The 48,195-nt window shown below is 40.0% G+C and carries 48 protein-coding genes and 1 pseudogene (1 of these 49 cut by a window edge); 24 read left to right on the forward strand and 25 right to left on the reverse strand.

All coding sequences use genetic code 11. From position 1 onward, the window contains the following. The 3 genes from ispD to HHA41_RS04315 all read left to right on the forward strand — a co-directional run. Positions 1–642, forward strand: the 3' portion of a protein-coding gene (ispD, locus tag HHA41_RS04305; RefSeq protein WP_168460670.1) for a 2-C-methyl-D-erythritol 4-phosphate cytidylyltransferase. Its footprint begins 90 nt before the window's first position; only the last 642 of its 732 coding nucleotides appear in the window; its start codon lies beyond the left edge, outside the window; its stop codon occupies positions 640–642. Between the two features lie 107 nt (positions 643–749). Next, positions 750–1,886: a rod shape-determining protein RodA gene (gene rodA / locus HHA41_RS04310; RefSeq protein WP_168460671.1), complete on the forward strand. Its 1,137-nt coding sequence runs from the start codon at positions 750–752 to the stop codon at positions 1,884–1,886. A 124-nt stretch (positions 1,887–2,010) separates the two neighbouring features. Then, complete coding sequence (locus HHA41_RS04315; RefSeq protein WP_168460672.1) at positions 2,011–2,919, forward strand: AEC family transporter; 909 nt, start codon at positions 2,011–2,013, stop codon at positions 2,917–2,919. Positions 2,920–2,942: 23 nt separating this feature from the next. Here HHA41_RS04315 and HHA41_RS04320 read toward each other — a convergent pair whose 3' ends face one another. Then, positions 2,943–3,593, reverse strand: a complete 651-nt coding sequence (locus tag HHA41_RS04320; RefSeq protein WP_168460673.1) for a hypothetical protein — start codon at positions 3,591–3,593, stop codon at positions 2,943–2,945. A 98-nt stretch (positions 3,594–3,691) separates the two neighbouring features. Here HHA41_RS04320 and ispF point away from each other — a divergent pair, with 98 nt between their 5' ends. After that, the gene (gene ispF, locus HHA41_RS04325; protein ID WP_168460674.1) at positions 3,692–4,180 is read left to right on the forward strand and encodes a 2-C-methyl-D-erythritol 2,4-cyclodiphosphate synthase; all 489 of its coding nucleotides are present in this window, start codon (positions 3,692–3,694) and stop codon (positions 4,178–4,180) included. 25 nt (positions 4,181–4,205) lie between these two features. Here the strand turns inward: ispF and HHA41_RS04330 are convergent, their stop codons facing one another. The 3 genes from HHA41_RS04330 to HHA41_RS04340 all read right to left on the reverse strand — a co-directional run bounded on the left by HHA41_RS04330 (position 4,206) and on the right by HHA41_RS04340 (position 6,938). Continuing rightward, the gene (locus tag HHA41_RS04330; protein ID WP_168460675.1) at positions 4,206–4,724 is read right to left on the reverse strand and encodes a hypothetical protein; all 519 of its coding nucleotides are present in this window, start codon (positions 4,722–4,724) and stop codon (positions 4,206–4,208) included. 61 nt (positions 4,725–4,785) lie between these two features. Continuing rightward, on the reverse strand, positions 4,786–5,877 hold the full coding sequence (locus HHA41_RS04335; RefSeq protein ID WP_216075687.1) for a 3-deoxy-7-phosphoheptulonate synthase: 1,092 nt from the start codon (positions 5,875–5,877) through the stop codon (positions 4,786–4,788). 173 nt (positions 5,878–6,050) lie between these two features. Further along, positions 6,051–6,938, reverse strand: coding sequence for a sulfite exporter TauE/SafE family protein (locus tag HHA41_RS04340; protein WP_168417385.1), 888 nt, complete (start codon positions 6,936–6,938; stop codon positions 6,051–6,053). A gap of 211 nt (positions 6,939–7,149) precedes the next feature. Between HHA41_RS04340 and lpxB the strand changes: the two genes are divergently transcribed. Further along, positions 7,150–8,325, forward strand: a complete 1,176-nt coding sequence (lpxB, locus tag HHA41_RS04345) for a lipid-A-disaccharide synthase (RefSeq protein WP_168460677.1) — start codon at positions 7,150–7,152, stop codon at positions 8,323–8,325. A 17-nt stretch (positions 8,326–8,342) separates the two neighbouring features. Here lpxB and HHA41_RS04350 read toward each other — a convergent pair whose 3' ends face one another. Beyond that, positions 8,343–9,284: an AraC family transcriptional regulator gene (locus HHA41_RS04350; protein ID WP_168460679.1), complete on the reverse strand. Its 942-nt coding sequence runs from the start codon at positions 9,282–9,284 to the stop codon at positions 8,343–8,345. Positions 9,285–9,450: 166 nt separating this feature from the next. Between HHA41_RS04350 and HHA41_RS04355 the strand changes: the two genes are divergently transcribed. Continuing rightward, the gene (locus HHA41_RS04355) at positions 9,451–10,668 is read left to right on the forward strand and encodes an alkane 1-monooxygenase (protein ID WP_168460680.1); all 1,218 of its coding nucleotides are present in this window, start codon (positions 9,451–9,453) and stop codon (positions 10,666–10,668) included. A gap of 142 nt (positions 10,669–10,810) precedes the next feature. Here HHA41_RS04355 and HHA41_RS04360 read toward each other — a convergent pair whose 3' ends face one another. The 4 genes from HHA41_RS04360 to HHA41_RS04375 all read right to left on the reverse strand — a co-directional run bounded on the left by HHA41_RS04360 (position 10,811) and on the right by HHA41_RS04375 (position 15,493). Beyond that, positions 10,811–12,010 carry an acyl-CoA dehydrogenase family protein gene (locus tag HHA41_RS04360; protein WP_168460681.1) on the reverse strand — a complete coding sequence of 400 codons (1,200 nt, stop codon included), beginning with the start codon at positions 12,008–12,010 and terminating at the stop codon, positions 10,811–10,813. Between the two features lie 48 nt (positions 12,011–12,058). Next, positions 12,059–13,366 carry an acyl-CoA dehydrogenase family protein gene (locus HHA41_RS04365; protein WP_168460683.1) on the reverse strand — a complete coding sequence of 436 codons (1,308 nt, stop codon included), beginning with the start codon at positions 13,364–13,366 and terminating at the stop codon, positions 12,059–12,061. A gap of 282 nt (positions 13,367–13,648) precedes the next feature. Continuing rightward, positions 13,649–15,022, reverse strand: coding sequence for an AarF/ABC1/UbiB kinase family protein (locus tag HHA41_RS04370; RefSeq protein WP_168417379.1), 1,374 nt, complete (start codon positions 15,020–15,022; stop codon positions 13,649–13,651). A 165-nt stretch (positions 15,023–15,187) separates the two neighbouring features. Beyond that, positions 15,188–15,493 carry a hypothetical protein gene (locus tag HHA41_RS04375; RefSeq protein WP_168460684.1) on the reverse strand — a complete coding sequence of 102 codons (306 nt, stop codon included), beginning with the start codon at positions 15,491–15,493 and terminating at the stop codon, positions 15,188–15,190. A gap of 227 nt (positions 15,494–15,720) precedes the next feature. Here HHA41_RS04375 and HHA41_RS04380 point away from each other — a divergent pair, with 227 nt between their 5' ends. The 3 genes from HHA41_RS04380 (at position 15,721) to aroC (ending at position 18,327) form a co-directional block, all read left to right on the forward strand. Further along, positions 15,721–16,101 (forward strand): lysozyme inhibitor LprI family protein, encoded by a 381-nt coding sequence (locus tag HHA41_RS04380; protein WP_168417377.1) that lies wholly within the window; start codon positions 15,721–15,723, stop codon positions 16,099–16,101. Positions 16,102–16,208: 107 nt separating this feature from the next. Next, a complete protein-coding gene (gene prmB / locus HHA41_RS04385) occupies positions 16,209–17,219 on the forward strand; it encodes a 50S ribosomal protein L3 N(5)-glutamine methyltransferase (RefSeq protein ID WP_168417376.1) in 1,011 nt (336 codons plus the stop codon). A gap of 13 nt (positions 17,220–17,232) precedes the next feature. Continuing rightward, positions 17,233–18,327 (forward strand): chorismate synthase, encoded by a 1,095-nt coding sequence (gene aroC / locus HHA41_RS04390; protein ID WP_168460685.1) that lies wholly within the window; start codon positions 17,233–17,235, stop codon positions 18,325–18,327. A 138-nt stretch (positions 18,328–18,465) separates the two neighbouring features. On the opposite strand, the gene HHA41_RS04395 is transcribed toward aroC, so the two are convergent. The 8 genes from HHA41_RS04395 to HHA41_RS04430 all read right to left on the reverse strand — a co-directional run bounded on the left by HHA41_RS04395 (position 18,466) and on the right by HHA41_RS04430 (position 24,450). Further along, the gene (locus HHA41_RS04395; RefSeq protein WP_019837288.1) at positions 18,466–18,768 is read right to left on the reverse strand and encodes a cyd operon YbgE family protein; all 303 of its coding nucleotides are present in this window, start codon (positions 18,766–18,768) and stop codon (positions 18,466–18,468) included. 4 nt (positions 18,769–18,772) lie between these two features. Beyond that, entirely contained in the window at positions 18,773–18,874 is a 102-nt protein-coding gene (gene cydX / locus HHA41_RS04400; protein ID WP_004860610.1) for a cytochrome bd-I oxidase subunit CydX, read from the reverse strand. A 24-nt stretch (positions 18,875–18,898) separates the two neighbouring features. Next, on the reverse strand, positions 18,899–20,044 hold the full coding sequence (gene cydB, locus HHA41_RS04405; RefSeq protein WP_168460686.1) for a cytochrome d ubiquinol oxidase subunit II: 1,146 nt from the start codon (positions 20,042–20,044) through the stop codon (positions 18,899–18,901). 2 nt (positions 20,045–20,046) lie between these two features. Then, positions 20,047–21,627 (reverse strand): cytochrome ubiquinol oxidase subunit I, encoded by a 1,581-nt coding sequence (locus tag HHA41_RS04410; RefSeq protein ID WP_168460687.1) that lies wholly within the window; start codon positions 21,625–21,627, stop codon positions 20,047–20,049. Continuing rightward, positions 21,627–21,818, reverse strand: a complete 192-nt coding sequence (gene cydP / locus HHA41_RS04415; RefSeq protein WP_019837291.1) for a cytochrome oxidase putative small subunit CydP — start codon at positions 21,816–21,818, stop codon at positions 21,627–21,629. The genes HHA41_RS04410 and cydP overlap by 1 nt, the downstream gene beginning before the upstream one ends. 558 nt (positions 21,819–22,376) lie before the next feature. Further along, positions 22,377–22,985 carry an OB-fold-containig protein gene (locus tag HHA41_RS04420; RefSeq protein ID WP_168460688.1) on the reverse strand — a complete coding sequence of 203 codons (609 nt, stop codon included), beginning with the start codon at positions 22,983–22,985 and terminating at the stop codon, positions 22,377–22,379. Between the two features lie 137 nt (positions 22,986–23,122). Continuing rightward, positions 23,123–23,431, reverse strand: a complete 309-nt coding sequence (locus tag HHA41_RS04425; protein WP_171525236.1) for a Rieske 2Fe-2S domain-containing protein — start codon at positions 23,429–23,431, stop codon at positions 23,123–23,125. Positions 23,432–23,442: 11 nt separating this feature from the next. Next, positions 23,443–24,450, reverse strand: coding sequence for an adenosine kinase (locus HHA41_RS04430; RefSeq protein ID WP_168460691.1), 1,008 nt, complete (start codon positions 24,448–24,450; stop codon positions 23,443–23,445). A gap of 139 nt (positions 24,451–24,589) precedes the next feature. Here HHA41_RS04430 and HHA41_RS04435 point away from each other — a divergent pair, with 139 nt between their 5' ends. The 3 genes from HHA41_RS04435 to HHA41_RS04445 all read left to right on the forward strand — a co-directional run bounded on the left by HHA41_RS04435 (position 24,590) and on the right by HHA41_RS04445 (position 29,323). Beyond that, the gene (locus tag HHA41_RS04435) at positions 24,590–25,039 is read left to right on the forward strand and encodes a GNAT family N-acetyltransferase (protein WP_131260878.1); all 450 of its coding nucleotides are present in this window, start codon (positions 24,590–24,592) and stop codon (positions 25,037–25,039) included. Between the two features lie 149 nt (positions 25,040–25,188). After that, on the forward strand, positions 25,189–28,128 hold the full coding sequence (locus HHA41_RS04440; RefSeq protein WP_168460692.1) for an insulinase family protein: 2,940 nt from the start codon (positions 25,189–25,191) through the stop codon (positions 28,126–28,128). Positions 28,129–28,174: 46 nt separating this feature from the next. Beyond that, positions 28,175–29,323, forward strand: a complete 1,149-nt coding sequence (locus HHA41_RS04445) for a phospholipase A (RefSeq protein ID WP_168460694.1) — start codon at positions 28,175–28,177, stop codon at positions 29,321–29,323. A gap of 91 nt (positions 29,324–29,414) precedes the next feature. On the opposite strand, the gene HHA41_RS04450 is transcribed toward HHA41_RS04445, so the two are convergent. From HHA41_RS04450 to ilvA, 3 genes are all read right to left on the reverse strand, one after another. Next, a complete protein-coding gene (locus HHA41_RS04450; protein ID WP_168460696.1) occupies positions 29,415–30,755 on the reverse strand; it encodes a TrkH family potassium uptake protein in 1,341 nt (446 codons plus the stop codon). Beyond that, positions 30,752–31,408, reverse strand: coding sequence for a TrkA family potassium uptake protein (locus HHA41_RS04455; RefSeq protein ID WP_168460698.1), 657 nt, complete (start codon positions 31,406–31,408; stop codon positions 30,752–30,754). The genes HHA41_RS04450 and HHA41_RS04455 overlap by 4 nt, the downstream gene beginning before the upstream one ends. 186 nt (positions 31,409–31,594) lie before the next feature. After that, on the reverse strand, positions 31,595–33,133 hold the full coding sequence (gene ilvA / locus HHA41_RS04460; RefSeq protein ID WP_168417367.1) for a threonine ammonia-lyase, biosynthetic: 1,539 nt from the start codon (positions 33,131–33,133) through the stop codon (positions 31,595–31,597). A 106-nt stretch (positions 33,134–33,239) separates the two neighbouring features. Between ilvA and rpiA the strand changes: the two genes are divergently transcribed. The 7 genes from rpiA (at position 33,240) to HHA41_RS04495 (ending at position 40,070) form a co-directional block, all read left to right on the forward strand. Next, entirely contained in the window at positions 33,240–33,911 is a 672-nt protein-coding gene (rpiA, locus tag HHA41_RS04465) for a ribose-5-phosphate isomerase RpiA (RefSeq protein WP_168460700.1), read from the forward strand. A gap of 214 nt (positions 33,912–34,125) precedes the next feature. Further along, entirely contained in the window at positions 34,126–34,803 is a 678-nt protein-coding gene (locus tag HHA41_RS04470; protein WP_168460720.1) for a SprT family zinc-dependent metalloprotease, read from the forward strand. A 196-nt stretch (positions 34,804–34,999) separates the two neighbouring features. Next, positions 35,000–36,055 carry an N-acetyl-gamma-glutamyl-phosphate reductase gene (argC, locus tag HHA41_RS04475; protein WP_171525230.1) on the forward strand — a complete coding sequence of 352 codons (1,056 nt, stop codon included), beginning with the start codon at positions 35,000–35,002 and terminating at the stop codon, positions 36,053–36,055. A gap of 72 nt (positions 36,056–36,127) precedes the next feature. Continuing rightward, the gene (locus tag HHA41_RS04480) at positions 36,128–36,907 is read left to right on the forward strand and encodes a DUF6776 family protein (RefSeq protein WP_228284145.1); all 780 of its coding nucleotides are present in this window, start codon (positions 36,128–36,130) and stop codon (positions 36,905–36,907) included. A gap of 19 nt (positions 36,908–36,926) precedes the next feature. Further along, positions 36,927–37,343: an ATP-dependent Clp protease adapter ClpS gene (clpS, locus tag HHA41_RS04485; RefSeq protein ID WP_168417363.1), complete on the forward strand. Its 417-nt coding sequence runs from the start codon at positions 36,927–36,929 to the stop codon at positions 37,341–37,343. Between the two features lie 9 nt (positions 37,344–37,352). Further along, complete coding sequence (gene clpA, locus HHA41_RS04490; protein WP_168417362.1) at positions 37,353–39,629, forward strand: ATP-dependent Clp protease ATP-binding subunit ClpA; 2,277 nt, start codon at positions 37,353–37,355, stop codon at positions 39,627–39,629. An 87-nt stretch (positions 39,630–39,716) separates the two neighbouring features. Next, entirely contained in the window at positions 39,717–40,070 is a 354-nt protein-coding gene (locus HHA41_RS04495) for a YnfA family protein (protein ID WP_168460706.1), read from the forward strand. Positions 40,071–40,141: 71 nt separating this feature from the next. On the opposite strand, the gene HHA41_RS04500 is transcribed toward HHA41_RS04495, so the two are convergent. From HHA41_RS04500 to HHA41_RS04510, 3 genes are all read right to left on the reverse strand, one after another. Further along, the gene (locus tag HHA41_RS04500) at positions 40,142–40,585 is read right to left on the reverse strand and encodes a hypothetical protein (protein ID WP_228284146.1); all 444 of its coding nucleotides are present in this window, start codon (positions 40,583–40,585) and stop codon (positions 40,142–40,144) included. Positions 40,586–40,767: 182 nt separating this feature from the next. Further along, a complete protein-coding gene (gene argF / locus HHA41_RS04505; RefSeq protein WP_168460710.1) occupies positions 40,768–41,688 on the reverse strand; it encodes an ornithine carbamoyltransferase in 921 nt (306 codons plus the stop codon). 111 nt (positions 41,689–41,799) lie between these two features. Continuing rightward, positions 41,800–42,450, reverse strand: coding sequence for a TetR/AcrR family transcriptional regulator (locus tag HHA41_RS04510; RefSeq protein WP_168417358.1), 651 nt, complete (start codon positions 42,448–42,450; stop codon positions 41,800–41,802). 336 nt (positions 42,451–42,786) lie between these two features. Between HHA41_RS04510 and prpB the strand changes: the two genes are divergently transcribed. Both prpB and prpC read left to right on the forward strand, forming a co-directional pair. Beyond that, positions 42,787–43,671 carry a methylisocitrate lyase gene (gene prpB / locus HHA41_RS04515; RefSeq protein WP_004973459.1) on the forward strand — a complete coding sequence of 295 codons (885 nt, stop codon included), beginning with the start codon at positions 42,787–42,789 and terminating at the stop codon, positions 43,669–43,671. Between the two features lie 4 nt (positions 43,672–43,675). Continuing rightward, a complete protein-coding gene (gene prpC / locus HHA41_RS04520) occupies positions 43,676–44,812 on the forward strand; it encodes a 2-methylcitrate synthase (RefSeq protein WP_004973461.1) in 1,137 nt (378 codons plus the stop codon). Positions 44,813–44,936: 124 nt separating this feature from the next. Here prpC and HHA41_RS04525 read toward each other — a convergent pair whose 3' ends face one another. Both HHA41_RS04525 and HHA41_RS04530 read right to left on the reverse strand, forming a co-directional pair. Beyond that, a complete protein-coding gene (locus HHA41_RS04525; RefSeq protein WP_168460712.1) occupies positions 44,937–45,572 on the reverse strand; it encodes an aminotransferase in 636 nt (211 codons plus the stop codon). A gap of 92 nt (positions 45,573–45,664) precedes the next feature. Then, a complete protein-coding gene (locus tag HHA41_RS04530) occupies positions 45,665–46,162 on the reverse strand; it encodes a nicotinamide-nucleotide amidohydrolase family protein (RefSeq protein ID WP_168460714.1) in 498 nt (165 codons plus the stop codon). Positions 46,163–46,374: 212 nt separating this feature from the next. Here HHA41_RS04530 and HHA41_RS04535 point away from each other — a divergent pair, with 212 nt between their 5' ends. From HHA41_RS04535 to HHA41_RS04545, 3 genes and pseudogenes are all read left to right on the forward strand, one after another. Then, positions 46,375–46,605, forward strand: coding sequence for a hypothetical protein (locus HHA41_RS04535; RefSeq protein ID WP_168417354.1), 231 nt, complete (start codon positions 46,375–46,377; stop codon positions 46,603–46,605). A 540-nt stretch (positions 46,606–47,145) separates the two neighbouring features. Beyond that, positions 47,146–47,310: a hypothetical protein gene (locus HHA41_RS04540; protein WP_168417353.1), complete on the forward strand. Its 165-nt coding sequence runs from the start codon at positions 47,146–47,148 to the stop codon at positions 47,308–47,310. 295 nt (positions 47,311–47,605) lie between these two features. Next, positions 47,606–48,195, forward strand: a pseudogene (locus HHA41_RS04545) (transposase); the annotation flags it as partial.

Raw genomic sequence — 48,195 nt, forward strand, 5'->3', positions numbered from 1 at the left:
ACTGAATTAAAACAATATCAAACCATACAAGATCAAACTGTCTTAGAACATAGTATTGCACGTTTAAATCATTTACCGTTGGCGGGCTATGTTTTGGCTATAGGTCAAGCAGATGATGTAGCACAAAACCTAAACTTGGCCCAAAGAGAAAAAGCACATTTTTGCTTAGGTGGCGCCGAGCGAGTAGACTCTGTGTTGAATGCATTACGTTATTTGGCTGAAATTGCACATGCAGATGATTGGGTCTTGGTGCATGATGCAGCACGACCTTGTGTCACGACTGTTTGTCTAGAACAGCTATATCAGACTGCACAAGACACAGATCAAAGTGCAATTTTAGCTATTCCTGTGCGAGATACCTTAAAGCGCGTTGCATATGCACCTCAAATTGAAAAAACAGTCAGCCGCGACTATCTTTGGCAGGCGCAAACTCCTCAAATTGCAAAACTAAGTGTGCTTAAAAGTGCAATCGAATCTGCTTTGGAGCAACAACATACTATTACGGATGAAGCCAGTGCTTTAGAAGCTATGGGGTATGCAGTCAATGTCGTACAGGGGCGTTCTGATAATATTAAAATCACCTATCCTGATGACTTGGAACTTGCACGTTTAATTTTATCTGCACAACAACAAGCCCTGTAAAACCACAAGATAAAGTGGAAATTTCAGCGATTATAGTTTAATGATTCACTCTGTGCAGCTTTGCTTCTATAATTGTCCGTTCTGTCTATTTAAAACCTTTGAGCCGTATGAATCCATCGCAGCAGTATCGTTTTTTACGTCACTCATTACGTGATGGTAGAAGCATTAAAAATGATTCCTCACGTTGGACTAAACTACATTTAGATCCGTGGCTGCTATGCTTTTTAATTCTAAATGCGATTCTAGGTTTAATGGTGGTGTATAGTGCCACAGCACAAGACATGGGGATGGTTTTACGCCAAGCCACTAGTTTTGGGATTGGTTTTGTGGCTATGATCATTCTTGCGCAAATTCCACCGAAAGTGTATCAGGCGGCTAGTCCGTATTTTTATATGTTTGCTGTGGTCATGCTGGGGCTTGTTCTGCTCATTGGTGAAACCCGTATGGGCGCAAAACGCTGGATTAGCTTGCCCGGAATTGGCAGCATGCAGCCCAGTGAGTTTATGAAATTTGCTATGCCTTTAATGATGGCGTGGTATTTTTCTCGTCGTGCTTTTCCGCCTAAATTTATTCATATCATTGTCGCCTTGGTGTTGATGATGATTCCTTTTGTCCTTGTTGCTTTACAACCTGATTTAAATATTGGCCTGATTATTCCAGGTGTATTTGCTTTATTTTTAAGTGGAATGTCGTGGCGTTTGATTCTAGGCGCAATTGGGGCTTTGGCTGTTGCTGCACCTTTGCTTTGGATGTTCTTTTTACAGGAATACCAAAAGAAAAGAGTCTTGACCTTGTTTGATCCTGAATCTGATGCCTTGGGTGCAGGCTGGAATATTATTCAGTCAAAAATTGCAATTGGCTCAGGTGGTTTTACAGGCAAGGGCTATTTGGAAGGAACCCAGTCACACTTAGGTTACTTACCTGAACATCATACTGACTTTATTATGTCGACCTATGCCGAAGAATTTGGATTTATAGGTGTATTTTTACTGTTCAGTTTGTTTGCTGCCATTATTTTACGCTGCTTAATGATAGGGATGAACTGTTTCCATAACTTTGGCCGTTTGTATGCAGGTACAGTTGGGTTGACTTTCTTTTTCTTTGTATTTTTAAACTCGGGGATGGTGAGTGGTATTTTACCTGTTACGGGTGACCCATTGCCGCTGATGAGCTATGGTGGTACAGCTGTGATTTCCATGCTTGCCAGTATGGGCATTGTGATGTCAATTCATACCCATCGTTGATATTGAACTAAATTAAGGTGGAGTGGATATAGTTCTTCATCATCTTATAAACTACTGAAATAGCCGAAGCTTAACAGACGTTCTCTATAAAATTTAAGCAGATCAGTGGCACACCGAGTACATCATGACCCAGTTAATTTTTATTGCACTGTTCCCCTTAATTGCTTTAATTGCATTGGGCTATGCATTGAAGCGTATTCACGTACTGGATGAACCATTCTGGAAAGGTGCTGAGAAATTAAATTATTATATTTTATTTCCAAGCATGCTGTTTTTAAACCTTGCCACAGCACACATTGAAGCGAAATCAATCGCACAAATTATGTTTGTGGTGGGTATCGTGGTCACATTGGCAAGTTCTCTGTTGTACGCTTTACGGCATTATTTTAAGACACCTGCGGCACGCTTTGGGGTGTATATGCAAAGCATGGTGCGCTTCAATACCTATATTGGTTTAGCATTAGTCGCAGCATTGTTTCAAGCGCAGGGCATGGCACTGTTTGCAATTATTCTGGTGTTTTGCATTCCATTGGTCAATGTATTGTCGGTACTTGCTTTGAGTGATACCAAGACTTTACAGCCACAGCAAATTTTATATGCATTGATGAAAAACCCACTGATTTTAGGCTGTATAGTTGGTGGTTTATTTAATATATCAGGACTGAGTTTGTGGGTTGGTGCAGAGCATTTTATTCGACAAATTGCTTTATGCAGTTTACCGTTGGGACTGATGTGTGTGGGTGCAGCATTACAGTTTAATGGTTTGCAGAGAGACTTAATGCCTTTGGGGTTAAATGTCGTTGGTCGTTTGCTCTTTATGCCTGCTTTGGCATGGCTTGTTTGTTGGGGCTTAAAACTCCCTGTTTTAGAAACACAAATACTGGTCTTGTTTTTTGCTTTACCGACAGCATCTGCGGCTTATGTTCTAACACAGGTTTTGGGTGGGGATAGTCGGATGATGGCAACGGTCATTAGCCTACAAACAGTGTGTGCAGCTTTAAGCTTACCATTCGTGTTGTGGTGGTTAATCTGAATATAGAAAAGGCTTAAACAGACTTAATCATATAAACGGTATATTCCTGCAAAGCGCTCACAGCCTTTTTGGCGAGTGTGTATTTTTAATATCGCTTTAGAATAGTCAAATTGATAGCTGCAATCATGTTCATTGTCAGTAATTTCTGTTTTTTGTTCAGGTGTGGTGTAGGCTAAAAAAGCAATACTTTGCGATTCGAGTCGATTGTTCGGATTGCGATAAGCAAGTCCTTCAATTTTAATGCTATTTTTACTGAGTTGATGAATCTGTAAATGCACAGGCTGTGCAGCAAATTTACCATTTTCATATTTTAAATAATGCTGGGTCATGCTCTGATTCATAGAGGTAAAAAAATTCAGTTGATCGATACGTACATCAAATTGTTGGGTATAACAATTTAAACTTTTACATTGCTGTAGGCGTTGCATCCACAACTGTTGAGTGTCTTCTATAAGGCGAATTGGCGCATCACTCATCAAATATGCAGTTAAATGTTGATCATTTAATTTTTCACGTAATTCTGAAAAATCATCATTGCACACTTTGCTGAGCTTTGTTTGGGCAGCAGTAGAACAATCAATCCCTTGAGCATAAGAGAAAGATGAATATAAACAGCCAAATAGCAGCAGTGTGCCTAAGTTTTTGATAAGATAAATTTCAGATTTCAACAGCATGATCGCTTATACTTTCACTATGTTGCGCTAGTCTAACTATAGCGAAATCGAAAGTATGAATACAAGATTTCAATGATTTATTTCTACAGGAGTTGAACATGGTTGCACATATTCGAATTGGACAAGGATTAGATGTTCATGCCTTTGAAGCAGGGGATTTTGTGACGCTTGCAGGTGTTCAAATTCCGCATACACAAGGTTTAAAAGCACATTCAGATGGTGATGTGGTGTTGCATGCGCTGTGTGATGCGCTGTTAGGTGCATTGGCCTTAGGAGATATTGGTCAGCACTTTCCAGATACAGACCCGAATTATAAAGGTGCAGATAGCCGAGAGCTGCTTAAACATGTGTACCAACTGATTTTAGACCGTGGTTATAAACTGAATAATGCCGATATTACGGTGGCTTGTGAGCGTCCAAAACTTGCTACGCACACTTTGGAAATGCGCCAAAGTATTGCCGATGTGTTGGATGTGGAAGTAACACAAATTAGTATTAAAGCCACAACTACCGAAAAACTCGGTTTTACTGGACGTCAGGAAGGTATTTTAGCAACTGCAACAGTGCTAATTTCACATACTAAATAAAAATGAAGATATCTGCTGAGGCGAATCAAGTTTCAGCAGATTCTAAAGCCTGCTGTAAGTCTTGAGTGGCTTTACGACCTTGAAGCTGTAAAGATACTGCGTGAATTAAACCTGTCCACGTTTCATTGGGTTTCCAAATGTCATGTAAGAAGTCTTGTGCTGTGGCAATATCCATATCCATAAAATATTGGCGATATACATACATCAAACTACTGGCGTGATTATTGTTGCTACAGTGAACCCAGACCATTTGGCTTTCCAGTAAATGATCCAGTAAATCTAAAAACAATAAGCACTGATCTGAAGATGGTGTTTCCAGTGAAATTGGCAACTGAATATAGTTGAGTCCAATATCTAGACAAATTTTATCCTCATGGGGAAGGGTGTGTTCGGCATCACTTTCAGCCAAATTAATTACTGTGCCAATGCCGTACTCTTTAATCAGTTTTAATTCGTCTGCGGTAAGTTGACCTGAAGTAAACAGGCGTTCATGAACAAACTGGAATTTTTTAATTTGGCTAAGTTGAGTTTCAAGTTCATTCATGGCGAGTCATTTCCTATGCAACAAATAGAAACGCCATCATGAAGATGGCGTTTTTTAAATCTTAACGATTTGCTAAAACGTCTTTTAATGCTTCATGCATTTCAAGTAATGCTTTTTCTGTGGTTTCCCAGTCGATACAACCATCAGTCACAGATTTACCATACTCTAAATCGCATAAGTTTGCAGGAATATCTTGACGACCACCTTTAAGGTGACTTTCGACCATAATGCCTACAATAGACTTGTTACCATCAACAATTTGCTCGGTAATATTTTTTAATACCAGCGGTTGTAAGAATGGGTCTTTGTTGGAGTTGGCATGACTGGTGTCAATCATGATTTTGGTGCTAACTTTGGCTTTAGTTAAAGCATTTTCAGCTTCTGCAACAGAGCCAGCATCGTAGTTAGGTTTGCCATTGCCACCTCGTAAAACCACATGCGCATATTGGTTGCCGCTGGTACGAATTACAGAAACTTGACCTTGATCATTCAGGCCTAAGAAGCTATGACCATGTTTTACCGATTGCATAGCGTTGGTTGCAACTGTTAAACCGCCATCTGTACCATTTTTAAAACCAACAGGAGATGAAAGACCTGAAGACATTTCACGGTGTGTTTGGCTTTCTGTGGTACGTGCACCAATTGCAGACCAAGAAATTAAATCTTGATAATACTGTGGTGAGTTTGGATCAAGTGCTTCGGTTGCACATGGTAAGCCTTTTTCATTTAGCTCAAGTAAAAGTTTACGACCAAGACGTAAGCCTTTTTCAATATTGAAAGAGTCATTCATGTCTGGATCGTTAATTAAGCCTTTCCAGCCCACAGTAGTACGTGGTTTTTCAAAATAGACACGCATGACAATGTAAAGAGAGTCTTTTACTTTTTCGCTTAAAACTTTCAAACGATCTGCATATTCGTGTGCAGCAACAGGATCGTGAATAGAACATGGGCCAATGACCACAAATAGACGCTTGTCTTTACCATCTAAAATATTGCGGATAGTTTCACGACCATGAAGAACGGTTTGATAAGCAGTTTCAGTCAAAGGTAACTCAGTTTTTAATTCTGCAGGAGTCACGAGTGGCTGAATACTTTTAATATTCACGTCATCGATGTCTGATTGTGTAAGAGGATTAGACTGTAAAGTATTCATTGCCGTCACTGGTTTGATCATACAAAAGATTGTTTAATAGTCTGAATATAACATGAATTTCACTGTATTTTGTTATAAAAAGATGAATACTTCTTTAAAAAATAAGTGATGAATCGGGCAGATAAATTAAACTGCCCATTTTAGTAAAAGCATATTCAAACTTAGTTTGTTAATTATTGCTTGGATTGTGCTTCAGAAATCACAGCTGCTGTTTCAGGTGTACTTACAGGCTTAGATTTGACAGGATTGACCATAAAGTTAATCCCAATCACAAATAGGGTAATTCCTAAAACTTTACGAATAACTTTTTCAGGTAAACGGGAACTGAGCAAAGTACCAACCACAATGGCTGGAATTGAACCGACCAGCAACCAAATCAATAAATTGAAATCGACATTGCCTGAACTCATGTGTCCTAGGCCTGCAACTAAGGTTAGCAGTACTGCATGCACGACATCTGAGCCGATAATACGAATCATTGGTAGGTTTGGAAACATCAACACCAAAGCCATAATGCCAAAAGCACCAGCACCGACTGAGGAAAGTGTGACAAATACCCCAAGTACAATGCCCATAATCACAATCAGTGCGCGCTTATCTGCAGCCTGAAGTTTGACTTTTTCTAAATCCTGAGTCATGTCAGGTAATTCTTGTTTTCTGTATTTATTAAAAAAAGTTTCGATTTGGCTACGGAATACTATTGAGATGCCTGTTAAAGTCAACATAAAGCCAAGAACAACGGTCAGCACCATTTTATAATGAGTAGATTGGCTTAAGTAATTTTCCAATACCCAATGTGTGGCAAAAGATGCTGGAATACTGCCTACAGCAAGCCAAATTACAATAGGCCAGACGATATTCATTTTTTTTGCATGCACCAAAGAACCACAAAATTTTGAAATCGCGGCATAAAGTAGGTCTGTCCCAATGGCAATGTGCGGTTCAATTTTAAACAGGCTGATCAGAATAGGAGTCATGAGTGAACCACCTCCAACGCCAGTGACACCAACGCAGAAGCCAACCAATACACCCGCTAAAATAAACTCAATAGGACCAACCATGAAAAGCTGCCGAACATAAAAAACGTGGATATAGTATGACTTTTGCAAATAAGCTGTTGTCTTGATTAATGATTTACTTATTCTTAAAACAGATATAGTGAATTTGGCTGTTTCAGGAAAATAGTCATCTAAAATTTCTATTTCTTACAAAATACAGTGGCTATGCTAAAATGCCCTAAGTGATATAAATTAAAATTTAGAGGAAAAACCTTTGCAAAATCGGAAACTTAAAATTGGTATCGTTGTGGGAGAAGTATCGGGAGATACTTTGGGTGCACAACTTATGCGACGTTTTCGTGAGCAAGGCATTGATGCAGAGTTTGAAGGCATTGGTGGGCCTCAAATGATTGCAGAAGGCTTTAAAAGCTATTATCCGATGGATACTTTATCGGTGATGGGCATAGTTGAAGTACTCAAAGACCTAAAAAAACTATTTGCGGTGCGCGATGGTCTAGTCGAACAATGGAGTAACAACCCAGTCGATGTTTTTGTAGGTGTCGATGCCCCCGATTTTAATTTACGTCTTTCTAAAAGTTTAAAACAAAAAAACCTACCCATTAAAACGGTACAATACGTTAGTCCTTCGGTGTGGGCATGGCGTCAAGGTCGGGTACATGGCATAAAAGCCAGTATAGATTTGGTGTTGTGTCTATTTCCATTTGAAAAAGCCTTTTTTAAAAAATGGAATGTGCCTGCTGCTTTTGTTGGGCATCCACTTGCGAGCCAGTTAAGTCTAGATAATCCAATTACAGCAGCGAAGCAGGAATTGGGTTTAGATGACACTCAGGCACATATTGCCTTATTGCCAGGTAGTAGACGTGGTGAAATTGAACGTTTAGGACCTTTGGTGTTAGATGCAGCTCAAATTTTAAGCCAAAAACATCCACAGTATATTTTTTTGATTCCTGCCATTAATGACGCACGCAAACAACAAATTGAAAATCTGTTGCAGTCTTATCCGCTAGTATTACAAGCCAAAATCAAGATTATGGAAAATCGTGGTACGGAGTCAAAAATTGGACGTCAGGTCATGAATGCATCCAATATTATTGCACTGGCTTCGGGAACGGCGACTTTGGAAGCGATGTTGCTGCACCGTCCTATGGTGACTTTTTATAAGCTCAACCGTATTACCTACTGGATTGCAAAATTGTTGGTCCAAATTCCGTATTATTCATTACCGAATATTATTGCAGGTAAAAAGGTCATTCAGGAATTAATTCAGGATGATGCAACGCCTGAACGCTTGGCTTCTGAAATTGAAAAGCTAATGAATATTGAAGCTGCACAGATTCAAGCCATGCAGCACATGACCATGCATAAACAATTGCTGTCAGACAATAGCGAAGACCCAGCCCAAGCAATTTTGGCAATTTTGGATCACTAAGTTATTCGCATAATTATTTATAGAGTGGTTTGAAATTGCTGTCGATATTGGCTAGGCGTCAGTTCAAACTGCTTTTTAAATGTCTGGCTAAATGCGGTTTCTGAAGAATAACCCACACGATGTGCTATTTGTTGTATCGACAGTTGGCCTTGCTGCAAATAATTTGATGCCAAACGCAGACGATGTTGTTGTAAGTAGGCCAAAGGTGGCTCGCCAATTAACTGATTAAATAAGTTGGCAAATTTAGAGCGGGACATACAGCATTGTTCTGCTAGGCTTTCCACAGTCCAAGCCTGTTCGGGTTGGCCGTGAATAGCCGCTAAGGCATTGGAAAGTTCGGGATGTGCCAAAGCACCAAGCCAGTTATTGGAGTCATCTAACTGGGCAATATAATCCCGCACACATTCTATAAGTAAAATACTCACCAAGTGATCGAGTATTTTGTCACGGCCAGGTCGGATTTGATGACTTTCTACTGCTAAAAACTGTAAGCCAATTTGCAACCATTCAGGTGCTGTGCTGCACATAATATGTGGAATATGTAGATATTCGGGTAGGGCATTTAAAAGTGGTTTTGCCATCGTGGTATCCATGTGGCACTGGATTACCAATATAAATGCATCTTCAGCTTGTTCGTGATGAACCGTTCCGAACTGAACAGACTGCTGTGATTTAAGTTGGAATAAGTCTGAAATATCAAAATGTTCAGTCCAGTGTGTATTGGCTTGCGCACATGCATAATGACTACAACCCGAAGGAATCAGCACAATATCACCTGCATCTACTTGTAATTGGGTTTTTTCAGACAAGTGCACATGCAGTGTCCCTTGTAGCACCACATAAGCCAGCATGGCACCCTGATCATGATATTGAAATGACCAATTTCCATGCGGATTCAAATAGATATACGCAGACTGGTGTAAATGTATATCTTCAAAAATCTTACTTAAAGCATCCATATTTTAAGCATAAACAAACGTAAAATTAAAAACCTGTGATTTCGGGACAATATTGCGCATTTTGCGCCAAAGACTTTTGCATAGTTTTTTTGGACGTCTGCAACTGTTCATTCTTGTATTGATATTCAACTATATAGACAGATGAGCGTAGAAGGAAGCTAAGAAAATGAACGCACCACTTCATTTAATGGAAAAAATGGAACAGGATGTTCCTTATAAGAGCGTTACTCAACTCGATAAGAAGCGTTATTTGTGGTTGATCAGCCCATTTTTACCTGTGTTGGGTATGGGAATTTTAGCGGGATACCAATTTGCACCTAAGCCTGCCAAAAAAGTATTTGCGTTGGGTGGGCCATTATTATTACATGTCATTATTCCAACCATTGATACCTTAATAGGTCAAGATGCGAATAATCCAAGCAATGAAGATGTAAAGCGACTTGAACAAGACCCGTATTATTCACGTTTGGTGAAAAGTTTTATTCCGTTGCAATATGCCACCAATATCTATGCTGCTTATTTGGTTGGACGCCCACAAACTTCATTACTTGATAAAGTTTTATTGGGTATTTCTATGGGCATGGTGAACGGTATTGCTGTAAATACCGCACATGAACTCAGTCATAAATCTTCAAAAATAGATCATTTGCTGTCACATTTGGCCTTAGCACCAACAGGCTATAATCATTTTCGGGTAGAACATCCTTACGGTCATCATAAACGTGCAGCAACGCCTGAAGACCCTGCATCTTCACGTATGGGTGAAACATTTTATGAGTTTTGGCCACGTACAGTGAAAGGCTCGTTTCAATCTGCCATTCAAATTGAAATCCAGCGTTTAAAGCGTAAGGGCAAACAATTTTGGTCTAAAGAGAATGAGTTGTTACAAGGCTGGGGGATAAGTGCTGCTTTTCATAGTGTATTGCTGGCACGTTTTGGTACAGGAATTTTACCGTATTTAGCCACTCAGGCTTTTTATGGCATCAGTCTATTTGAGCTGATTAATTATATTGAACATTATGGCTTGCTCAGACAAAAAGATGCGCAGGGTAAATATGAACGAACCATGCCCGAACACAGCTGGAACAATAACAATATTGTGACTAATTTATTTTTATATCAATTACAACGTCATTCTGACCATCATGCGTATCCGACCCGGCCATTTCAGGCACTGCGCCATTTTGATGAAGCGCCTGAATTACCAAGTGGATATGCCAGCATGTTGCTGCCTGCACTGATTCCACCACTGTGGTTTAAAATTATGGATCAGCGTGTGTTTGAGCATTATCAGGGCGACTTAAACAAAGCCAATATTCAACCTAAGCGTCGTGCACGTATTTTTAAGAAATTTGCGGTAATTGATCGTTGGTTAAGCCGTTAAACTTTCTGCTTTAATAGCAAAAATTACCTCAATAATATGTTGAGATAAGAAAACGTGATAGGGTAAAAGACAGAAATTTACCAAGATGTTTGAATAAATTCTGTCTTTTATTGCATAAAGTTATATGTCTGAATGGGTAAAATTATTTCAATTCGCTTGAGCTTTTTCCTAATTCACGTCGGGCAATAATCAGTTGCTGAATCTGTTGCGTGCCTTCAAAAATATCTAAAATTTTGGAGTCACGTGCCCATTTTTCCAATAATTCATCTTCGTTATAGCCTACCGCAGCCGCCAATTCGACACATCTTAAAGTAATGTCATTACAAATTCGGCCTGCTTTGGCTTTGGCAATGGAGGCTTCACGTGAATTAGGCTGTTTATTGTCTGCCATCCATGCGGCTTTGAGCATCAGTAAACGTGCAGCTTCCCATTCTGCTTCCATTTTATAAATTTGTGCAGCGATATGTGAGCACTGTAAATATGGGGTGGCATAGTGTTCATCTAGGTGGTCTTTGAAAATTTTTTGAATACGCTCCAATGCGGCTTTGGCACAACCCACAGCCATGGCTGCAACCAAAGGGCGGGTATTGTCAAAAGTTTCCATTACCCCTGCAAAACCTTTCGCAACATCAATTTCTGCATTACCCAAAAGATTGCTAGCAGGCACGCGACAATCTTCAAAGCGAATACTGGCGGTGTCTGACGCTTTGATCCCTAATTTATGCTCCAAACGTTCTACCGTCATGCCTGGTGTGCCTTTAGGTACCACAAATGATTTAATCGCAGCACGTCCAAGTTGTTTATCTAAAGTTGCCCAAACCACTACTGCATCTGCACGATCGCCAGAGGTTACAAATATTTTTTCACCATTTAAAATATATGCATCGCCATCTTTGCGGGCTGTGGTTCGTATGGCCGCAGAGTCTGAGCCACAGTTGGGTTCAGTAATGGCCATAGCAGCCCAAACCCCATGAAAGCGTTGCAATTGTTCTTCATTGGCAACCGCTGCAATGGCGGAGTTACCTAAACCTTGGCGTGGCATACTGAGTAATAAACCTGTATCGCCATAACACATTTCTACAATACTGAGGGCTGTAGACATATTTACGCCATTTTTATTGCCTGTAGATGTATCGCCACGTTTATTGACTGCAGCACCTGCATTCATGCCATCTCCCGCTTGGTTCATGCCATCGACTAAGGCAGCGAGCATATCCAGTTCTTTTGGGTAAGCATGTTCAGCTTTATCGTATTTTCTAGAAATAGGGCGCAAGACATTGAGTGCAACTTCATGTGCCTGATCAATCAGCATTTTAAATTTTTTCGGGTTTTGTAAATTCATGCCTGTATTCCTTATATTTTTTGGCTTTATTTTTGATTGAATTCAGCATTAAGCATGTAAACCAGAATGCATAATTGCCGTTGCACGTAAATCACGATACCAGCGTTCTACAGGGTGTTCTTTGGTAAAGCCATGACCACCTAAAATTTGTACGCCATTGGTGGCAATTTGCATGGATTTTTCTGCACATAGCAGTCGGGCTAAATACGCTGCACGATGAAAATTTTGTCCTGATTCTGCAAGACTTGCGGCATTCAGCAACAACATGCGCATAGCTTCAATTTCAATGGCCATGTCGGCAATCATAAATGCCACACTTTGACGATGTGAAATTGGCTCGCCAAATGCAGTGCGTTCATTGGCATAGCCAATGCAATAACTTTTAACTGCTTCACAGCAACCTAAGGCCATGGCGCACCACATGAGATTGCCTAAATCTAAAAAGGCGCTATAGTCAAAATCATCTGTACCTAAGCGTTCTGCAGGGGTTTGATTAAAACTCAAAGTGACTGTTTCAGAGGCTTTTAGCCCCATAGCAGGTGATTCTTTCAGTTTTATGCTTGCATCACGCTGAACGATAAAGACTTCGGGCTTGTTATCAAGCTCGGCACTAACTAAAAATAAATCGGCAGTTTTGGCTAAAATCACCAGCGTTTTTTCACCTGTGATTAGGTACTGTCCATTTTGTAAGGTTGCTTTGGTTTTTAATTGATACGGATTAAAAGCAGCAGTATTTTCCTGCACTGCAAATGTAGCTTGTATTGTCAGCCCGCTAGACTCTGCTTCAGCAAAGGCTGTTAAATAAAGATTTTGAACCGCTTCTGAACCCCAACGGGTGATGGCATTGATTACACTAAAAGTCGAAAGCAGTCCTGCAGTTAAACTAAAATCGCCTCGCGCCAATTGTTCTGCAATTAAAAGATGACTGACAATATTTTGCTCAGTTGCCACTCCGCCTAAGGCTTCGGGTAGGGCGTAGCTATTTAAGCCTAAATCTGTGCTGTATTGCCAAAGTTGTTGTGGGAATTGCGCATGAAGGTCTGCTTCATAAGCCAAAGGATAGATCACCTCTGTTGCAAATTGCTGCATCGCATCGACCAGCATTTGTTGTTCTTCATTCAGTGATAAATCAAATAAATCTTTCGACTGCTGCTTCAACCGTTGCTGTGGCACGCTTTGGGTACGTTTAAATGTTTTTTGAGTGCTTTCCAGTGTTTTAAATCCTGCTTTTGCAGAATGATAAAGTGACTTTTCGACCCATTTGCGCAATTTGAGTTGATCCAGTCGGTCACTCGATGCCATTTTTGTGAGTAGTGCTAAGCCGAATCCTTGGGCTTTATTGATCATTTGACTCATGATTATGCTGTCCTGCATAGAAAGTGCTTTTTTATGCTGACATGCAGCGTATAAAAAAACTATGTCATTGCTGACATGCAGAATTGTCAAAGATAAACGGTAAAAACTAAACAGCAAGTGGCATTAATTAAATGATATTGCACAATTATTTTTCTTTTTGAAAAATATTAATTTCAAAAAAATTGACCTAAATGACAATTAAGCGAAATGCCAGTCTGCCGTTTAGGTCATTTAATCCAGTTAGATGATTCAAGTTGTGATGAATGCAGAAAATTTTTTCACTTAAATAAACTTTTGAATCATCTTGCGTACATTGGTTTTTGCATCAATCACAGTCATAAATGTATAGGCACCAATGAATTTACGGCTAATAAACATAAATTCTTTAGGCGGTACACTAAAGTAACGTGAAGCCATAGACTTAGATGCCTGTTGCATGACTCGGCTATGTAACTGACTTTTTTTCCAGTCATAGCGAGAGTGTTCATCCATTACGCCAGCAGGTAAGTCACGGTTATTGTCTAGGTGACTAAAGGCTTCTGTGGCCAGTAAAAATACTTTGGCCATATCGGGTTTAATACTTTCAGGAATACTGTCAAAAAACTCGTAACCTGTCATAGCATTCACCATCATTTGTGGGTCATGGTAATAACCTGCTTTAATCAGATTACGTGCCACAGTCAGCAAGTGCTGGTCAAATTGACGGATAGCACCGAAGTCCAATAGTACAATTTTATCGTGAATATCTTCACCATTACCCAAACGCACCAAGTAGTTGCCAAAGTTCGGGTCGGTTTGCATTTCGCCCCATTCAAACACTTCACGCACCGCAATTTCTAAAGAAGCTTCGCCCAATAGATTACGGCGTTCTTGTGGCAGGGAAAGCATCACAGGGCTGTTAATTGGCACACCACGTTCAAAAGTCATGCACAGCACTTGATCACTGCAATACTCATCTACAATTTGCGGCACGATATAACGTGGATCATCTTTTAAACGTGCTGCAAAGCGACGAGTGGTGTCTGCTTCAATTTGATAATTCACCTCACGGTGCATCATCTCACGCACTTCATCAAACCACTGATCAAATTCGCGGGTTTGAGGAACCATGCGGGTTAATTTGAGCATGTTTTTGAATAGACTCATGTCTGAGTCTATTGCATCTGCAACGCCTGGGTATTGAATTTTTAGCACCAATTCTAAACCATCAGACTTGCGTGTAGCACGGTGTACTTGCGCTAAAGAGGCTGTGCCTAAGGGTTCGTGATCAATAGTCAGATCATCTAGTTTTGCACCCAATTGTGCTTGTAATTGCTGTTTAATTGCAGGCCATGCCAAAGCAACAGTTTGGTTATTCAGTGTGTTGAGTGCTTGTGTGATTTCTTCAGGTAAAAAGTGTTCGCCATACAGCGCCATCATTTGGCCAATCTTCACGATTGAACCTTTTAATTTTCCAATTTCCGCCACCAAATAGTCGGCTTGCTCTTTCATGGCTTTTTTGCGTTTACGTTCTTTTTCTTCTTCGCTAGAAAACATGGAAGTGGCATTGGAAGCTGCCCAGCGTGTTCCCGCCAGTAAGGATGCTTTTGCGATGGATAAGCGTCGATCCATAGAGGAAGTCTTGAGTTGTTTAAGCTTATCGTTCTGATCTGACATTAAAATCAATCCTTAAATCAGCAATTCGCAGGAAAATTAGATTGTAACGGATATTACCGTGTCTTAACGTATTAAAAAAGTTCAACTTGCTGAACGTCGAGTTTCCTATCAAAAAAAAACCTATAAAACGCATGGAAAATAGAATAAAGCATCGAAATGAATTTTTTACATGCGATATTGTACTTTGGTTTCAGCTTTTTTCATTAACAGGGTTTTATTGTCCTGAATGAATTTGAGAATCATGGTTTTGACCGATTCATGTAAAAAACCGTGTGCATAACCTTTTACAATAATCACGCTAGGCAGGCAAAAAAACAGATATTTGGCATCATCCATAGACGCATTTTCAAAAATGCCGTTTTCAATCAGGATTTGCTGAAAAAATTGTTTTTCAATCAATACCGCATCTGAATGGTTGTCATTCCAGTAGCTTTGGCGCATGGCCATTAAATTATTGTGTTTGTAGCTCATAAGGCTGAACGATTCATCTATAAAATGAGTAATTCAATTATTGGGATGACGTCACATTTTTCAATGATTTTTCTGTATATATCATTGACTGGGCAATAAAAGCTGGGCGTTGACTATAGGATTTTGAGCCTGAATCTTGTAGCATCAATACAGCAATTTACGTTTCGCAAAATTATAAAATATTGAAGAATCACCGCGCATGCATCAAAAGGCGCTCAGGGGAAAACATGAAAGTTTGGGCAGTTACATTAATGGGGATGCTGGCTTTAGGTACAAGCCAAGTCTGGGCCAATGGTTTTTCACAGGCCTATATACAATGTATGAATAATACTTATGGGAGCATTGATAAATCACAAAAATGTATTCACAAAGAGCAGAAAGCTCAAGTTAAACGATTGAAAAAACATTATAAAGCCTACGTGAAGCGTAGCGCAGGCAATGCTCAAAATATTCAACAACAGCATCAACTTTGGGAAAATCGTGTGAAACAGCGTTGCCATTTATCGGGCAAAACCAATTTTGCAGAAATGCAACGTCGCCAATGTGTATTGGCACAGACAGTAGAACGTGCGGATTATTATCAAGGTCAATTTGTAGGCATTAAATAGCCAAGTTGCAGCTTAAAATAATTGTCTGAAATGCGCTTAAACATTATAAAACCGAGTAAAACAGGGTATTATAAAGCGTTTTAAAATTAGACCTTGGAGCGCCTTAAGTGGATCGACCGACAATTAGCCCTGAACATTTGCAGGAAGCTGCTGAAAACCTAAGCACTATTCGTGATTTTATCCGTTTTGGGGTTACAGCATTACGTCAATACGATGCACATTTAGGTCAAGGTACAGAAGATTATTTTGCAGAAAGCTCTGCATTGGTATTGCAAACCATGTCTTTAGACTGGAATGCAGACCCAGAAATTTTAGATGCCAAACTTTTACCAAGCGAAGTGGCTGAGTTTTTAAGTCTGCTTGAACGCCGTATTAACGAAAAAGTACCTACTTCATATTTGTTGAATTTGGCTTATTTCTTTAATAAACCATTTTATGTAGATGAGCGTGTTTTGATTCCACGTTCACCTATTGCAGAACTAATTGAAAATCGTTTTGCGCCATATTGTCTAGATGAAAATGGTCAAATGCGTGAAGCAGATAATAATTTACCTGCTAATTCTGCACCAAAAACACCACAACGTATTTTAGATATGTGTACGGGTTCAGGGTGTATTGCGATTGCATTGGCTTATGCATTTCCAGACTCAGAAGTGGATGCAACCGATATTTCTAAAGAAGCCTTGGAAGTTGCTCAAATCAATACTGAGCATCACAACAAGCAGTATCAGATTGCTTTATTGGAATCGGACTTATTTGCCAAAATTCCAGCAGAAAATCAGTACGATTTAATCGTATCTAACCCACCGTATGTTGATGCCGAAGATATGGCAGATTTACCTGAAGAATTTCACCATGAACCTGAGTTGGCATTGGCAGCAGGGCAAGATGGCTTAGATTTAGTGCGCAAAATGCTGGCGCAGGCTGCAGATTACCTCACTGAAGATGGTCTGATTGTGATTGAGGTGGGTAATTCTGAATGGGCAATGAAGCAAAACTTCAATACGGTCGATTTACATTGGCTTAAATTCCAAAAAGGTGGATCAGGCATTTTTGCACTGACTGCAGCACAATGTCGTCAGTACCGCGATTTATTTATTCAATCTGTTCAAGCATAAGGAGTCGTTGGACATGGCAGGCAATAGTATTGGGCAACTCTTCCGTGTAACGACTTGTGGCGAATCTCATGGCGTAGGGCTTATGGCCATTGTAGATGGCGTGCCACCAGGCATTGAACTGTCTGCTGAAGATTTGCAAAAAGATTTAGACCGCCGTAAACCTGGTACATCTAAATTTGCGACACAACGTAAAGAACCCGATGAAGTAGAAATTATTTCAGGCGTGTTTGAAGGTAAAACTACGGGAACGTCGATTGGTTTATTAATTCGTAATACTGACCAGAAATCTAAAGATTATGGCAACATTGCGCAAACGTTCCGCCCTGGACATGCAGACTATACCTATACCCAAAAGTACGGTTTCCGTGATTATCGCGGTGGTGGTCGCTCTAGTGCGCGTGAAACAGCTATGCGCGTTGCTGCGGGAGCAATTGCTAAAAAATACCTGTTTGAAAAATTTGGTATTGTGATTCGTGGTCATGTAACGCAAATTGGTACAGAAAAAGCTGAAAAACTGGATTGGAATGAAGTACCCAATAATCCATTCTTCTGTGGTGATGTAGATGCTGTGCCACGTTTTGAAGCTTTAGTAACATCTTTGCGTGAGCAAGGCACAAGCTGCGGTGCGAAGCTTGAAATTGTGGCAGAAAAAGTACCTGTGGGTTGGGGTGAACCTGTTTTTGACCGTTTAGATGCCGATATTGCACATGCCATGATGTCAATCAACGCTGTGAAAGGTGTAGAAATTGGTGATGGTTTTGCCGTGGCAGAACAGTTTGGACATGAAACTCGTGATGAGCTCACAACGGATGGTTTTTTGGCAAACCATGCAGGTGGTATTTTGGGTGGGATTTCAAGCGGGCAGGATATCCGTGTTGCAATAGCCTTAAAACCAACGGCGAGTATTACCACACCAGGTAAAACCATTAACCTAAACCGTGAAGACACAGACGTATTGACTAAAGGTCGCCATGACCCTTGCGTGGGCGTGCGCGCAACACCAATTGCAGAAGCAATGCTTGCGATTGTGTTAATGGATCATTTTATGCGTCATCGTGCACAAAATGCTGATGTGGTTGCACCGTTTGCACCTATTGAACCAAAATAACGGTCTGATCTAAGATTTTATTTTGAGTTTAAAAAAAGCTAAACCAAATGGTTTAGCTTTTTTTATGCTGAAACATAGCAGACATTCAATAAATAAAAAGAGCGCATTTTACGCTCTTTTTAAAGGATGTTCACTTAATTAACTAAAGAACCAAGTGTAATAACCCCAAATCATCAATGGCCATGCCACAAACGGGCTAAAGAGCCATTTCCAAAACCAGAAGCGTGGAATGAAACCAACGCCATGAACAAAGCCACCAGAAATACCAATCATAATAAACATCATGGCGCGGTGGCTGTATTCACCGTTGGCATCCAGCATTGCTGCTGGATGTAGAAGTAGTACAGCTGCGAGCGGGAATGCCAATAAACATGAAATAACCATCGCAATTTTGTTAGGTTTTTGAACTGTTGTTTCAGCGTTCACTGCAGTGTCTGTCATCTATTTATTCCTCGTCAAGGTCTTGATGAGATTCAATATACAGGGCACTCAAGACACCTGCAAAGCATGCCATCAGAATACCGAGAATCCATGCAAAGTACCACATAATTTATTCTCCTTAGACACAGCCTTAGTAAAGGCTGTGTGAATTATCTTTAATGTGCTTGTTGGTGATAACGCCCCACATTTTGTAGTAACACCAAGTGGTGTACAACAAAATAATTGGTACGAAGATACATGCTGCTACAGTCATAACAGTTAGCGTATTTTGACTAGATACCGCATCCCACATAGTCAAGCTTGCAACAGGGTTGAGGCTTGAAGGCATTAAGAATGGGAACAATGCAAAACCAGCAGTTAAAATTGCACCGATTACCGCTAAAGATGAACCAGTAAAACTCAAACCTGCCTTGCCTTTACCAGCTGCAAGAATAATCAAGATACCGCCCAAGATGCCCATTACTGGCGCAATCATGGTGATTGGGTAAGTTGAGTAGTTATTCATCCAACCAGGGTTACCATTGGTAAGCACTTCTTTAGCCAATGGATTCGCAACGCCATTTGTGTCGTATGGAGTAACAAGGGTATAACCTTCGATACCACCGAAGTATAACCATGCACCTGCACCTAAGAAACACACAAGGAACACAATGCCCATGATTTGTGTTGCTTTAGCAGAGCGTGCACGTAAGTCACCATCTGTACGAAGCATTAACCAAGCACCACCATGCGCACAAAGCATAGACAAGCTCACTAAACCACATACCAGAGCGAATGGGTTTAATAACGCAAAGAAGCTACCTGTATATGTTGAACGTACAGTTTCATCTAGGGTAAATGGCACACCGAGGAACATGTTACCAAAAGCTACACCGAATACTAATGCAGGAACTGCACCACCTACAGCTAGAGCCCAGTCCCAAGATGTACGCCACTTGGTGTTTTCAAGTTTTGAACGGTAGTCAAAACCGACTGGACGCAAGAACAGGGCAAATAGGACTAAGAGTAGTGCCCAGTACATGCCTGAGAATGCAGTTGCATATACCATAGGCCATGCTGCAAATAACGCACCACCAGCAGTAATGAACCAAACTTGGTTACCATCCCAGTGCGGTGCAATCGTGTTGATTGCAGCGCGGCGTTCTTCGTCATTTTTACCTACAAATGGCATGATTGCCATTGAGCCCATGTCGAAGCCATCGGTAAGGGCAAAGCCAATTAGTAGTACACCAACTAGCACCCACCAAATGATTTTGAGTAATTCATATTCGATCATGCTTAAGCCTCCTCATTGGCTTTTTTCGCAGCTTCAAGTTTCTCGAAGTGGTATTTACCAGTATGAAGCGAGCTTGGGCCTAGACGTGAGAATTTGATCATCAAGTACATTTCAATAATCAGCAATACGGTGTAGAACGCAGCCAATGCAATGATTGAGCCCCATACGTCACCTGTGCTGAGTGAAGATGCAGAAAGGTGTGTAGGAAGTACTTCACCAATTGTCCATGGTTGACGGCCAACTTCTGCAACATACCAACCTGTTTGCGCAGCAATCCAAGGTAATGGTAAAGCAAGTAAAGCAAATTTTAATAACCATGGTTTGCTTTCAGCATTGCGTTTCGCAACAGCAAAAGTTGCAAGAGCGAATAACAATAGCATTAAGAAACCAGAAGCAACCATTGCACGGAATGCCCAGAACAAGCTTGGTACGTGTGGAATAGTGTCCGCAGCAGCCATTTTAATTTGTTCGTCTGTTGCATCTACAACGTTTGGTGTATATTTTTTCAACAATAAACCGTAACCCAAGTCTTTTTGAGTTTGGTCAAATGCAGCCTTCAGTTCAGGAGATTGATCGCCCGCACGTAATTGCTCAAGTTGTTGATAAGCAACCATACCGTTACGGATACGCAACTCATGGTTTGCGATCAGGTCTTTAATACCAGTCACTTCTTCAGTCACAGAACGCGTTGCAATAATACCCATAACATAAGGAATTTTGACTGCGTAATCTGTGGTTTGCGTTTCTTCATTTGGAATACCAAATAAAGTGAACGCTGCTGGCGCAGGGTGAGTATCCCATTCTGCTTCGATTGCAGCGAGTTTGGTTTTTTGAACATCACCTAATTCGTAACCTGATTCATCACCAAGAAGAATTACAGAAAGAGTAGATGCTAAACCGAAAATTGCTGCGATAGCGAATGAACGACGCGCAAATGGTAAGTCTTGTTTTTTCAATAAGTAATAGCTTGAAATAGCCAAGACGAAAATTGCACCCGTTACATAACCTGCTGAAACAGTGTGTACAAATTTAACCTGTGCAACAGGGTTGAAAATCAATGCCCCGAAGTCTACAAGTTCCATACGCATGGTTTCGTAGTTAAAGGTTGAACCGACAGGGTTTTGCATCCAGCCGTTTGCAACCAGAATCCAGAGTGCAGACATGTTAGAGCCAAGCGCAACTAACCAGGTGACACATAAGTGCTGTACTTTGGAGAGGCGATCCCATCCGAAGAAGAACAAACCAATAAAGGTTGATTCTAAGAAGAAGGCCATTAAACCTTCAATTGCGAGTGGTGCACCAAAGATATCACCCACGTAGTGTGAGTAATATGCCCAGTTCGTACCGAACTGGAATTCCATGGTTAAACCAGTCGTAACCCCTAAAGCGAAGTTAATACCGAAGAGTTTTCCCCAGAATTTAGTCATATCTTTATAAATTTCTTTACCAGAAATCACATACGTGGTTTCCATAATGGCAAGAATAAAAGCTAGACCTAAAGTCAGTGGAACAAAAATAAAGTGATACATCGCGGTCATTGCGAATTGGAACCGCGAGAGATCGACCACGCTTTCAGAAATCATCAACGTGTCTCCTTGATTGAGGAAGGACTGCTGGCTATACGCTCAGCAACTTGTGAATCAAAATTTTGAGGGATCGTTGGGGCATCAAACCAAATGTTTTTGATAACCATTAGCAACACGACCTTAATAATTAAAATGGCCGTGAGCTCACGAACAACTTTTCTATTTAAATCTTTAGGTACTAAGCTCACTTTTTATAAGCCTGTTTTTTAAACTGTGTTTTATATTATTAAACAAAAACATACAAAAAAAAATAGCCAGCACAATTAAAATAAAAATATATTGTTAATTCTTTTGAAAACAATGGTTTATTTTTGTGTTTTGGTCGATTTTAATTGCTAACTTTGATTAATTCATACTTTACTGAAACACTTGTAATTAATAATTCAAAATCAGACTAAAATACTTATGTTTATTTCTTTATAAAACAAACCAAATTAGTATGAATAAAAATAAAACAAAATTAAGCATTTATGTAAGGCTATTTTTTGGCGGTAATTATATTGATGGTCTTGTTAAAATTTGATGAATTTTTTCTTTCAGTTTTGCGACTCAGTAGGAGAATGAATACTTGTTGATATGGCGTTCTTACATGCTTATATGCCAAGTAGATTGGACTGATTGGGTAGAAATAACATGAAATAGCGATGTTATTTTAAGTAGTACAGAATTTAAAATTGTCAGTGTTATGCATGATAAATAGTTCAAGATCACTCAGTTGTTAGAGCTGAAGCCTATAACTGTGTGGCTTATTGATGTGTAAATAAATTATTTGAATCTGAAATTTTTTTGGCAAGATAATGTGACTTTTTTTTACGAATTAAAATAATTTGTGCCTGAAATTCAAGCTCACCAAATTCAGGTTCAACCTGTACATAGTGTAGTTGTCCAAATTCATCACGAACGCGTGCTTGTGCGGAAAAACCAGGTCGGGCATTGCCACTAGAAATTGTGGCCAAGCGACCGAGTAAATCGACTTGTCTTACGCTGTATTTGGGTTTAATCACCTGATCCAGGCAGTGAATCATAAATACGGTAAAAAATATTGCAATGATCAGGGCAGGAATAATGATGTAATAAGCGGGCACAAAATTTTGTTGTTGCGAATAAATTAAAAACTGTAAGAAATAGCCTGCAACGCTAAAATTCATCAGTAAGAATACAAAAATCAATACTTTGGAGAATTTAACATCTAAAAGGGGCGATGTTGTAATACGCTGTGAAAAAGCACGTTTTAGCAATTGGCTTGGGCGATAATTGAAATAATAACCAATGGTTTCCACAGTACTGAGAATCAGCAACACCACTAAACTCAGGTGAAAAGGCATTAAGTTCAGATCGTATAGAAACTCAAGCATGCGCTAAACTCTTATCGTGATTTTTCATTGTGATTATTATCAATTTGATGGCAGATCATCTATCTATACTTTATCAAAAAGTCTTGCAATAAATGATCTGCACATTTTGGTAGATTGGCTATAGCTAAAAGGTTGCCTTAATCTACCAAATAAATTCCACCATCTGAATGTACACTAATCTCTACTTTTTCGAGTGATTGCCCTAAACAAGGCCCTGAAATACATTCGCCTGTTTCGACCACAAATAGAGCACCATGTGTAGAACACTCAATATATTCCTGATCACGGTCTAAAAACTGGTTTTCTAAAAATTCCAGTTCGACCTGTAAGTGCGGGCAGACATTTTGGTAAGCATAATACACACCATCACGTTGGGTGATAAAAATCGTCTCACCATTCGGTGTGTCGTAAGCACGTGCTTCGCGTTCTGGAATTTCTTCCATCATACAAATTTTATTCATTCTGCAGATTCCTTCTGAATGCTGTGCAAGAGTTTAGCGTAATCTGCAACTTCAAGACGAGGGCCAAATTGAGATACGACTTCACTTGAAATAAGAATGGCAAGCTTGGCAGCAGTTTGGAAATCGAAACCTGCATTTAAGGCATATAAGAATGAACCTGCAAACGCATCGCCCGCACCGTTAGCATCTACTGCATCTACTTTGCGGCCTGGTACTGTAAAAGTGGTTGTACCATCATAAATTAAGGCACCTTGTGCGCTCAATGTAATGACAATGTACTTGCTTTTTTGTTTTAACTGTTCTAACGCAGCTTCAGCTGTTTCTGTACCTGTGTACATCATCGCTTCTTGTTGGTTGCAGAAGAGCAAGTCTATGCCATCATCAACTAACTCATCTAAACCTGCACGGGCATATTGCACCATGGCAGGGTCAGATAAAGTCAGTGCAATTTTTACCTTATTGGCTTGAGCAATTTCGCGCGCTTGTTTTACTGCGGCACGTGCGGTGTCGCTAGTCGATAGATAACCTTCAATATAAAGCCATTTTGCAGTCTTGAGCTGTTCAAAATCAATTTGTGCAGCAGAAAGTTCTGCGGTAATACCCAAATAGGTGTGCATGGTGCGTTCAGAATCTTCACTGACCAAAACCATACAAGTGCCTGTAACACCCTCACTGACTGACTTAGTGGTGGTGTGAATACCTGCTTCATTAAGACCTTTGAGGTAAATGTCACCTAATTCATCATTTCCAACGCGACATGCATAGAATGCTTGTCCGCCCAAAGCACTGAATGCTACTGTTGTATTTGCTGCAGAACCGCCCGAAGCTTGGCCTTTATGTCTTTGCGTTTTAATTAAGTTGTTGTATAAATTTGCTTGTGTTTCACCATCGGTTAATTGCATAGTACCTTTTTGCAAGCTATGTTGAATGAGGAAGTCATCCGAGACTTGAAATTCTTGGTCAATTAATGCATTACCAATTGCAAAAAGGTCAACAGTTGCCATGTCTTTAAATCACAGTCAAAATTAAAAACGCTAAGTTTACACCAATGCTCAGGATTGCTGTAGTTTCATGAATAAAATTCAGTTGAATGAATGATATTGATGGAAAATAGGGGTTTAGCAGAGTTATCAGGAAGGTTAGATGAACATCGAAATTAAAGAAGCACAGGAATTACCAGCGCAAATACAGACTTTGGCAAAACATGCTGCTCAGGAAGGCTTTGATTTTGTCCATCGTTTAATTGAAGAATGGGAAAGTGGCAAAAACCGCTTTGATCAGCCTGGTGAATTCTTACTGTTTGTTTATGATGGCGAACAATTGGTTGCTTGCGGTGGCTTAAACCAGCAGTGGAATGAGCAAGATATTGAAAGTCGCATCGGGCGGGTTCGTCGTTTCTATGTTTTACCAAATTACCGTAAACATGGTGTGGGTAAGCAGTTATTGCAACATTTAGAGAAAAAAGCACGTGCCAATTTCTCTGCGCTGTGCCTGAATACAGATACTAAGTCTGCAGCACATTTCTATCAAAAACAAAATTATGTGTATGTTGAGAATCATCCAAACTATAGTTATTTTAAATACCTGATTTAGTTTTTTGCAGTAGCAAAACCCGACTTGTGCTGCACTTTGTTGATACTTTGCAAATTTCAATCAATTTAGTCGGGTTTTCAACGTGAATTATAGGGAGAACTAAAGCTATAATGGCTTTAGTTTTTTTATTTGCTTATTTAGGAGATCACATGACTGTAGATGTCACTGAAACCATTTCCCAGACTGTACATCCTGCGTTTCAGTTGGTACGTCAACACCATGTTGAAGCCTTAGACATTTTAGTGTCTGAATATAAACATAAAGTTACAGGTGCGGTGCATTATCACTTGGCGACAGATCATGATGAAAATGTATTTCTAGTTGCATTTCGCACCCAGCCAATGGATTCCAAAGGCGAGGCGCATATTTTAGAGCATACTGCGCTATGTGGTTCAGAAAAATTTCCTGTACGTGACCCGTTCTTTTTAATGATTCGTCGTTCATTAAACACCTTTATGAACGCATTTACCGCTGCAGACTGGACGGCGTATCCATTTGCGACACAAAACAAAAAAGATTTTCAAAACTTACTTTCGGTATATATGGATGCAGCTTTTGCAGCCAATTTAAATCCTTTGGATTTTGCACAAGAAGGTATTCGCATTGAGCTAGAAAATGGTGAGCCTGTTTATAAAGGCGTAGTTTTTAATGAAATGAAGGGGGCAATGAGCTCGCCATCCGATCAGTTGTATCATCAATTGGCTTATCATTTATTCCCTGAGACCACCTATCACTACAACTCAGGCGGCGACCCGAAAGACATTCCAGATTTAAGTTATCAGGAGTTAGTCGATTTTTATAAGTCGCATTATCATCCAAGTAATGCGGTATTTATGACGTTTGGTAATACGCCTGCATACGATTTACAGGAACAGTTTGAACAATTGGCCTTGGCGAAATTTGAGCAGGGGCAAACGCTGTATTCTAAGCCAGAACGTCGCCTTGCTGCGCCTGTTGCAGTTACAGAAACTTATGCTGTTGATGCAGAAGAGCTGAAGGATAAAACTTACCATGTCTTAGCGTGGTTATTGCCTGAAGCCAGTGATATTAAATTGCGTTTGGGGATGCGTTTAGTTGAAGGTGTTTTGCTTGAAAACTCTGCTGCACCATTACGCCATTATTTAGAAACTTGGGCGCATGCACAATCGACAGGCCCGTTGATGGGTGTGGATGACTCCAATTTTGAAATGACATTCTTCTGTGGTGTGCAAGGTTCAAACCCTGAACATGCAGCCGAATTTCAGGCAGGTGTATTAAAGGTTTTACAAGACGTTGCTGCAAAACCTGTAGATACTGCTTTGGTCGATGCAATTTTACATCAGATTGAATTGCATCAGCGTGAAATTAATGGCGATGGCATGCCGTACGGTTTGAGCTTGATTTTAAATGGCTTGAGCAGTGCCATTCACCACAATGACCCAATTCAAGTTTGGGATGTAGATTCTGCAATTGAACAGGTTAAAGAAGAACTCAAAGACCCAATGTGGTTGTCACAGTTAATTCAAACGCATTTAATTGATAACCCGCATCGGGTACAAATGACGTTGGTGCCTGATGCAGAAAAATCGGCCAAAGATGCTGCACTTGAAAAAGCACGTTTGGCAGAGATTGCTGCACAATTGACTGAAGAGCAGAAAGCCGAAATTGTAGCGCAAACAGAAGCTTTAAAAGTCCGTCAAGACACCCCAGATGATTTAAACTTGTTGCCAAAAGTTGGTTTGGAAGATGTGCCAGCTGCTTTGCATATTGTACAAGGCGAACTACGTGAAATTATCAGTAACCGCATTGATTATCCGTTAAATTTATATCATGCAGGTACCAATGGTATTTACTATCAACAAGTGTTGATACAAATTCCAGATGAAATTGTACAGTCGCCATACTTTAACTTGTTATCTATTTTAATGGGCGAAGTCGGAGCGGGAGAATACAATTATTTAGAATTGCAACAACTCCAAACCGCAGTTAGTGGTGGTTTGGGCATGGGCGCATCGTTACGTTCTAAAGTGGATGACAAAAATCAGATTAGCGCATGGCTTACTTTAACCACCAAGTCTTTAGTGAATAATTTAGAAGCGATTCGTCTGCTAAAACTTGCATTTGAACAATTACGCTTTGATGAAAAAGACCGCATTATTGAGCTGTTACAACAACGTAAAACCCGTTGGCAGTCACGTTTGTCGGGTTCAGGGCATAGTTATGCTATGCAAATTGCGGGACGTCAGCATAGTGCTTTAGCGCAGCGTGATTACAACAATACAGGTTTAGGTGCATTAAACTGGTTGGCAGATTTGGTCGGAAAAATTGAAAAAGATGAAGCCGAATATGCCAAATTAATTGCTGAATTGCAGTTGATTCACAATAAATTGTTGCAAGCACCAAAACAGTTCTTATTGGTATGTGAAGAGCATCAATCAGATCGTTTGGTTGAAGAAATCCAAGAAGTTTGGGATAAACTCACTGTTGCTGAAAACACAGCCACATTAACCCAAGTAGATGTCGATCAATCTACACAAGATCAGGCATGGTTGATTCAGGCCAATGTGCAATTCTGTGCTGCGGCATATCCTGCTGTAGAAGTTTCACACCCTGATGCTGCACCATTAATGGTATTGGCTGCATACTTGCGTAATGGCTTCTTGCATAGTGCAATTCGTGAGAAAGGCGGTGCTTACGGTGGTGGTGCAAGTTATGATGGCAATGCTTGCTCATTCCGTTTCTATAGTTATCGTGACCCACGTTTAGCTGAAACGTTTGCAGACTTTGAAGCGAGTATTGATTGGTTATTGGACGCAGAGCAATTGCCACATCAGCTTGAGGAAGCGATTTTAGGCTTAATTGCCAGTATGGATAAGCCGGGTTCGCCTGCGGGTGAAGCGATTACTGCATGTTATGCTTTGTTACACGCACGCACACCTGCCTTCCGTACCGTATTACGTGAGCGTTTGCTGGCGGTAACTTTAGACGACTTAAAACGTGTTGCAGAGCAGTATTTACGTCAGCAGCTGGTTTCTAAAGCTGTGGTTGCGCCTGTAGCAAAACGTGAAGCGTTAATAGCACTTGGTTTTGAAATCAAACAAGTGAACTAAAGCTTTAAATGAAATCAAAATAAAAACTAAACCATTGGGGTGACCTATGAGCGCGTTCAAAACCTTTGAACGTACAACACTAATGCTGAGTGTAAGTACACTCAGCACAGTGTTTGTGGCAAACAGCTATGCACAAGACCCAGCAACACTGATTGCACCTGCAACACCTGAAGCATGTGTGGCTCTTGAGGCGAATGCTGATCGTCTGGCTTGTTATGATGCTTTATTTAAAATTCCTGAAGCAGAAAAAACAGCGTTGATCAGCGAACGTCAAGCTGCTCAGGCACTAGCGCCTGAACCCGAAACGGTGACAGAAAAAATTGCAGTAAGCGTAAGCAATTTATTTTCTTTTGATGCACCTAAACTGGATCCAAATGTTTCTTTGCTGGATAAGCGTTGGGAACTTTCGGCAGACAGTAAGTTGGGTACATGGAATTTACGTGCTTATCAGCCTGTGTTTTTAATGCCCGGCTTTTGGACCAGTGATAAAAATGAACGTCCTCAAAGTTTAAATGAGCAAAACACAGTGCAATTGGGTGAGGAGCAGAATCTCACTTCAATGGAAAGTAAATTTCAGCTTTCTTTAAAAACCAAAGCGGTAGAGAACTTGTTAGGGAATAATGGAGATGTCTGGTTAGGATATACCCAGTCTTCTCGCTGGCAAGTTTACAATGGTGATGAGTCACGTCCGTTTCGTGAAACCAATTATGAGCCTGAAGCCAGTTTAATGTTCCGTACCAATTATCAGCTTTTTGGTTTACATGGGCGTTTGATGGGGCTGACGCTGAATCATCAGTCCAATGGTCGTTCAGACCCTTTGTCACGTAGCTGGAATCGAGTAATTTTCAATCTTGGTTTTGAAAAAGACAATTTTGCTTTGATGTTGCGTCCTTGGTATCGCATTGAAGAAGACCGCGCTGATGACAACAACCCAGATATTAAAAACTATATCGGGCGTGGTGACATGTTGGCATTTTATCGTTGGAAAGAGCATGACTTTTCTTTGATGTTACGTCATAGCCTAAAAGGTGGTGATGACTCACACGGTGCGGCACAGTTTGATTGGGTTTTCCCGATTAGTGGTAAGTTACGTGGTCATTTCCAATTGTTCGATGGTTATGGAGAAAGCTTGATTGACTATAATCACCGTGCAACCTATGTGGGTTTAGGTGTTTCATTAATGAATTGGTTTTAATGACCTAGCATTGATTTAAAAACGTTTTTAACTGAATTTAAAACGCCAATCTTGAAGATTGGCGTTTATTTTTCTATCGCATGTGTTTGTTTTATCCAACCTGAATATCTGCATTAGGGTGTTTAAGACGGCTTTTTTGTGGTGTCGCAATTAAATAGGCCAAGGTCAGAGGCCCTAGACGTCCTGCAAACATCAGCAGCATTAATACAATTAAACTGGCAGGTTGTAATTCGCCTGTGACACCACGAGATAAACCTACCGTGCAGGCAGCAGAAACCACTTCAAAAAGTAAATCCAAAAAATTTTGCTTAGGTTCAAATAGAAGTAGGCTGAAGATACCGATTGTAATCAACATTCCTGTAATGCTGACCACAGCCAATGCTTTAAAAGTCGTCCGTTCAGGTACGGCATGATTAAATACACGAACTTCATCTGAGCGTCTTAAAAAGCTGATCACACTTAAAACGACAATAATAAATGTACCCACTTTAATGCCACCTGCGGTACTGAGCGAACCGCCACCAATAAACATCAGCAACATGGTGAGTAGGGTGCTGGCATTTTGCATGCTGGTCATATCTAAACTGTTGAAGCCAGATGAACGCGGCACGGTGGCATGGAACCAAGCATTGAGGGCTTGGTCGCCAATACTCATCGCAGCAAGGGTATGCGGATTGCTGGCTTCAATGGCCCAAATCAGCAAAAATGCGACGAGGTTTAATCCTGCAATAGTAGAAAGAATGAGTTTGCTATTGGGTGAAAGTGTTTTCCAGCGTTTGGCTCGTTTAATATCCATGAGTACCACAAAGCCTACACCGCCAATAATATAGAGCATACTAATGGTAAGTGTAATCAAATACTGATCTGCAAAGCTCATTAAGCTATTGGGAAATAATGAAAAGCCGCCATTATTAAATGCAGACACACTATAAAAAGCAGCATAGAAAAAGGCATCTTGAAAAGGGTAATCCTGCATCCAAGCGATCGTTAGAATTAGTGTGCCAATGCCTTCAAAAAACAGTGAATACAGCAATACACCTTTAATGGTCATTGCTACTTTAGACAGATTGGTTTGCCCAATCGTGTCTTGCGCCATAATTTGTTGTTTGAGTCCAATTTTAGCGGACAAACTTAAAACCGCTAAAATTGCAAAGGTCATAAAACCTAAGCCACCACATTGTAAAAGCAACATAATGACCATTTGCCCAAATACGGTATAAGCATCACCAATATTGACCACAGATAGTCCTGTAATGGTTACTGCAGAAGTTGCAGTAAATAGGGCGTTAATCCATGTCATATCACCATGATGTGAAATAGGTAATTTCAGCAGAATGGTACCAATACAGATAAAGCTTAAAAAGCCTAGCGCTAAAAGGCTAGGCGGGCTTAAATTGACCGTTTTTACAGGGAGCTTAGATGATGTTTTCATTCTGATTTAAATTGTTTAGATAAGCGTTTGAGCGGTTCAAGTCGCCCTTCAACAACCAAAATGTCACCAGTTTGTAGCATTAAATTGGATTCAAGTGTATAGAAAATGGTTTCAGCACGTTTGAACAATAAAAGTTTAACTTCTGGGGCATGTGACATCAGACTCTGAATACGTGTGCCGTGCAAGTTGTCTTTAATTTTTACTTTTACAATGAAATGGTCGTCATTCAGGCTCATATAGCGACTCACCATAGGATAGCTTAGCGATTGTGCAATCCGCACGCCCATATCTTCTTCTGGGTGAATAATTTTGGTAACACCTAAATGGGTTAAAATCATGGTATGTGCTTTACTTTTGGCTTTCACGTATATTTTAGTGATGCCCATATTCTTTAAATTGAGAACACATAAAATACTGGCTTCAATATCTTCACCAATTGCGACAACCACAGCATCACAATTTTGAATGTTCAATTCTTCTAAAACGTGCTCATCAGTGGCATCAGCAATGACCGCATGGGTAATTTGATCGGCAATGTTTTCTACAAATTTTTTATTGCTGTCTATGCCAATAACATCGTGGTTTAACTTGACCAGTTGCGTAGCAACCGTGGCACCAAAGCTGCCTAAACCAATGACTGCAAATTGCGCCATAGCATTATCCTGAAAAAGTGTTTTATTGTACGTGAGCTGTGATTTATTTTGCCTGAAGCTGCGTATTTTAAATACGCTCAACAGAGATGAATATTTTAAAATAATTCCTTGTGTCACACTGTAGCATTATGACTAAAAAACCGCCTGAATCAGCGGTTTTTTTGTAGATGGGAACAAATCAGCAAATTATTTTAAGAAGCGTTGATAGCCTAAGTTATTGGTAATTTCTGCGTATGGATAAGTGATATTTTCCAACGTTTCAATTAAACCATCTGGGTTCTGTTTGGCATCCGATGCTTCTAAACCAACCAATACACGACCTTCTGCTGCACCGTGGTTACGGTAGTGGAACAAGGTAATGTTGTGTGTTGGGCCTAAGCGTTCTAAGAAGGTGAGTAACGCGCCTGGACGTTCAGGGAATTCCACACGGAATAAACGCTCATTTTCAATATCGGCATGACCGCCTACCAAATAACGAATATGCAGTTTGGCAACTTCATCATCAGATAAATCATCTACATCGTACTGAGTTTTAAGTAACTCATAAATGTCGTGGCGTTCTTTTTCACCTGATTTTAAGCTAATGCCGACAAAGACCTGTGCAGCTGTGGCATCACTGGCACGGTAGTTAAACTCAGTGATGTTGCGGCCTTGTAGTGCACGGCAGAAGTTGAGGAAAGCGCCTTTTTCTTCAGGAATGGTCACCGCAAAAATTGCTTCTTTATGTTCGCCCAGTTCAGTGCGTTCAGCAATGTAGCGCAAGCGGTCAAAGTTCATATTGGCGCCACATACAATGGACACAATATTTTTATTTTGCAGTTGATGCTGCTCGACGTATTTTTTGATACCTGCCAATGCCATTGCACCTGAAGGTTCAACAATACTACGGTTTTCATCAAAGGTATCTTTAATTGCGGCACAGATTTCATCGGTATTTACCAAAACGACATCGCGCTCAACAATTGGCCCAGATTGATCTGATTTTTGCAGTTGCAGCACTTCAAATGGTTTTTCACCAATTTGTGCGACGGCAGTACCATCGGCAAATAAACCCACTTGCGGTAAAATCACACGTTCATTGGCTTCAAATGCGGCTTTTAAACAAGCCGATTCATCATATTCTACAGGTATGACTTTGACATGTGGTGCAACATCCCCCAAATACGCCGCAACACCAGCAATTAAACCGCCCCCACCAACAGCAACGAAGACATATTCTACATCACGCCATTGACGTAAAATTTCATTGGCAATGGTGCCTTGACCTGCCATGACCAATTCATCGTCATACGGTGGAATAAAAGTCATGCCTTCGTCTTTGGCACGCTGAATTGCATATTTATTGGCAACATCAAAAGAGTCGCCATGTAACACCACTTCACCGCCTAAGCGTTTCACCGCTTGTACTTTAATATCGGGTGTGGTCTTAGGCATGACGATAATGGCACGAATACCCAATTTTTGCCCAGACAGAGCTACACCTTGTGCATGGTTGCCAGCAGAAGCGGTAATCACACCTCGTGCAAGTTGCTCTTTGGGTAATTGACTGATGCGGTTGTAGGCACCACGTAATTTAAAAGAGAATACGGGTTGTAAGTCTTCACGTTTAAAGCGGATGTTATTATTTAGTTTTTCGCTAATTCGTGGCGCTGCTTCGAGTGGGGTTTCGATTGCAACATCGTAGACTGTTGCTTGTAAAATTTGTCGAACCAAACGAGACAGCATGTTAATCTTCCATCTAACAGTTTAAAATAAGGGGTTATTGTAACAAACCCCTGCACATTTGCGCTGTAAAATCGGCAATAAATGTCAAAAATAGTTGAGTGAAGTCATGAGTCTGTATGCTACCCAAGATGAAAAGAAGCAAGCCGCTGCAAAAGCAGCTTTAAAACATTTGCCTAAAGGCGGAATTTTAGGGGTGGGAACAGGCAGTACGGTGAACTTCCTGATCGATTTATTGCCTGAATTGCAACTTGAGGCTGCAGTGGCAAGTTCAGAAGCGACGGCTGAGCGTTTAAAAAAGCTTGGTATTGAAGTTGTAGATATGAATTCTGTAGGCAGCCTAGATGCGTATGTCGATGGTGCAGATGAAATTGATCGTCACATGCACATGATCAAGGGCGGTGGTGCGGCGTTGACCCGTGAAAAAATTGTGGCATCTATTGCACGTAAGTTTATTTGTATTGTAGATGATTCTAAATGGGTAGAGCAGTTAGGGCGTGAGTTCCCATTGCCAATTGAAGTGATTCCAATGGCACGTTCTGCGGTAGCACGTAAAGTTGTGGCTTTAGGTGGTGACCCTGCTTACCGTGAAGGTGTAGTGACCGATAACGGCAACGTGATTTTAGATGTATATAACCTGAATATTTTGAATGCGTTGGAATTAGAGAAAACGCTGAATGATATTCCTGGTGTCGTGACTAACGGTATTTTTGCGATTAATAAAGCCAATATTGCGATTGTTGCAACCAATAACGGTATTGAAGAGCGTACCGCAGTTTAAGGCATATAAATTTATATAAACCGTTATGTAAATTGAGTTTTGATTTATATTTTTCTCTAATGAAAGTTTCCTTTTCTTTGTAAGGAAAGGGAACTTTTCAATATTCATTTTACGACAAACATTTTACAACCAAGACCGAATCTTTATAAATCATCAAAATCACTGAGAGTAGAGTATTTGCTTGAGTAAAGATAATTCAAATACTAATAAAAATATGATTTCCAGCTTACCTGAAATTCAAATCACACCACATGCAAGAGCAACACGTTTACGTTTACGTGTCGAACCGCATCAAATTCGTTTAACTGTGCCAAAGCATTGTACCCAGCGACAAATTCAGGATTTCTTGCAGCAATCTGAACAGTGGATGATAGATGCTTGGCATAAACAACAGGCGCAGCAAGGACTTGTTCAGCGTGAATTGCCAAATCAGTTGTCACTTTTTGATTTGGCTGAGCCTTTAAATATTCGTTATCAAATCCAAAAACACAGTTTTATTTTAGATTTAAAACTGCATTGTCTTTTTATTAGTGACCGCCAGCCCGCAGCATATTTAAAAGCTTTTGTGATTGCTTATGCCAAACAGATGTTGCCTGCATACTTGCAAACGGTGAGCAATGAAACAGATTTTCCGTTTAAACAGTGTGCGGTTCGTCAGCCCAAAACGCGTTGGGGCAGTTGTAGTGCGCAACAGCATATAATGCTAAATAGTGCTTTGGTTTTATTTCCTAAACAGATTGTGCGTTATGTGAGTGTGCATGAGTTGGCACATACACGGCATTTTGATCATAGTGCGAAGTTTTGGGCAGAGGTGCAGCGGCATGATGCGCACTATTTGCAACACCGTAAACAGCTGAAAACAACACATTTGCCTTGGTGGTGGTATGAATAAAAAAAGCCAACACGTACATTACATGGCTGTGCTGTAATGAAGAGGTGTTGGGCGTATTGTTTATAATTAAATGTATTTTTCAATATAAAATCAACAGAATAAAGAAAAGCCTTAAAACCCAAGTAAAACAGTTTAGAAAACCAAAACTTCCTGTCATACTATAGCGTTAGCTTAAACATGCTTTTGAATTGAGGTAATGCACGTGATTTCAGTTGGTATTGTCGGTGGTACAGGTTATACAGGCGTTGAATTATTGCGTCTTTTGCTACGACACCCAAATGTAAAAGTAAATGTACTGACTTCACGTACAGAAGCGGGTCGCCGTGTAGATGATATGTTCCCAAGTCTACGTGGACATACTGACCTTTGCTATTCCGATTTAAACATCGAAGAATTAAAACAGTGCGATGTAGTGTTCTTTGCTACGCCGCATGGTGTTGCTATGCAACATGCTGCGGAACTTGTTGCCGCCAATACAAAAGTGGTCGATCTTGCTGCAGATTTCCGTTTGCAGGATTTAGCACAATTTGAAAAATGGTATGGCATGCAGCATGCCTGCCCAGAAATTTTAAAAGATTCGGTTTATGGTTTATCTGAACTTAACCGTGAACAAATTAAACAAGCGCAAGTGATTGGTAACCCTGGTTGTTATCCAACCACGGTACAGCTTGGTTTAGCACCATTGTTTAAACAAGCTGAAGCTTTAGTGAAACCTGAAAGCATTATTATTGATGCAAAATCAGGTGTATCTGGTGCAGGCCGTAAAGCCAGTCTGGGCATGATTTACTCTGAAAATGCAGATAACTTTAAAGCCTATGGTGTTGCGGGGCATCGCCATCATCCTGAAATTGTAGAAGCACTAGAAAATATTTCGGGTCAAAAAAATGTGTTCAATCACATATTATTTGTACCGCATTTAGTGCCGATGATTCGCGGTATGCTCAGCACCATTTATGTAGATTTGACTGATGCTGGCGATGCAGCAGATTTACAAAGCTTGTATGAGCAGTTTTATGCCAATGAGCAATTTGTAGATGTAATGCCAGCCAACAGTTCACCAGAAACACGTTCAGTACGTGGCGCCAACCAGTTGCGTATTGCGTTGTATAAACCTCAACCAAAAAAATTGGTACTTTTGGTTGCACAAGACAACTTGGTGAAAGGTGCAGCAGGGCAAGCCGTACAAAATATGAACCTGATGTTTGGTTTTGCTGAAAACGCAGGACTTGAGGTGATTGGTTTATTACCATAAAACACGTTTTTCAACTTCACACACATTTAGATTTCGATTTAAATGTGTGTTTTGAATGAATCAAAACAAGAGATGACGATGCATAACTCTGATACTGAAACCACGTCACAGTCGAATTCAACCACGACACCATCTGCGCCACCACCAGAAAAAAAGCCATTTCTTGAAACAAATGCGCCTTTAGCGATTGGTGCTGCAATTTTAATTTTAGGCAGTGGTTTTTTAGGATATTCAGTTGGACATCGTCAAGGCTTAACAGTGGTGGGTTATGATGCTGATGCTGAACAACTGGTTGAAGTGGTTCAGGAACAGAAAACCCGTTTAGAAAGCCTAAATAAAAGTTTAAATGCTGCAGTGCAAGAGCGTGATGTTGCGGTGAGTAACTCGAATGACTTATACGAAGCATTTACGCAAGCGACTGAAGATAAGCAACGTACTGAGGGAATGAGTGCGATCTATCGTGAAGTATTGCGTCAGCGTGGAGGTTTGAGTCTGACTGTACAGAATTTAGGGGTAAAACCTTTACCTGAAAATGCCTATGAATATCAGGTCGATTTAGTACAAGTCAGCCCAAATAAACGCCGTGCAAGCGGTACAGTCGAGTTGCGTTTAATTCAGGGCACAGAAGTATTGGTTATTCCAATGGAAGACAGTAATTTTAATTTTGATAATTATGAGCGTTTAACGGGACGCTGGACAATGCCAAAAGGCTTTAATCCAGATTTTATTGAAGTCCGTGTCAATGGCTCAACGCCTGTCATCAAGCGTTTCAGTTGGAGTAAGGGCAAAGCTGTGGAAGCCGATTCAGCATTTATTGCTGAAATTCCACAAGCAGAAGCCAGTGCTCAATAATGTGTGATATGTAAAACTTATGCGAACCCAGAAACGATCTATTTGTTTAAACGAAATTAAAAATAATTTTCATCAATCTGGCTATGTCGATTGGCATTTAAGCCCACGTTTGGCGGTGGATGATGAAGGGCATGAAGATGATGGCGACATTGCAGTTCAGACTGCACCACCACAATTAAAGCGCCCACCTTTGTATGCTGTCGTTTTAATGAACGATGATTACACCCCAATGGACTTTGTAATTGAAATTTTACAACAATACTTTGCAATGAATCTTGACCAAGCCACCCAAGTAATGCTAACTGTACATTATGAAGGAAAAGGTGTCGCAGGGGTCTATCCGCGGGACATTGCGGAAACGAAAGCGAACCAAGTCAATAATTACGCTCGATCACAAGGTCATCCATTACTTTGTCAGATTGAGCCTAAAGATTAAGGGGGTTGCATGCTCAGTCGTCAATTAGAAGTATCATTACGTTTGGCTGTTAGCATGGCTCGTCAAAAGAGACATGAGTTCTTAACGGTTGAACATTTATTATTGGCTTTATTAGATAACGATTCTGCAGTTAATGCGTTAAAAGCATGTGGCGCAGACGTTGTGGTGCTGCGTAAAGAATTAGAAGAATATGTAGAACAACATACCCCTAAACTTGCTGAAAATAGTGATCAGGCGCCACATCCAACCGAAAGTTTTGACCGTATTTTGCAGCGTGGTATTTTCCATGTGCAATCTAGCGGTGGTGACCGCACCGTTGAAGGTGCAGATATTTTAGTGGCAATGTACTCTGAGCGAGATTCATTTGCGGTGTATTTGCTTAAACGTCATCAAATTAACCGTTTGACTTTAACGCAATACCTATCACACGGGACCCGTAAAGATGAAACACAAGCTGAAGAAGAAATTGAAGAGTTAGATGGTGAAAGTTCAAGCTCTGCCAATGCAGGCCCGCTTGAGCTTTACACGCTGAATTTAAATACTGAAGCTCAAAAGGGTAAAACTGATCCTTTAATTGGTCGCGAAAAAGAAATTGAGCGTGCTGCACAAATTTTGTGTCGTCGTCGTAAAAATAACCCATTGTTGGTAGGCGACCCAGGCGTGGGTAAAACTTCCATTGCCGAAGGTTTGGCTTGGTTGATTGTGAATGGTAAAGCACCAGCACCATTGGCCAATGCAGAAGTGTATAGCTTAGATATTGGTGCTTTGGTTGCAGGAACGAAATATCGTGGTGATTTTGAAAAGCGTTTAAAACAACTATTAAATGCCTTGAAAAAGAAACCTGATGCGATTTTATTTATTGATGAAATTCACATGATTATTGGTGCAGGCTCGAGCATGGGCAGCACTATGGATGCGTCAAACTTAATTAAACCTGCGTTGGCAAATGGCACTCTACGCTGTATTGGCTCGACTACATTCCAAGAATATCGTCAGGTATTTGAAAAAGATCATGCGCTGTCACGCCGTTTCCAAAAAATTGATGTCAATGAACCTTCAATTTCAGAAACGGTTGATATTTTACGTGGTTTAAAATCGAAATTTGAAGAATTTCACCATGTAAAATATGACGATAAAGCCTTGGTGTCTGCGGTAGAGCTATCGGCTAAATTTATCAATGACCGTTTCTTGCCAGACAAAGCCATTGATGTGATTGATGAAGCGGGTGCACAGCGCCGTTTAAGAGCCGAGCAGGATGACACTTTAATCACAGTTGAAAACATTGAAGATATCGTGTCGAAAATTGCACGTATCCCACCTAAAACTGTATCTAAAGATGACAAGAGCGTACTTGAACATTTAGAACGTGATTTAAAACGTGTGGTATTTGGGCAAGATGAAGCCATTGAAGCTTTGGCATCTGCAATTAAACTGTCACGCGCTGGCTTAAAAACACCAGACAAACCAGTCGGCAGCTTCGTTTTTGCAGGCCCTACAGGCGTGGGTAAAACTGAAGTGACCAAGCAGTTGGCCAAATTGTTAGGTGTGGAATTAGTACGCTTTGATATGTCTGAATATATGGAGCGTCATGCGGTTTCACGTTTAATTGGTGCGCCTCCGGGTTATGTAGGCTTTGATCAGGGTGGCTTACTCACTGATGCGATTCATAAAAACCCGCATTGTGTGTTGTTGCTAGATGAGATTGAAAAAGCACATCCTGATGTATTTAACTTATTGCTGCAAATTATGGATCACGGCTCATTGACCGACAATAATGGTCGTAAGTCAGATTTCCGTAATGTGATTTTAGTACTGACTACCAATATTGGTGCAGAAAGTATTTCACGAGTCAGCATTGGTTTCATGGATCAAGACAACAGTAATGACAACCAAGAAGCAATGAAAAAAGCCTTCTCGCCAGAATTCCGTAACCGTTTAGATGGTGTGATTCAATTTAAGGCGCTACCAACTACCGTGATTGAAAATGTAGTAGATAAATTCTTGACTGAATTACAAGCTCAATTGGATGATAAAAAAGTCATTCTTGAGGTCGATCAGGATGCACGTGAATGGATGGCTGAGCATGGATATGATCGCTTGATGGGCGCGCGCCCAATGCAACGCCTGATTCAGGAACACTTGAAGAAACCATTAGCAGAAATGATTTTATTCGGTGAATTGGCTGAACAGGGTGGTAATGTCGCTGTTTCTGTGAAGAAAGAGAATGGTAAAGCGGTTGGTTTGAAACTTGAAGTATTTGAAGATCAAACTGCTGAACCAGCTTAACGTTTATATTGCATTATCATGAATGAAAATAACCCATGTTCAACATGGGTTATTTTTTATGTATTCCACTTTTAAGTAAAGTCGCTTATGGATGTTCAGATCACAAAAATTGCCAGTAGCTTGCTCTTATTTTTTATAACAGCAGTGATGGAAATATTAGGTTGTTATTTTCCTTATTTAATTTTGAATCAGGGAAAATCGCAGTGGCTTTGGGTGCCAACAGTTTTGGCTTTAGCGGCTTTTGTGTGGTTGCTTACTTTGCATCCTGCGGCATCGGGGCGAATTTATGCAGCGTATGGCGGAATCTATATTTGCACCGCTTTGATTTGGCTAAAGTATGTGGATCAGGTTAATTTGACCCGTTGGGATATGTTCGGGGGAATGGTGGTCATTTTGGGTGCATTGATTATTATTTTACAACCTCAAGGTTTAATACGTTAAATCTCAAATGTTTATCGAGTATTCAACCTATTAAACCTGTAATGAGGATGTGATGTTTATAGAATTTTTATTTAATCTGTTTTAAATTTACATTCACTATTCGGCAATAGCACATTAAATTGTGTTTTCTCTGCACTGAGTTGTAAATTCAATACATACGGATTTACACGCTGAAATTGATGCTCAAACATTGAATCGCAGTTATGAATCAAGTTTTGTTTAATCATGTTTTTAACATTGTTGTAGCCCGTGCTTTCTACAAATTGAGTAAAATCGGGTGAAATAATCATACCACGAATGTTAATTTGCTTGTCTGTAGTTGTACTTTGTTCAATCACGGTATTTTGATCGACTTGATACGGCATAGTACGTGAATCTTCATCGCTAATTACATCTAAAATTTCTTTTAAAGCTGTTACATTTTTAATTTTGTAGTCAACCGTTAAAATATCGTGCTGAACCAAATATTGGTCTAATTCGCTAGGTTTAGCATAGGTTGTGCTATGAGCAAGCATTGCAGCTGCGCAAAGTGTTATTGTCGCAAGTGTTTTATACATCATATTATTCATCTAGGCTCTTTTTGAAATTTTAGAAAATAACCGTCGTTTTAGATTATAACGAGCCAAATAAAAAACAGCACCATTTGGTGCTGTTTGTAACAAAACTCATCAAAGCGTACTCAATGCTTTGAAGTCGTTTAGTCTTTTTTGAGGTTTTCGTTCAATAAAAACTCAACCAATGCTTTTTGAGCATGCAAGCGGTTTTCGGCTTCATCCCAAACTACAGCGTTTTTATGATCTAGCATATTTTCAGAAATTTCTTCACCACGGTGCGCAGGTAAACAATGCATAAACAAGCAATCTGGATGTGCCAAGTCCATCAAGCGCTCATTGACTTGATAGTCTGCAAAGGCTTTTTCACGGATTTTTTGTTCTTCTTCCTGCCCCATACTCGCCCAAACATCGGTCACAATCAGGTCAGCATTGACTGCGGCATCTTCAGCAGAGTCTACTAATTCTACACAGTGTGCAAATTCAGACAGGAAACGTTGTTCAGGTTCATAGCCTTTAGGCGTTGCAATTTTTAAATTAAAGCCCCACATGTGCGCAGCTTCAATATAAGAGTTACACATGTTGTTGCCATCACCAATCCAAGCCACGGTTTTACCTTCAATTGAACCGCGATGCTCTAAGTAAGTTTGCATGTCTGCAAGTAACTGGCAAGGGTGGTGATCGTCCGTTAAAGCATTGATCACTGGAACTTTTGAATAAGATGCAAAACGTTCTACAATGTCATGTCCGAAAGTACGAATCATCACTATATCAAGCATGCTTGAAATGACACGTGCAGAATCTTCAATCAGTTCACCACGGCCTAACTGTGTGTCACGTGATGATAGGAAAATTGCGCTGCCACCAAACTGACTCATACCTGCTTCAAACGATACACGAGTTCGGGTACTAGATTTTTCAAAAATCATTCCCAAGACTTTGCCCACAAAGGGTTGGAAAACTTCATTGTTATGCTGTTTACGCTTAAGCTCAATGGCGCGTTGCAAAATTTGATTCAGTTCTAAAGTCGATAAATCGCGTAATGTTAGAAAGTGACGTAGAGCCATTCGTTACTCCACAATAATTGCTGAATGAGAAAAACAACAATTAGTTGTTGGTTGGTTAAGTGAAAAAGGGAATCGGCTAATATACTATAGGATGAAGAAATTGCAAAAAAACTAGACTTTTTGATGGGCGTCTAGAAAGCGATCTACACAATAACTTACATAATTGATTGTTTCTTGTTCAGTTTCTTGTTTTGGAATGCCCATAATAATGCGCCATTCTAAATTTCTTAAAATTCCAAAATACAATTGTGCCGAATAAACAGGGTGTTCGCAGCGAATGAGTCCTTGTTGGCTGGCATGCTCTAGCACTTTGGCAATGCACAATTGCACGTGTAGAGGGCCACGTTCATGGATATGTAAAGCAATGTCGGGGTTGCGCTGACTTTGCTCTAAAACCAAACGCATAAAAGCTGCATTTTCAGGCGCTAGAATATGATGATAAAAATTCAGCAAGGTTTGGATTAGATAACCACGTAAATTTGAATCTATTTGTTCAAAAGGGATGTGAATATCCTGAAAAAATTTGTCACGGCGATAATCACAAATCGCCTTAAACAAGCCTTCTTTATTGCCAAAGTATTTATAAATAGAAGCTTTAGAACCGCCAGCATGCTGCACAATATCATCTAAAGATACGGCATCGTAGCCACGTTCTAAAAACAGATCAGTTGCACTGACGAGCAGCGCCACACATCGCTCATGTCCACGCTTTGTTGGAGGGACATCTTTACCGAAAGGGGTTAAATGAGCGATATCTTGCATATTGGATAATATTTCAGCAAATGATCAAAGGGAGAGATTGTTATTATAGCAAATTTATGTACAGCGTGCTGTGTTGAAGTGTATGGGCAGCGTGCTTGAATTCAGAAAAAATAGAAATACACTCAAAATAAGCAAAATTTTGCTTATTTAGTGTGCAGAAAAGCTATGTTTATTAAATTTAAATAATAAGCAATATCACGAAAATTTATTGTGCAATAAAATTTCGAATTATTTGACTAAAGTTTTAGAGCATAGATTCTAAAAAGTCATGGCGCAGCGTTGCATTCCCGATATACTCAAACCTCGAAAAATATAGTAAGAAAAGCGGAAAGGAAGATGACAGAACAAACATCTGCGGGCTTAAGATTCAGACAAGCTTTAGAAGTGGAAAAGCCATTACAAATTATCGGCACGGTAAATGCTTATGCTGCAATGATGGCAAAGCAGGTTGGCTATAAAGCCATTTATTTATCTGGCGCAGGTGTCGCCAATTACTCTTACGGTTTACCTGACTTGGGCATGACCAGTTTAGACAACGTCTTGGAAGATGTGCGTCGTATTACTGAGCGTGTAGATACTCCATTATTGGTGGATATTGATACTGGTTGGGGTGGTGCATTTAATATTGCCCGCAGTATTAAACAAATGATTGCTGCAGGTGCTGCTGCAGTACACATTGAAGATCAGGTTGCACAAAAGCGTTGCGGACATCGTCCAAACAAAGAAATTGTAACTCAGCAAGAAATGGTCGATCGAATTAAAGCTGCGGTTGATGCAAAAACTGATTCAAACTTTGTAGTCATGGCACGTACAGATGCCTTGCAAAAAGAAGGTTTGCAAGCGGTGATTGACCGTGCTTGTGCATGTGTGGAAGCGGGTGCAGATGCAATTTTTGCTGAAGCGATGACAGACATTACCATGTATAAAACAGTATGTGATGCAGTTGGTGTACCAGTACTTGCAAACATTACTGAATTTGGTGATACCCCATACTACACCACAGAAGAATTGGCGGAGCAGGGTATTCGTATGGTGTTGTATCCACTTTCACCAACACGTGCCATGCAAAAAGCTGCCTTAGAAGTGATGCAATCTATTCGTAAAGATGGCACTCAAGTTAATGTCTTAGACAAAATGCAGCAACGTAAAGAATTATACGAATTCCTTGATTATCACACTTTTGAAAACACATTAGACAAGCTGTTCAAACAGGAGAATTAAAAAAATGGCTGAAGGAAAAGTACTCACAGGCGCAGGATTGCGCGGACAAGTGGCGGGTAAAACTTCACTCTCAACTGTAGGTAAAAGTGGCGCAGGCTTAACTTACCGTGGTTATGATGTACAAGACTTGGCAGAAAATTGCCAGTTTGAAGAAGTTGCTTACCTGATTTTCTTTGGTGAATTGCCTACTTCAGAGCAATTGGCTGCCTATAAAGCAAAATTGAAATCTTTACGTGCATTGCCACAAGCATTGAAAGAAGTGCTTGAGCGTATTCCTGCAGATTCACATCCAATGGATGTGATGCGTACAGGTGTTTCAATGTTAGGTAACCTAGAAACCGAACAGTCATTTGAACAGCAACAAGATGTTGCAGACCGTATTTTGGCAACTTTGCCAGCCATTATCTGCTATTGGTATCGCTATAGTCACGATGGCGTACGTATTGAAGAAAATACTGACGATGACTCAATCGGTGCACAATTCTTGCATTTATTACGCGGTGAAAAACCAAATGAATTGCATGAACAAGTGATGAACGTATCATTAATTTTATACGCAGAGCATGAGTTCAACGCATCGACCTTTACGGCACGTGTTTGCGCATCCACTTTATCTGACATGCATTCATGTATTACAGGTGCGATTGGTTCATTACGTGGTCCATTGCATGGCGGTGCCAATGAAGCTGCGATGGAAATGATTGAAAACTGGACCTCGCCAGAAGAAGCTGAGCGTGAAATGCTAGGTAAGCTTGAGCGTAAAGAAAAGATCATGGGCTTTGGTCATGCAATCTATAAAGACAATGATCCACGTAATGGCATCATCAAAATTTGGTCTGAGCGTTTGGCACAAGATGTAGGTGATACTGTACTTTATCCTGTATCTGTACGTTGTGAAGAAGTGATGTGGCGTGAGAAGAAATTGTTCTGTAATGCTGACTTCTTCCATGCGTCTGCTTATCACTTCATGGGTATTGCAACTAAACTGTTCACCCCGATTTTTGTGATGAGTCGTGTCACAGGTTGGGCTGCTCACGTAATGGAACAGCGCGCTGATAACCGTATTATCCGTCCAAGTGCAGATTATACTGGTCCTGAATTACGCAAAGTTGTACCAATTGCAGAGCGTTCAGCAGCTTAATTGGCACTCTAAAAAGCGGTATAGCCAGAATTTTGGTTTAGTGATACTGCTTTTAAACTAAAAATAAGGTTTCATTCTGAGTGAATGGAACCTTATTTTTTGAGCAGTAAATAATTGAACAAATTTAAGGCGAAAGTAACACAGGGTCTTCAATGCTATAACCTGTTTCAAAAGGGATACCTAAATATTTCATGGTCATTAGCACTTTATTGTGTTGCGGAATTTGATAGCGCTGAGAAATACTTAATCCTGTTTTATAATCCACTGCCTTTTGGACAGGACTTTTATACTTGCCATATCGTATGCGGTAGGTGTAGCTAAATTGAGGAACTTTAATTTCAGGATCAAACCAGGATGCGACGTAGACTGTCTTCTTTGAAAGGATTTGAATTTTGGCAGAACTGGCACGGATTGGCGTTAAAGGTTTCAACCGCTTTTTAATTTTAGCAATTTCACGATCAAATTTTTGACTGTTCTGATCATAATCAATGCGTTTGGTTTTTGGATTGATATACAGTGATTTAACCTCAATCAGTTTTACAGGTGACTGTTTGGAATTCGTTTGTGTACGGTTGAGTTGATAGTAATACAATTGCGGTAAACGACCACGACCATCTAAATAATGTCGCATTAAATAGACTTTTTGATCTGCTTGATCTAAACCTAAAACTTCAATATTTTGTGGACCACCAACAGTTGCAAAAGCAAAACTAGGTAGCCATAAACTGGCAGTAACGAACAGAATAACGTTGTAGCGCATGGCATAGATCATCCACTTTATACATAAAGCGAGTGTACGACTGAACCATGAATAAAGTGTGTGAATTATGCAGTTTACTTTTTAGGTTTATTTCAAGATGTCATTGGCGTATTAGAATCTTGCTGGATTAAATCTATTAGGTTTTGAGCAACCAAATTGGTTAATTGTTCTAGACGTTGTAAAGGATTACCTTCTAAAAAATATTGGTAATGATAAGTCTGCTGCAGATATTGAATGGCGATAAAAAATGTTCCGACGGGCTTTTCAGGTGTGGCACTGCCACCTGGTTTGAGTAAACCTGTGCATGCTACTACAAAGTCCGCACGGCTAAATAACTTTTGCCCCTGAATTGCCATGGCTTGAGTGACTTCGGGTGATTCAGCGGTATAAGTATCAATTAGTTCTGCGCTGACTTTCAGGATTTCACGTTTAATGCTTGGATCGTAACTGACCAATCCACCGAGTAAAATATTCGCACCACTATTTTTATAGATAGAAAATTGGCTACATAAATAACCAGAACTGGCACTTTCAATAAAAGCCACTGTTAGTTGGCGTTGTTCAAGTAAGGCACAGCAATGTTTGAGCATGATTCATCTGCAAGGGAATAGAGTAAGCTATTTAAGTGTACTGAATTTTCTGTACTTGTGCGGAAAATCATCAATCTAAAATTGGTTTTAATCTCATCACTGCTGATTTAACTGCATATAAATACAGCGAAATTTACAATTATGAGTTTAATCAGGGCATAAACGGTGATAAAAATAAAAGTAAAGCAAAAAGTAAGATAAGGCAGGTGCTTATGAAAACAACAGTAAAATATATGGTATTAAAAAGTTTGGATTATCAATTGGGTACACCTTTATTTCAGGAAGAAATTGAGGCAGATGCTCAATATTTTGATCAAATACCAAATATTATCGAATATCAAAATATGCGATTTAGAGTAATCAGCAAAGAGCAGAAGCGTTTACAGCTCACTGAAGAAAACGAAGAAAATCAGACCATCATTGTAAGAGTTATTGTGGTTTAAACACAGCAATTGTCTAGTTTTGAAGCTAAGCGGTTGAGGAAGGGTTTACAAGTATTTATTGTGAAATCCACACTTTGAGCCGCTTCTTTGTAGAGTTTGGTATATTTGATTACAGAAATATAGGGTTCATCTGAAACAAAATGCCAAATGCTTTGGGTCTATCTAAAATCATATTTTGATGTTTGAATTGAAAAAAACGACTAACTTTTTGTTTATTAATATTTTTAAATTTTAGGGTGAATTTTAAAGTTTCCACAGGATCTTTTTTAGCAACAACGTCCTAAATATTACACTTTACTCAAAGCGATAGTACAGTTTGCAAGATGCTTACAAGAATTTTTAAAGATAATTGAATTTTATAAAAATATTATTTGAATAGACGTTATATTTTGGTTTTTCTTATATTGTTAAATTATAAAGTGATTTTTATAATGTAGTTACAATATTGTATTTTGTTTGTAGCTTTTGAGCTTTTTTGTTATTGTTGTAAATGTGATTTGCATCACATAATGATGGCTAAGAAAGATTGAGCAAAATACAATGAATCAAAATGTAATCATCAGCATGGCACTGATCATTTTAGCTGTGGGAATTTCACTGGGTGTGTATGTATATTTTGATCAGAAGCAAAAACAGAATGAAGAAATCCAGATGATCATTACTGAAGCCCGTCAGGGATTGGTCGAGTTAGATCGAAAACCATGATCAGACTCTATGGCCTTACATCAGCGTTAAAGTTGAGATGTTTGAATGGTATGTATTGATTTAAAACACAGCAAGAAATTGTAATTTTCTGCCAGTGAATATCAAGTGAATGACGATAAAATAAGCGAATAGAACATTGCTGTAGTTTCTTAGTTTTCCCACATTCCCATGTGGGATTTTTTTTGCCTGAAAATTATTAAAAGCATTGGTTGGGTGGTGAGGGGGGTAATCCCCCCTAAAAATAATAGGATCTAAAAGTAGAATTTTCTCTTAAGATACGAGCAGGAGATTCTGCATGAAAACATCTAAATTTACTGACAGCCAGATCATGTCCATTTTAAAACAGGCGAAGTCTGGCACACCTGTAGCCACCCTTTGTCGTGAACATGGCATGAGTAATGCCACGTTTTATAAATGGCGTGCCAAATATGGCGGTATGGATACCTCATTGATGGCTCGACTGAAAGAGCTGGAAGCAGAAAATACCAGACTAAAAAAATGTATGCTGAAGAGCGATTAAAGGCCGAAATCATCCAGGAAGCGATGGCAATGAGTAGCACTGCTACGCAAGGGTAAAGCCATCTTGCCGGCGTAAGATGGCACAACAGGCAGTTGCCCAGCATGCCATTAGTATTCGTTTGGCTTGTAAAGCATTTGGCATTAGTGAAACCTGCTACCGCTATCAAGCCAAACTCAGCGATGACAATGCACTCATTGCTGAACAGCTCATTGAACTCACTGAGGAAAATTCCGATTGGGGCTTTGGTTTGTGCTTCTCGTATTTACGGCATGTTGAGAGTTGCTGCTGGAATCACAAGCGGGTTTACCGCATTTACTGTGAGTTGGCACTGAATCTGCGTATTAAACCGAGAAGAAGACTAAAAC

It is taken from the genome of Acinetobacter sp. A1 (genome assembly GCF_012371315.1).
Lineage (GTDB): Bacteria > Pseudomonadota > Gammaproteobacteria > Pseudomonadales > Moraxellaceae > Acinetobacter.

What these genes read in the sequence shown, in the direction of transcription:
- HHA41_RS04435 (WP_131260878.1), top strand. Translation starts at nt 24,590, where the DNA reads ATGAACATCGAAATTAAAGAAGCACAGGAATTACCAGCGCAAATACAG.
- HHA41_RS04480 (WP_228284145.1), top strand. Translation starts at nt 36,128, where the DNA reads ATGACGATGCATAACTCTGATACTGAAACCACGTCACAGTCGAATTCA.
- prpC (WP_004973461.1), top strand. Translation starts at nt 43,676, where the DNA reads ATGGCTGAAGGAAAAGTACTCACAGGCGCAGGATTGCGCGGACAAGTG.
- rodA (WP_168460671.1), top strand. Translation starts at nt 750, where the DNA reads ATGAATCCATCGCAGCAGTATCGTTTTTTACGTCACTCATTACGTGAT.
- ilvA (WP_168417367.1), bottom strand. Translation starts at nt 33,133, where the DNA reads ATGCTGTCTCGTTTGGTTCGACAAATTTTACAAGCAACAGTCTACGAT.
- HHA41_RS04375 (WP_168460684.1), bottom strand. Translation starts at nt 15,493, where the DNA reads ATGAGCTACAAACACAATAATTTAATGGCCATGCGCCAAAGCTACTGG.
- HHA41_RS04510 (WP_168417358.1), bottom strand. Translation starts at nt 42,450, where the DNA reads ATGCAAGATATCGCTCATTTAACCCCTTTCGGTAAAGATGTCCCTCCA.
- HHA41_RS04355 (WP_168460680.1), top strand. Translation starts at nt 9,451, where the DNA reads ATGAACGCACCACTTCATTTAATGGAAAAAATGGAACAGGATGTTCCT.
- HHA41_RS04470 (WP_168460720.1), top strand. Translation starts at nt 34,126, where the DNA reads ATGATTTCCAGCTTACCTGAAATTCAAATCACACCACATGCAAGAGCA.
- aroC (WP_168460685.1), top strand. Translation starts at nt 17,233, where the DNA reads ATGGCAGGCAATAGTATTGGGCAACTCTTCCGTGTAACGACTTGTGGC.
- clpA (WP_168417362.1), top strand. Translation starts at nt 37,353, where the DNA reads ATGCTCAGTCGTCAATTAGAAGTATCATTACGTTTGGCTGTTAGCATG.
- HHA41_RS04350 (WP_168460679.1), bottom strand. Translation starts at nt 9,284, where the DNA reads ATGGATGCTTTAAGTAAGATTTTTGAAGATATACATTTACACCAGTCT.
- HHA41_RS04445 (WP_168460694.1), top strand. Translation starts at nt 28,175, where the DNA reads ATGAGCGCGTTCAAAACCTTTGAACGTACAACACTAATGCTGAGTGTA.
- HHA41_RS04450 (WP_168460696.1), bottom strand. Translation starts at nt 30,755, where the DNA reads ATGAAAACATCATCTAAGCTCCCTGTAAAAACGGTCAATTTAAGCCCG.
- HHA41_RS04360 (WP_168460681.1), bottom strand. Translation starts at nt 12,010, where the DNA reads ATGAATTTACAAAACCCGAAAAAATTTAAAATGCTGATTGATCAGGCA.
- clpS (WP_168417363.1), top strand. Translation starts at nt 36,927, where the DNA reads ATGCGAACCCAGAAACGATCTATTTGTTTAAACGAAATTAAAAATAAT.
- cydB (WP_168460686.1), bottom strand. Translation starts at nt 20,044, where the DNA reads ATGATCGAATATGAATTACTCAAAATCATTTGGTGGGTGCTAGTTGGT.
- HHA41_RS04315 (WP_168460672.1), top strand. Translation starts at nt 2,011, where the DNA reads ATGACCCAGTTAATTTTTATTGCACTGTTCCCCTTAATTGCTTTAATT.
- rpiA (WP_168460700.1), top strand. Translation starts at nt 33,240, where the DNA reads ATGAGTCTGTATGCTACCCAAGATGAAAAGAAGCAAGCCGCTGCAAAA.
- cydX (WP_004860610.1), bottom strand. Translation starts at nt 18,874, where the DNA reads ATGTGGTACTTTGCATGGATTCTCGGTATTCTGATGGCATGCTTTGCA.
- HHA41_RS04500 (WP_228284146.1), bottom strand. Translation starts at nt 40,585, where the DNA reads ATGCTTGCTCATAGCACAACCTATGCTAAACCTAGCGAATTAGACCAA.
- prpB (WP_004973459.1), top strand. Translation starts at nt 42,787, where the DNA reads ATGACAGAACAAACATCTGCGGGCTTAAGATTCAGACAAGCTTTAGAA.
- HHA41_RS04395 (WP_019837288.1), bottom strand. Translation starts at nt 18,768, where the DNA reads ATGACAGACACTGCAGTGAACGCTGAAACAACAGTTCAAAAACCTAAC.
- argC (WP_171525230.1), top strand. Translation starts at nt 35,000, where the DNA reads ATGCACGTGATTTCAGTTGGTATTGTCGGTGGTACAGGTTATACAGGC.
- HHA41_RS04410 (WP_168460687.1), bottom strand. Translation starts at nt 21,627, where the DNA reads ATGATTTCTGAAAGCGTGGTCGATCTCTCGCGGTTCCAATTCGCAATG.
- HHA41_RS04455 (WP_168460698.1), bottom strand. Translation starts at nt 31,408, where the DNA reads ATGGCGCAATTTGCAGTCATTGGTTTAGGCAGCTTTGGTGCCACGGTT.
- HHA41_RS04425 (WP_171525236.1), bottom strand. Translation starts at nt 23,431, where the DNA reads ATGATGGAAGAAATTCCAGAACGCGAAGCACGTGCTTACGACACACCG.
- HHA41_RS04320 (WP_168460673.1), bottom strand. Translation starts at nt 3,593, where the DNA reads ATGCTGTTGAAATCTGAAATTTATCTTATCAAAAACTTAGGCACACTG.
- HHA41_RS04440 (WP_168460692.1), top strand. Translation starts at nt 25,189, where the DNA reads ATGACTGTAGATGTCACTGAAACCATTTCCCAGACTGTACATCCTGCG.
- HHA41_RS04340 (WP_168417385.1), bottom strand. Translation starts at nt 6,938, where the DNA reads ATGGTTGGTCCTATTGAGTTTATTTTAGCGGGTGTATTGGTTGGCTTC.
- argF (WP_168460710.1), bottom strand. Translation starts at nt 41,688, where the DNA reads ATGGCTCTACGTCACTTTCTAACATTACGCGATTTATCGACTTTAGAA.
- HHA41_RS04530 (WP_168460714.1), bottom strand. Translation starts at nt 46,162, where the DNA reads ATGCTCAAACATTGCTGTGCCTTACTTGAACAACGCCAACTAACAGTG.
- HHA41_RS04370 (WP_168417379.1), bottom strand. Translation starts at nt 15,022, where the DNA reads ATGTCAGATCAGAACGATAAGCTTAAACAACTCAAGACTTCCTCTATG.
- HHA41_RS04430 (WP_168460691.1), bottom strand. Translation starts at nt 24,450, where the DNA reads ATGGCAACTGTTGACCTTTTTGCAATTGGTAATGCATTAATTGACCAA.
- HHA41_RS04540 (WP_168417353.1), top strand. Translation starts at nt 47,146, where the DNA reads ATGAATCAAAATGTAATCATCAGCATGGCACTGATCATTTTAGCTGTG.
- ispF (WP_168460674.1), top strand. Translation starts at nt 3,692, where the DNA reads ATGGTTGCACATATTCGAATTGGACAAGGATTAGATGTTCATGCCTTT.
- HHA41_RS04380 (WP_168417377.1), top strand. Translation starts at nt 15,721, where the DNA reads ATGAAAGTTTGGGCAGTTACATTAATGGGGATGCTGGCTTTAGGTACA.
- HHA41_RS04330 (WP_168460675.1), bottom strand. Translation starts at nt 4,724, where the DNA reads ATGAATGAACTTGAAACTCAACTTAGCCAAATTAAAAAATTCCAGTTT.
- HHA41_RS04535 (WP_168417354.1), top strand. Translation starts at nt 46,375, where the DNA reads ATGAAAACAACAGTAAAATATATGGTATTAAAAAGTTTGGATTATCAA.
- HHA41_RS04420 (WP_168460688.1), bottom strand. Translation starts at nt 22,985, where the DNA reads ATGCTTGAGTTTCTATACGATCTGAACTTAATGCCTTTTCACCTGAGT.
- HHA41_RS04525 (WP_168460712.1), bottom strand. Translation starts at nt 45,572, where the DNA reads ATGCGCTACAACGTTATTCTGTTCGTTACTGCCAGTTTATGGCTACCT.
- HHA41_RS04495 (WP_168460706.1), top strand. Translation starts at nt 39,717, where the DNA reads ATGGATGTTCAGATCACAAAAATTGCCAGTAGCTTGCTCTTATTTTTT.
- HHA41_RS04335 (WP_216075687.1), bottom strand. Translation starts at nt 5,877, where the DNA reads ATGAATACTTTACAGTCTAATCCTCTTACACAATCAGACATCGATGAC.
- HHA41_RS04365 (WP_168460683.1), bottom strand. Translation starts at nt 13,366, where the DNA reads ATGAGTCAAATGATCAATAAAGCCCAAGGATTCGGCTTAGCACTACTC.